Raw genomic sequence first — 54,344 nt, 5'->3', positions numbered from 1 at the left:
GCTGCCGGGGAAGACCAGTTCACCGGCGGGAGCGAGCTCCCCGTCCTCGTCGGGGAGGGCGAGGGCGCCGAGCCACGGCTCGTCCCCCGGCTCGAGCCCCGCGTCCCGCACCAGTCCCAGCACCGTGTCCGCCAACTCCTCGGCGTCCGGCGCGTCCTGCTCCCAGTCCAGCCCGCCCTCGTCGTCGAGCGAGGCGGCGACCGCGGCGCGGACCTGCGGGGTGGTCAGGACGGCGCGGGGCGTCGCGGGCAGCGCGCCCAGCTTCTCCAGAAGGGGGTGGGCCGCGTCCGGGTGGGCGACCTTCAGGCCGAGGCGCGCCAGCACCTCGGGGTCGATACGGGACCCGTCCGCCGTGGGCAGCAGCACCTGGCGGGGACCGATGGTCGTACGGCCGTCGGCCAGCGGTACGGGCAGCCCGGACAGCCGGTCCGGGTCGACCCCGGCGAGGCTGTCGTACAGCCGCCGCCACCAGCCGGGGTCCTTCTCCAGCCCGGCGAGCCGGTCCACGGCGTCGGTGAGCGGGAGCCGGGCGACGCCCAGGGTCCGCAGCTCCACCCGCCGTTCGAGCCCGGCGGGAAGGAGCGTCGGCAGGACTTCCGCCAGCACCCGCACCGTGTCCGCGCCGGCGCCCTCGACGATCTCGGCGTCCCGCGGGCGGAGCGATTCGGGGAGGTCCGCGTCGTCGCCGGGTTCGACGGCCGGCGGCAGGAAGGAGGTCCGCGGGAGCCGTTCGAGGATCGCCGCGCGCAGGGCGCCGTCCAGCTCGCCCTTCCCCAGGGGACCCGGCACCAGGCCGATGATCCCCTCCGTCACCGGCCGCCACTCGGCGAGCAGGTCGGCGTAGGCGTCGGCCGCACGCTGGACGAGGAAGTCGGTCAGCGGGCCCGGGGCCGTGTGGCGGCGGGTGGTGTCCAGCGGGAAGGACCCGATGAGCAGGGCCGGGACGCCCAGCGGCTCGTCGCTCGGCGTCGGGGCGTGGAGGACGGGGCTGGTACGGGGGTGCGCGGGGCTGCTGTCGGTGGCGTGGACCGGGACGGCCCAGGTGAGCGACCAGTGCGGGCGCAGACGTTCCTCCACCGGGCGGTCGGCCAGCAGGTCCGGGGTGAGCGGGCCGTGCGCGGAGACGGTGCGCCAGTGCGTGGTCTCGCCCCGCGAGTCGTCCACGACGGTGAAGGAACCGTTGACGCGACGGCTGAGGGTGCGCGGGCTGTCGCCGTTGATCTCGACGACGACCTCTTCGAGGCCCGGCAGGGCGAGGAGCAGGGCGTCGTCGATCGCGCCGAGCAGCCGCTCCGCGAGGTCGGTGGCGGCGGCGTCACGCAACGGCAGGATGACGACGGTGTCGTACGGGTCCGGCGCCGATCCCTCCGCCGCGAACGGCAGCCGCAGCAGCGGGACATGGCCGTCCCGGCGCCGGATCTCGTCCCCGAGCCCGGGGCTGTGCCGCGCCGTGTCGGCGGCCAGCTCCCGCGCCTCGGCGAGCGACCAGCGCACGCCCCCGTGCCGGCCCACGACCGCGGGCTCGTCGGTGACGGCGAGCACGGCCGCGAAGCCGACGCCGAACCGTCCGACGGCGCCCTCGACCGTGTCCCGCTTGGCGGAGGCGCGGAGCGTGGCGAGGGACTCGACGCCGGCCGCGTCGAGCGGCGCACCGGTGTTGGCGGCGGCAAGGACGCCGTCGCGGAGGGTGAGACGCAGCCGGCCGGGAACACCGGCCCGGGCCGCCGCGTCCGCCGCGTTCTGCGCGAGCTCGACGACGAGACGGTCCCGGTAGCCACCGAGGACGAGGTCCTCCTCGGCGTTGGCGTCCTCCCGGAACCGGGCGGGGCTGGTGGCCCAGGCGTCGAGCACACCCCGCCTCAGGCGGGCGGTGCCGAAGGGGTCCGCTCCCTCGGGGGCCGGCCGCACGAACTTGCTCACGTTCACTCTCCTCGTCGACGTCGGCACGAAGGTACCGCGAGGAGAGGGGCCGGTAGTCCAGTGGCTCCGCGCCGCGTACGGCACGGAGTTGGACCACACCCGGGGATGAGGGCTCTACGAGTGCCCCAGCTCCGCCGTGTCCTCGTCCGCCACCGCCGGCACCGAACCGGAGTCCGGCGACGGACGCAGCGGGAACGGGTCGACGCGGGTCTCGTCGATCACCGGGGGCGGCGGCACGGGCGGCTTCGGCATGACCGCGGCCTCCGAGTGGCCGCCGCAGCCGTACGCGAGCGAGACCACATGACCGTCCGCCGGGGAGAACTCGTTGGCGCAGACGCCGAAGGCCTGACCGAGGGAGCCGCCGATGGGCTGGAGGAAGCCGCAGCTGACGCAGGTCGCGGGGGCCGCCTGCGCCATGGGCGTCTTCGCGCCGTAGGACTCCTCCCAGCGGTCCGCGGCGACGTGCAGGCCGTAGCGGGACAGGACGCGCGCGCGGCGCATGCCCAGTTCCTCCGCCACCGCGGCGATGGAACCCCTGGTCGGGACGGCGGGCAGGTTCGCGGGGGTGCCGGCGGTGACCTCGGCGTCCTCCGCCTCGACCAGTTCCGCCATCTCCTCGGAGACGGCCGCGTTCGGCAGCGGTTCGTCCTCGCCGGCGTAACCGGGCTCCAGACGCAGGTCCTCGGCGTCGGTCGGCAGCAGGTCGCCGGGGCCCATGTCGCCGGGGCGCAGCCGCTCGCTCCACGGAACCCATTCGGGGGCCAGCAGGGCGTCCGGGCCGGGGAGCAGGACCACCTCGTCCAGGGTGACGATCTTCGCGCGGGAGGCGCGGGCCACCGTCACCGCCCAGCGCCAGCCCCGGTACCCGAGTTCCTTGCACTCGAAGAAGTGCGTGACAACGCGGTCACCCTCGGTCTCCAGGCCCACGTGCTCGCCGACCACGCCGGGCGCGGCCGCCTCCTCCGCCGCGGCGCGGGCGAGGTCGACGGCCTCGGCACACAGGCGGTCTGGGGTGCGGCTTCGCGTTGTCGCTGCGCTCACAGGTATCGCTTCTCTCCTACGCCGTCACTCGGGTGCGCCGGCCTGAAGGCGGCGGGCCAGGACGGAGCGGACCGAAGGGCCGCGTCGACGTCCGTGCCCGATCGCGCTCGGGCGCACCTCATGCACCCATTCTGCGGGATGGCCGAGAGGCGCGCGGCCGAGAGCGTTCGCCACGACGCGCTACGCACGCTACCTTCTCGCGACCGCTCGGCCTACACCGACGGGACGTTTGGCCCCCTCCACTTGGCACTCGTGCCCTCTCCCCTTGGCACTCGTGCTGCCCGCCGGCCCGACAAGTACACGTCCGTACGCGCGGTAACCGCACTACCGGAGGCGTTCTCGGGGCACTATGAACGTCGTGGCAGCCGCAAGGACGCCCCAAGGAGCCACCAGGGCGGGTGGCACCAAGGGCAGCAGGCTTGGTGGCGGTTCGGGCCGGTTCGGCGGGTCCGTCCGCGCGGTCGGCCGTGCGCTGCACTTCCCGGTGACCGGCGCGGCCCGCGGCATCCGCAAGGCCACGCACGCGCACGGCGCCGGCGAGTCCGGCCTCGGCAAGCTGATCGAACTGCACGCCGTGAACGGCGCGGGCGACTTGATGATCACCATCGCCCTCGCCTCCACCGTCTTCTTCTCCGTGCCGACGGACGAGGCGCGCGGCCGGGTCGCGCTCTACCTCGCCATCACCATGGCACCGTTCACCGTCCTCGCCCCGGTCATCGGCCCACTCCTGGACAAGCTCCCGCACGGCCGCCGCGCCGCCATGGCCGGTTCCATGCTCGCCCGCGCCCTGCTCGCGCTGATCATCGCGGGCGCCGTCGCCACCGGCAGCCTGGAGCTGTATCCGGCGGCGCTCGGCGTGCTGGTCGCCTCGAAGGCGTACGGCGTGGTCAGAAGCGCCGTCGTGCCCCGCCTGCTGCCGCCCCGCTTCTCCCTCGTGAAGGCCAACTCGCGGGTCACCCTCGGCGGGCTCCTCGCCACCGGGGCCGCGGCGCCGATCGGGGCGGGCCTGCACGCGATCGGACCGCGCTGGCCGCTGTACGGGGCCTTCGTGCTCTACATCTGGGGCACGTTCCTGTCGTTCACGCTCGCGCCGAAGGTCGACTCCGCCAAGGGCGAGGACGTGGCGCTGCTGGCCGCGGACGAGGACCATCTGCACGGCCCGCACCGCCAGTCGGCCAAGCGCCCCGGCCTCAGGACCGTCGGCATCGCGGTCACGCACGCGCTCGGCGCGAACGCCGCCCTGCGCTGGCTGTCCGGGTTCCTCACCTTCTTCCTCGCCTTCCTGCTGCGCGAACACCCCCTCACCGGCCAGAGCGCCGCCGTCTCCCTCGGCCTGGTCGCCGTCTCGGCGGGCGCCGGCAACGCGCTCGGTACGGCGGTCGGGGCGTGGCTGCGCTCCCGGGCGCCGGAGATCATCATCGTGACGGTCCTGGCGATCGTGCTGGGCGCCGCGATCACGGCCGCGATCTTCTTCGGCGCGTTCCTGGTGGCGTGCCTCACCGCCACCACCGGCTTCTGCCTGGCCCTCGCCAAGCTGTCCCTGGACGCGCTGATCCAGCGGGACGTGCCCGAGTCGGTGCGCACCTCGGCGTTCGCCCGCTCGGAGACGATGCTGCAGATGGCCTGGGTGCTGGGCGGCGCGATCGGCATCGTGATGCCGCTCAACGGCACGGCCGGCCTGTGCCTGGCCGCCGCCGTGCTCGCCCTCGGCTGGGCGACGACGTCCCGCGGGCTGCTGAGCTCGGCACGGCACGGCGGCGCGGCCAAGCCCCGCGTGGCGTGACGTCGTGGGAACCCCGCGTGGCGTAACGCCGTGGCCTGACACACAGCCACACCGGCCCCCACGTAAAGAGGCTGTAGGACCCGCCCTATAGCCTTTCCGCCATGACCTCGATGCCACGCGGCGGAGCCGCAGATGTTTACGCCGCTGCGCGACGCCGTCGCGCCGTCGCCGTCGTCGGCGCCGTCTCCGCCGGCCTGCTCGTCCTGTCGGCCTGTGACAAGCCGACCCCGCGTTCCACGGTCACCGTCGGCCGCTCCTCCGTCAGCGAGGAGGCCACGTGCGGCGGTGAGGGCAAGACCCTGCAGACCGCGGACCTCACGACGTGCCTGAAGGACACGCACATCCAGTCCATCAAGGTCGACCCCGACGACACGGTCCGCCTCGGCGTCGACCCGGCGATCGCCGACAAGCGCTGGACGATCCTGATGAACGGCCAGCCCCTCACCGAGGACAGCAACAAGACCTACCGCACCGTCCCGGGCAGCGTCTTCTTCAACGCCCAGTACGGCGCCCAGGGCGACTCCACCCTGGTCACCATCAAGGCCGGCGACGGCAAGAAGAGCGGCAGCAACGTGACCGGCCTGTGGTCCTTCAAGTTCAAGAAGGCGGGCTGACCACGTCCCCGGTACGCGTCCTCGTGGCCACCGCGGTCCCGGCCGAACGGGACGCGGTGGCCCAGGCCCTCTCGGGCTCCACCCACACCGTGATCGCCGCCGGGGTGGGCCCCGCCCTCGCCGCCGCGGCCACCGCCACGGCCCTCACCACCGCCGCCGTACCTTATGACCTGGTCGTCTCCGCCGGGATCGGCGGCGGCTTCCAGCCCGAGGCCCCCGTCGGCTCGCTCGTCGTCGCCGACGAGATCACCGTGGCCGACCTGGGCGCCGAGACACCGGCCGGGTTCGTCCCGGTGACGGAACTGGGCTTCGGAACCGTAAGCCACCGTCCACCGAATGCACTCGTACGAGACCTCGCGAACGCGACCGGCGCCCGCACCGGAGCCGTACTCACCGTCTCCACGGTGACCGGCACCGCCGAACGCGCCGCCGAGCTCCGCGCCCGCCACCCCCGTGCCCTCGTCGAGGCCATGGAGGGCTTCGGGGTGGCGGAGGCGGCCGCGCTCCACCACCTCCCCGTGCTGGAGATCCGCGCGGTCTCGAACCCCGTCGGGCCCCGCGACCGCGCCGCCTGGCGCATCGCCGACGCCCTCGCGGCCCTGACCGAGGGGTTCGGGAAGCTCGCGCCCGTCCTGGAAGGTTGGACCCCACATGACCAGTGACCCGGCACACCCCCTGCGGATCGCCTACTCACCCTGCCCGAACGACACCTTCGTCTTCGACGCCCTCGCCCACGGCCGCGTCCCCGGCGCCCCCGCGCTGGAGGTGACCTTCGCGGACATCGACATCACCAACGGCATGGCCGAGCGCGGCGAACTCGACGTCCTGAAGGTGTCGTACGCCGTCCTGCCGTACGTCCTCGAGGAGTACGCCCTGCTGCCGTGCGGCGGCGCGCTGGGCCGAGGCTGCGGCCCCCTGGTGCTCACGCGCGGGACCGGCGCCGACCTGACCGGCCGCACGGTCGCCGTCCCCAGCGAGAAGTCCACGGCCTACCTGCTGTTCCGGCTGTGGGTGGCGGACAGCGTCCCGGGCGGGGTGGGCGAGATCGTCGTCATGCCCTTCCACGAGATCATGCCGGCCGTACGGGACGGGAAGGTCGACGCCGGGCTCGTCATCCACGAGGCGCGCTTCACCTACCAGAACTACGGGCTCCACAAGCTGGCCGACCTCGGCGAGTACTGGGAGAACACCACGGGTCTGCCGATCCCGCTCGGCGCGATCATCGCGAAGCGGTCGCTGGGCCCGCAGACCCTGACCCGCCTCTCCGACTCGATCCGCACCTCGGTGCGGGCCGCCTGGGACGACCCCGAGGTGTCCCGGCCCTACGTCATGGAACACGCCCAGGAGATGGACCCGGCCGTCGCGGACCAGCACATCGGCCTGTACGTCAACGAGTTCACCGCCGACCTGGGCGAGGACGGCTACGCGGCGATCCGGGGCCTGCTGACCCGAGCGGCAGCGGAGGGCCTGGTACCGGCCCTGGGCCCGGAGGCGCTGGCGTTCCCCTGACGCACCCGCTCACCGATCCCCTTCTGCCGGACCCAGGTGTGCGCTCGGCGGACGGGGCCGGGTGCAAGGCCCCGCCGCCGGGTTCGGTGCGTACGTCGTTCACCTCGGCCGTTCCACGGCCCTACACGTCGAGCTGGTCCGCGACCGCGCGCAGCAGGCCGGCGATCTTCTTGCCGGCGGTCTTCTCCGGGTAGCGGCCCCGCTCGAGCATCGGCGTGATGTTCTCGAGAAGGGTCGTCAGATCCTGCACGATCGAGGCCAGTTCGTCCGGCTTCTTGCGGGTGGCGGCCGCGACCGAGGGCGTCGGGTCCAGAACGGTGACCGAAAGGGCCTGGTCACCGCGCTGCCCGGCGACCACTCCGAACTCCACTCGCTGTCCCGGCTTGAGTGTGTCTACTCCGGCGGGGAGGACCGAGGAATGGACGAAGACGTCACCGCCGTCGTCCCGGGAGAGAAAGCCGAAGCCCTTCTCGTTGTTGAACCACTTGACCTTGCCGGTAGGCACGTCTGTCCTCGTCCTCGTACTCGTCGGAAAACTGCTTCGGAAACGGCTCTTGATAGCACTGGGGCGGGTCGTCGCGGACCCGCCGGTACCAAGGCTAATGGTCGTCGGGCCGGTGACAAGACGTCCCCGGGTTGTTCCTTCGCGCTGGGAACTACCCTGGTCCCGTGCGTGACAAAACCCAACCGAATTCCACCGGACCCGGTGACCGACTGATCCGTGTCGGGGCCATCGTGTTCTTCCTCGGGGCTGTGGCCACGCTGGTCACCGTCGCTCCGCTGTTCCTGCACGCGAGGCCGTTTCCGACGTACATGTTCGGGCTGAGCATGCTCATGGGAGTCGGCTTCCTGATCGCCGGTGCCGGGGTGCTGCGGTCGATCGCGGCCGGGCGGCGTCAGGCGCGCGCGGGGCGGTAGCCGGACAGCCAGGCGGGGAACTCCATGAGGTCGGCCAGGACCACGTCCGCCCCGGCCGCCGTCAGTTCCTCGGTGCTGCAGGGGCCGGTCGCCACCGCCACCGACAGGGCGTCGGCCTTGCGGGCGCCCCGTACGTCGCCGACGTGGTCGCCGACGTAGACGGACGCCGTGTGCTCGCGCAGCGCCTCCGCCTTCTGCTCGGCCCACAGGTTGCCGATGACCTCGTCCGGGTGGATGCCGAGGTGCTCCAGGTGGAGTCTGGCGTTGGGCTCGTACTTCGCGGTGACGACGATCGCCCGGCCGCCGGCCGCCCGCACGGCGTCCATGGCCTCGCGCGCCCCGGTCATCGCGGTCGTCGCGGCTATGGCGAAGGTCGGGTACATCGAGCGGTACAGCTCCGCCATGGCCTCGAGACGGTCCTCGGGGAACCAGTTGATCAGCTCCTCCGCGAGCGGCGGACCGAGCCGGGTCACGGCCAGGTCGGCGTCGATGTACGTCCCGGTCCGCTCGGACAGTGCCTGATAGCAGGCCCGGATGCCGGGGCGGGAGTCGATGAGGGTCATGTCGAGGTCGAAGCCGACGGTGAGGGCGGGTGCGGTCGTGGAGGCCATATGGGCCATTGTGCCCAGCCGGGGGGAGGGGGAGTCGTCCGGCCGGTGTGACCTACAACTACGTCCTCCTCTCCGGTGGCTACCGCCGTCGTTGTGAGCGCCAGACCACGAACAGGGCCGACAGCACGGCCGCGCCCCGGACCACCCAGGGCCAGGTCTGGGAGATGGCGTCGTTCATGTGGCCCTGGGCGACGGGAGTGCCCCAGCGGCCGTCGTTGCGGCCCCACAGCCACACCAGGCCGGCCGTGACCGCGATCGACGGCATGCCGATGACCGCCCACTTCGACTCGTTGGTGGTGAGGCGGCGGGAGGCGTAGGCGATGGCCCAGCCGAACAGCAGGGCGAACCAGTTCCCGAGGATCGCGCCGGCCACGAGGAGGCCGGCGGCAATGAGGAGGAGGGGGTTGCTCCAGCGGGAGACGGGGAGGGAGAGCCGGCGGCGGGGGGTGGCGGAGGCGGGTGAGTCGGGTTCGGTGTCCGGGGTGGCCTCGACGGCCTTCTCCAGGGCCGGGGTCCGGGCCGGCTCGGGGTCCTGGGGGCGCGGTGGCCTGAGCAGGTCGGGGATCTCCACGCCGCCGACGAATCCCGTCGGCACGCTGTCGCCGAGCGGGGTGCTGCCGACCCGCCACCAGTCGGGCTGGGTGGCGCTCGTGCCGAGTTCCTGGGCGCTGGCGACGTGGGGCGGCGAGGGTGCGTCGGAAGGGGGATCGGGCTTTTCGGGGCGTGGGCGCGGTACCGTCCGGCGACGCAGGCTCCTGGGCAGGCGGTTGCCGTCGGCGGGTTCGTCGTCGCGCTGCACCGGGAGGTGGGTGGGGGTGGCCGGAGGTGCCTGGTCGCCGGCGCCGGCCGCCTTGACGACCTCGTCGGGGGTGCCGAGCCGGGAGATGATCCGGCGGACGGCGGCGGGGCTGTCGACGCTCGCCCTGGCCCGGTGCGCGTCGATCTCGTTGCGCAGCCGGGAGACCAGCCGCATGCGCGCGGCGGACGGCAACTGCCGTTGCTGTGCCACGTCGCCGACGCGGCTCAGATACTCGTAGACGACCTTGTCGCTCTCGATACCCACGAAGTCCCTCCGGGAGGGGCGCCGTTGAAACCCCGTCCGACGACGGTACCGCGCAGGTCGGGGTCGCGGTGCTGGTGCGGGCCCCGTTCACGGGGGCCGGGCGGGCCGGGAGTGCCTTACCGTGGGTCGGATGAGTGACCCGGCCACACCGCCCCGCTCCCTCGCCGAGGCCCTGCGCCAGCGGGACGACGCCTCTCTGGCGGCGCTGCTGCGTGCCCGCCCCGATCTCATCACGCCCGTCCCGACCGATCTGACCCAGCTCGCCACGCGGGCGGGTACGCGCGCGAGTGTCGTGCGGGCCCTGGAGCGGCTGGACCGGTTCGCGTTGCAGACGGCGGAGGCGCTGGCGGTCGCGGCGGACCCGGCGTCGTACGGGGAGTTGCTGGGGCTGATGACGGGTGACGCGGGGGATCCGGCGGTCGCGGCGGCGCTCCCCCGGGCTGTGGGCACGTTGCGCGAGCAGGCGCTCGTGTGGGGCGACGACGAGCGGTTGCGGCTGGTGCGTACGGCCCGTGAGCTGCTCGCGCCGTCTCCGCAGCATCCGTCTCCGACGGGGCTCGGGCCGACGGTGCGGGAGGCGACGGCCGGGATGTCGCCGGGGCGGATCCAGGAGATCGTGACAGCGGCCGGGCTGCCCTCGACCCATGACTCGGTCTCGGCGGTGGCCGCGCTGGGCGAGCTGTTCGGTGACCGTGAGCGGATGGCGGCGCTGCTCGCCGGGCTTCCGGAGGAGTCGCGGGAGGTGCTGGCGCGGTTGGTGTGGGGGCCGCCGTACGGGCAGGTCACGGCGGAGCCGGCGGCCCATCTGCGGCGGTTGCTGGACCGTGGGCTGCTGCTGCCGACGGCGCCCGGCACGGTCGTCCTGCCGCGGGAGGTGGCGCTGCATCTGCGGGGCGGCCGGGCGCACCGCGCGGTCGAAGCGCTCCCGCCCGCGCTGGAGCCGGCGGCCGTGCACCGTCCACAGGTTGTGGACGCGACGGCGGCGGGGCAGGCGTACACGGCGCTGGCGATGGTGGAGGAGCTGCTGAAGGACTGGCACGAGGGCGGTCCTGCGGTGCTGCGGGCCGGTGGGCTGAGCGTGCGGGATCTGAAGCGGACGGCGGTCGCGCTCGACGTGGCGGAGCCGGTCGCCGCGTTCTGGGTCGAACTCGCTTATGCGGCCGGGTTGTTGGCCTCGGACGGTGAGGCGGACGAGCGGTTCGCGGCGACCCCGGCGTACGACGAGTGGCTGGAGCAGCCGGCCGCGCGGCGCTGGACGCGGCTGACGGAGGCGTGGCTGACGGCGACGCGGACGGCGGGGCTGGTCGGGGGGCGGGACGCGAAGGACCGTACGTTGTCGGCGCTCGGGCCCGGTCTCGACCGGTCGGCCGCGCCGGAGGTACGGCACCGGGTGCTGACGTTGCTGGCCGGCTTGCCGGAGGGCACCGCGCCGTCCGCCGACTCGGTGCTGGCCCGCCTTCGCTGGGAGCGTCCGCTGCGCGGGCCCCAGCAGGACGACGACCTGCGGGGCCGGCTGGCCCGCTGGGCCCTGTCGGAGGCCGAGATGCTGGGCGTGACGGGGCGGGGCGCGCTGTCGGCGCACGGGCGGGCGCTGCTGGGGGCGCGGGCCGCCGCCGCGCAGGAGGCCCCGCCGGCGGCGGAGGGGCCCGGTGACAAGCTGCCGTTCCACCATGTGCCGGTCGCGGTGGAGCCGTTGTCCGCAGTGGAGCAGGCGTCGGCGTCCGCCGCCGCGGCCCGGCTGCTGGCTCCGCTGCTGCCCGAGCCGTTGGACCACGTGCTGTTGCAGGCCGACCTGACGGCCGTGGCGCCGGGGCCGCTGCAGCGTCCGCTGGCGGACATGCTGGGGGTGCTGGCGGACGTGGAGTCGAAGGGCGGGGCGACGGTGTACCGGTTCACGCCGGGGTCGGTGCGCCGGGCCCTGGACGCCGGGCGGACCGCGTCCGACCTGCACGCGTTCCTCGCCGCGCACTCGCGCACGCCGGTTCCGCAGCCGCTCGCGTACCTGATCGACGACGTGGCGCGCCGGCACGGGCATCTGCGGGTGGGAGCGGCCTCGGCGTACGTGCGCTGCGACGACGACGCCCTGCTCAACGAGATCATGGCGGACCGGCGTGCCGCCGCCCTGCGGCTGCGCCGGCTCGCGCCCACGGTGCTGGCCACGCAGGCCGACCCGGCGACGCTCCTGGAGGGGCTGCGGGCGATGGGCTTCGCGCCGGCCGCCGAGTCGGCGGAGGGTGACGTGCTGATCGCCCGCGCGGACGCCCACCGCACCCCGCCGCGCACGGCTCCGGCACCGGTGCCGGACGGTCCGCCGACGCCGGACGCGACCCTGCTGGCGGCGGCGATCCGCGCCGTACGGGCCGGGGACCTGGCGTCCACGACTCCCCGCAAGCAGGCGCCGCTGGGGAGCGGGGAGCTGCCCCGCACCAGCCCCGCGGAGACCCTGGCCACCATGCAGGCCGCCGTCCTGACCGGGGAGGCGCTGTGGATCGGCTACGTCAACGCGGAGGGCGCCGCCAGCCAGCGGGTCATCGCCCCGATCCGGGTCGAGGGCGGCTTCGTGACGGCGTACGACCACACGGCGGACGAGGTGCGGACGTATCCGCTGCACCGGGTGACCGGGGTGGCGGAGCTGGCCGACGAAGGCTGAGGCGAGAGCTGAGGGTGGGTTCTGGGTCCGGTCCCTTCCCCTCAGCGCAGCGGCCTGTCCGGAACTGTTCACCCGGGGCTTCCGGCGCGGGCTCGCGGGCAACGTTCTAAGACATTCGACGAAGGGGGCCCCATGGCCACGACGATCCGCCGCGCAGTCATCCCCGCCGCCGGGCTGGGCTCCCGCCTGTTGCCGCTGACGAAGGCGATCCCGAAGGAGATGCTGCCGGTCGGCGACAAACCCGTGGTAGAGCACACCGTGCGGGAGCTGGTGGCGTCCGGCATCACGGACATCACGATCGTCGTGTCGGGCGGCAAGGGCCTGATCCAGGACCATTTCCGGCCGAATCCGGCGCTGGTGGCCCAGTTGCGGTCCGACGGCAAGACGGCCTACGCGGACGCGGTGGAGGAGGTCGGCGAGCTGTCCCGGCTCGGTCACATCACCTACCTCGACCAGCACGGCCCGTACGGCAACGGCACGCCCGTCCTGAACGCGGCCCGCAACATCGGCGACGAGCCGGTCCTCGTCCTGTGGCCGGACGACGTGTTCGTGGCCGACGTCCCCCGCGCCCAGCAGCTGATCCGCGCCTACGAGGCGACCAGTTGCCCGGTGCTCGCGCTGCTGCCGATGGATCCGGCCGACTCCCAGCGCTACGGCGTCCCGCGTGTCAAGGAGGACCTCGGCGACGGCCTGCTGCGGATCACGGGCCTGGTCGAGAAGCCCAAGCCGCAGGACGCGCCCTCCGCGTACGCGGCGATCGGCGGCTATGTGATCACGCCGGGCATCGTCGAGGAGCTGCGCCGGCAGACCAGGGCCTGGTACGAGCACCGGACGGGCGAGATCTACCTCACCGACGCCATCAACGCCTACGCCGCCACCAAGGCGGTCTACGGCCAGGTCATCCAGGGCCGCTGGTACGACACCGGCAACCCGCTCGCCTACCTGACCGCGCAGTTCGCCGCCGCGCTCGCCGACCCGGAGTACGGGCCGCATCTGCGGCGGCTGGCGGAGCTGGACGAGCACCGTCCCTGATCGTCGGCGGTTGGGGCACACTGGACGTTCGGCCGGTGAGGCCGGCCGAAGGGAGAGGGTGCCCCGCGTGAATGGTCCGCTGATCGTCCAGTCCGACAAGACGCTGCTGCTCGAGGTCGACCACGAGCAGGCCGACGCGTGCCGCCGGGCCATCGCGCCGTTCGCGGAGCTGGAGCGGGCGCCCGAGCACATCCACACCTACCGGGTGACGCCGCTCGGGCTGTGGAACGCGCGGGCGGCCGGGCACGACGCCGAGCAGGTCGTCGACGCGCTGGTGCAGTACAGCCGGTATCCGGTGCCGCACGCGCTGCTCGTCGACATCGCCGACACCATGGACCGGTACGGGCGGCTCACGCTGAGCAAGCACCCGGCGCACGGCCTGGTGCTGACCACCACCGACCGGCCGGTGCTGGAGGAGGTGCTGCGCTCGAAGCGGATCGCGCCGCTGGTGGGCAACCGGATCGACCCGGACACGGTCGCCGTGCACCCCTCCGAGCGCGGGCAGATCAAGCAGGTGCTGCTGAAGCTGGGCTGGCCGGCCGAGGACCTCGCAGGGTACGTGGACGGCGAAGCGCACCCGATCGAGCTGGCCGAGGACGGGTGGGCGCTGCGGCCGTACCAGAAGCAGGCCGTGGAGAACTTCTGGCACGGCGGGAGCGGGGTCGTGGTGCTGCCCTGCGGGGCGGGCAAGACGCTGGTCGGGGCCGGGTCGATGGCGCAGGCCAAGTCGACGACGCTGATCCTGGTCACGAACACCGTCTCGGCCCGGCAGTGGAAGCACGAGCTGGTGAAGCGGACCTCGCTGACCGAGGACGAGATCGGTGAGTACAGCGGCACGCGCAAGGAGATCCGGCCGGTCACCATCGCCACGTACCAGGTGCTGACGACGAAGCGGAAGGGTGTCTATCCGCATCTGGAGCTGTTCGACTCCCGGGACTGGGGTCTGATCGTCTACGACGAGGTGCATCTGCTGCCGGCTCCGGTGTTCAAGTTCACGGCGGACCTGCAGGCGCGGCGGCGGCTGGGGCTGACGGCGACCCTGGTGCGGGAGGACGGCCGGGAGTCGGACGTGTTCTCGCTGATCGGGCCCAAGCGGTTCGACGCCCCGTGGAAGGAGATCGAGGCGCAGGGCTACATCGCGCCGGCCGACTGCGTGGAGGTACGGGTCAACCTCACGGACTCCGAGCGGCTGGCGTACGCGACGGCCGAGCAGGAGGAGAAGTACCGCTTCTGTGCGACGACCGCGACCAAGCGGAAGGTCACGGAGGCGCTGGTGCGCCGTTTCGCCGGTCAGCAGATCCTCGTCATCGGGCAGTACATCGACCAGCTCGACGAGCTCGGCGAGCACCTGGACGCGCCCGTGATCAAGGGCGAGACGTCCAACGCGCAGCGCGAGAAGCTCTTCGACGCGTTCCGGGAGGGCGAGATCAGCGTGCTGGTGGTGTCGAAGGTGGCGAACTTCTCGATCGACCTGCCGGAGGCGACCGTCGCCATCCAGGTGTCGGGGACCTTCGGGTCGCGGCAGGAGGAGGCGCAGCGGCTGGGTCGGGTGCTGCGGCCCAAGGCCGACGGTCACCAGGCCCACTTCTACTCGGTGGTCGCCCGCGACACCATCGACCAGGACTTCGCGGCGCACCGCCAGCGGTTCCTGGCGGAGCAGGGGTACGCGTACCGGATCGTGGACGCGGACGAGATCCTCGCGGAGAGCTGAGCGGACGCCGTCACTTGCGGCGTACGCCCGCCTCCTCGCCGTACTCGCCGAGTATGACCACGTCGAAGGCGGCGCCCGCGAAGACGCGGATCGCGCGGAGGGCGTCACCGAGGCGGTGGGCGGGGTGGGAACCGGAGACGGGGGTCGCCCCGGACGGGCGACCGGGAGCTGGGTTGATGGTCGCTGCACTCATGTCTCCATGGTGGCTCACCAGGCATAAGGAGGGCATCGGTCCCAGGTCTGCATTTCCTGTGATACCTGGGTACAACTCGCCGGTGAGACGTCCACCGGCGGGTGGAGGGGTGATCCCCTAGGGGACTGCGGGCCCAGAGGGCGCGGCGGCGGGAAATCGGTTGGCGTCGGCACGCGCCGCTCGCCTACACTCTCCGCTCTTGCCCGCCTCCTCGCCGGAGTGCCGCCGACCGGACGGAAACCGGCCGGCTCGTCGCGACCACCCGCAGCACCTTCGGAGGCACCCCCGTGTCCACGCCGTCCACGCCCGTCGACGACGGTCCCCTCGCCCGCGAGCGGGCCCATCTCGCGTCCTCCCGTGCCGCGTTGCGCGCCATGCGCGAGGACGTGGAGTCGCTGGACATCCGCGACGTCACCGCGAACTGGGTCAACGCCGAGGTCCTGGCCCGGCAGATCGACGAGCGGATCAAGGCGCTGGCCGACCTCAGCGACACGCCGCTGTTCTTCGGCCGCCTCGACTACCTGCACGCCCCCGGCGCCGAGCAGGCCGAGGGCGCGGGGGGCGAGCGCTTCTACATCGGGCGCCGGCACGTGCACGACCACGACGGCGACCCCATGGTCATCGACTGGCGCGCGCCGGTCTCGCAGCCGTTCTACCGGGCCTCCAAGAAGGACCCGATGGACGTCGCGCTGCGCCGCCGCTTCGGCTACACCCGGGGCGACATCACGGCCTACGAGGACGAGCACCTCTCCGACCCGGCGGAGGCGGCCCGCACCAGCAAGCTGCTCCAGCAGGAGATCGAGCGTCCGCGCGTCGGCCCGATGCGGGACATCGTCGCCACCATCCAGCCCGAGCAGGACGAGATCGTCCGCAGCGGCCTGGGCGGCACGGTGTGCGTCCAGGGAGGGCCGGGGACGGGGAAGACGGCGGTCGGTCTGCACCGGGTCGCCTACCTCCTCTACGCCCACCGGGAACGTCTCGCCCGCACCGGGACGCTCGTCATCGGACCGAACCGGTCCTTCCTGCACTACATCGAGCAGGTGCTGCCCGCACTGGGCGAGTTGACGGTGCAGCAGGCGACGGTGGACGACCTGGTGGCGCACGTCGAGATCAAGGGCGAGGACGACGCGGCGGCCGCGATCATCAAGGGTGACGCGAGGATGGCGCAGGTGCTGCGCCGGGCCGTCTACTCCCATGTCACCCTGCCCACCGAGCCGGTCGTGGTGGTGCGCGGCTCCCGCCGCTGGCGTGTTCCGGCGTACGAACTCGAGGACATCGTCCGTGAGTTGCTGGAGCGGGGCATCCGCTACGGCGCCGCCCGCGAGGCCCTGCCGCAGCGCATCGCGCACGCCGTGCTGGTGCAGATGGAGCGCTCGGGCGAGGCGCCGGACGACCGGGTGCAGGACGCGGTGGCGCGCAACGCTGCGGTGAAGGCGGCGGTGAAGGAGGTCTGGCCGCCGGTCGACCCGGCGAAACTCGTCCTGCGCCTGCTGACGGACGCGGACTTCCTCGCCGAGCACGCGGACGGGATCCTCACCGACGAGGAGCAGAAGACGATCCTCTGGGCGAAGCCCGCCCGGTCGGTGAAGGCCGCCAAGTGGTCCTCGGCGGACGCGGTGCTGATCGACGAGGCGACGGATGTCGTCCGGCGCACTCACTCGCTCGGGCACGTGGTGCTCGACGAGGCGCAGGACCTGTCGCCGATGCAGTACCGGGCGGTCGGCCGCCGCTGCACCACCGGCTCGGCGACGGTCCTCGGCGACCTGGCGCAGGGCACCACGCCCTGGGCGACCGCGAGTTGGGAGGAGGCCCTGGCCCACCTCGGCAAGTCCGACGGGCTGATCGAGGAGCTGACGGCCGGTTTCCGCGTGCCCACGGACGTCATCACCTACGCCTCGCGCCTCCTCCCCCACATCGCCCCGGGTCTGACGCCGGTCGCGTCGGTGCGCGAGAACCCGGGCTTCTTCGCCCTGCGTCCCGTCACCGGCACCGGCGAAGTGGTCGCCGCCTGCCGGGAGTTGCTGGCCCGCGAGGGCTCGACGGGTCTGATCGCGGCGGACGCGCGCGTACCGGCGCTGGCCGAGGCCCTGACGGCGGCGGGCATCGGCCACCTGGCCCCCGGTGAGGAGACCACGGCCCAGACCCGCCTCACGCTGGTCCCGGCGTCCCTGGCGAAGGGCCTGGAGTACGACTACGTGGTCCTCGACGAGCCGCGCGCGGTGGTCGACGGGGAGCCGGACGAACGGACGGGACTGCGGCGGCTGTACGTGGCGCTGACGCGAGCGGTCTCGGGCCTGATCGTCACCCACGCGGCACCGCTGCCGGATCAGCTCGCCGTCTGAGGCGACCCGCAGGCGTCAGGCGGCGGCCGCGGCGACGCAGAACTCGTTGCCCTCGGGGTCGGCCATCACCACGTGGTGGCCCTCGAACTCCGCCAGGACGACCCCGCCCGCCGCGACCAGCCGCCCGGCCTCCGCCCTGATCCGCGCCCACCGCTCCTCGGCGCCGCCGTGCCCCGGCACCCGGATGTCGAGGTGCAGCCGGTTCTTCGCGGTCTTGGGCTCGGGAACCGTGAGGAGGGACAGCCGGGGCCCGACGCCGTCCGGGTCGCACAGCCAGGCGGCGTCGTCCTCGAACTCGCCCCCGTCCGGGTCGACCTGCGCGAGCCACTCCGCCCGGGTCGCGAAGGGAGCGGGCGGCGGCTCGTCGACGTAACCCAGCGCGGTCTTCCAGAACGCGGCGAGGAGCGGCGTGTCCGCGCAGTCGAGCGTCAGATCGATCCTGGCTGCCATACCGGGACCGTACCGCCGGCCTCCGACAGCGCGGCTACGACCGGACGAGTTCCGCGTCCCGCGGCAGGTCGAGTGACCGGCGCCATTCGCGCACCGCCGCCACCGACACCGGGGCGTCCCAGCCGCCCGGTCTCGCCGCGCCGCCGATGTGGAAGGCGTCGAGGCCGGCGGACCGCAGCCGCGGTACGTGGTCCAGACGGAGTCCGCCGCCGACCATGACCTGCTGGTCGTAGCCGCTCTCCCCGCGCCTGGCCGCCTCGGCCAGCAGGGTGGGGAGGCCGTCGTCCACCCCCGACGCGGACCCGGCCGTGAGGTAGGTGTCCAGGCCCGGCACGCCGTCCAACTGCTTGCGCAGCGCGTCCCGGTCCGCGGCCCGGTCGATGGCCCGGTGGAAGGTCCACCGGCAGCCGTCCAGCTCGCCCACGACCCGCTCGACCGCGCCGAGGTCGACACCGCCGTCCGCGTCCAGGAAGCCGAGCACGAACTCCTCGGCGCCCGCGTCCCGCAGCTCCCGCGCGGCCCGGACCACCCGCTCGACGTCACCCGCCGCGAAGCCGTCCGTCAGCCGGAGCATCACCCTCAGCGCGATGTCGACGGCGGCGCGGATCCCGGTGAAGGTGGCGGCCGACGGGGTGAGTCCGTCGGCCGCCATCTCGGTGACCAGTTCGAGGCGGTCCGCGCCTCCGGCCTGGGCGGCGACCGCGTCCTCGACGTCGAGGGCGATCACCTCCAGGACTGCACGCTTGCTCATGGGGCCCCATTCGTCGGTTGGCGGCGGTACGACTCTCGCACAGGTCTAGTCCAATTCAAAGACTACGCCCCGGCCACCGCCGCCCCGACGACACCCCTCAGCCGAAGATGTTCAGCTCCTCCGCCTCCACCCCGACCAGCTCGAAGTCAGCACCCTTCACCGACCGGCCCGAGTACAGCCGTACGAGGGTGGCGGCCCCGCCGATGAAACGGGCCGGCGTCCGCTCCCCGCTCACCTCGCCCAGCAGCAGCGGCTCGTCGACGTCGTCGAGGTCGGCGTGGAGCGGCACGTGGCCCTTCTCCCGGGTGACCCGGGCGAGGAGGGCGAGCGCGTCCGGCAGCCCGGCGCCCGCGTACGCACCAGGCTCCCCGAGCACGTCCCGCACGTCACCCGCGTGCACCCACTCCCCCAGCGCGACCCTGTCCAGCACACCCCCGGCCTTCGCGATCACCGGGCCCGCCTCGGTCATCCCGCGCTCCAGCTCGTCGACGACCTGCGCGTTCGTCCAGTCGGCGCGCTCGGCGATGTCCCGGTCGTTGGACTCGGGCGAGAAGACGCCCTTCTCGAAGCGGCGCTCCACCACGCGGATCAGCGCGGACGAACAGTGCGCCAGCACGTCCCGCACGCTCCAGCCGGGACACGCGAGCGTGGGCAGGGCGAAGTCGGCGTCGGGGCGGGAGCGCAGGAGAGGGACCAGCGCGTCGCGTTCGAGGGTCAGCAGGCGTCCGGGCAGGTCGGGGTCGCGTACCTCAGCAGCAGAAGTCATGACGTCCACGCTAGGGGCGCGGCCGGGATCACGGGAGAATGAGGGCATGGCCGATCTCGACGCCCTGCGCAGCCGCTGGTCCCGAGCCCTGGAGGGAGCCCGCGGCGCAACCGACGGTCCCGACCCGGTGCCGTACGCCGACAACCTGCTGGCCCGCTGGCAGGAGCCGCAGCGCAGGTACCACACGCTCACGCACCTCACCGCGGTCCTGGACCACATCGACGTCCTGGACAAGCACGCGGAGGACCCGGACGTCGTACGCCTGGCCGCGTGGTTCCACGACGCCGTCTACCTCCCCGACCGCTCCGAGAACGAGGAGCGGTCGGCGCGGCTGGCCGAGCGCGCCCTGCCGGAGGCCGGGGTGTCGCAGGAGAAGACCGCCGAGGTGGCCCGCCTGGTCCGTCTCACCGTCACCCACGACCCCGCCGACGACGACCACGACGGCCAGGTGCTGTGCGACGCCGACCTCGCGATCCTGGCCTCACCGCCATCCGCCTACGCGGCCTACACGGCCGCCGTCCGCGAGGAGTACCACTTCGTCCCGAACGACGCCTTCCGCACGGGCCGTTCCCGGATCCTGCGCCAACTCCTTGCCCTGCCACGGCTGTTCCGCACGCCGTACGGGGAGCGGACGTGGGAGGCCACCGCGCGTTACAACCTCGCCTCCGAGCTGGAAATGCTGTCGCTCCCGGACGGCGAGGCGCCCTAGCCTGCGGTACATGCGAAACGTGGGCGGGGATTACGTGACCGAGGCCGTCGCCGGCTGTGTCGAGGCGCTGCGGCCGGCCGTGGCGCGGGACTGGACGGAGGTGACGGCGGCCGGGCTGGACTGGACCGTGCACGAGACGGCGGCCCATGTCGCCGACGACCTCGTCGAATACGCCGCCAACCTGGCGGGACGTGCCGAGGACAGCTACTTCCCCTTCGAACTCAAGCTGCTTGACGAAGGCTCCGGAAACGCGGGCGTGTTGAGCGTCATCGAGGCGACCGGCGCCCTGCTCGCGGCGGCCGTCCGCACCGCGCCCCGCGAGGCCCGCGCCTTCCACCCGTACCCGTTCCGCAGCGCGAACCGCGAGGGCTTCGCGGCGATGGGCGTCGCGGAGGTGCTGCTGCACACGTTCGACATCGCGGGCGCGCTGGACCTGCCGTACGAACCGCCGTCCCATCTCCCCGAGTTCGTCCTCACCCGCCTCTTCCCACACGTCCAGCCGGGCGCCGACCACTGGCGCACCCTCCTGTGGGCCACCGGCCGCGGCGAACTCCCCGGCCGCCCGTCGGTCACCGAGTGGCGCTGGAACAACAACCTCGTCCACACCGCCGAACGCCTCACCCTCCAGGGCATCACGCCCGCCGCCGCCCGGGACCTGGTCATGGGCGGCGACGGCGGCTTCCTGTGGCTGGAGGGCGGCCCCTTCGAGGGCACCCGGGAGGCCGCGAGCTTCCTGCTCAAGGCGTACGAAGGGGGCGTGCACCGCCCGGAGTTCGGCGTCTTCGCCCTCGTGCGCACCGAGGACGGGCGGGCGGTCGGCGGGATGGGCTTCCACGGCATCCCGGACGAGGAGGGGCGCGTGGAGATCGGCTACGACCTGGTCGAGAGCGCCCGCGGCAACGGCTACGCGACAGAAGCCCTTCAGGCGCTCGCCGACTGGGCGTCCGCCCGCGAGGACGTCACCACCCTCTTCGCCACGATCGACCGCGACAACCTGCCCTCCCAGGCGGTCGTCACCCGCGCCGGGTTCCGCAGGGTGAGCGAGGACGAGGAGGGCCTCGCCTACGAACTGCCGCTCTGAGCACGCCCTTTGCGCCGCCGCAGCCCGGCCTCGTGCAGCAGCCGTATCACCTCGCGGCTGCTGACCTCCAGGGCACCGGCCGCCACCACCTCCGCGTACCGGTGGGAGGGAATGTCGTAGTGGTCGCGCTCGAAGGCGCGGCGGGGGACGCCCAACGCGTCGGCGAAGAGGCGCAGTTCTTCATAGGACACGTCACTGATCAGATGCGACCACATCCGTCCGTGACCCGGCCAGTTCGGCGGGTCGATGTACACGGTCACGAGGAGGGGACCCCGCCGGTCGCCGAGCCCAGTGACCCCACCGCCGCGACCTTCACGCCCGCCTTGTGGCACACCCAGTGCGGATCGGGCCCGAGTTCCGGCTCGACCTCCAGCGCGTGCGGGTCGCCGGAGCCGCAGACCGGGCACAGCGGCCAGCGGCCGTACGTCTCCAACAGGGCGTCCTGCACGTCCTGTGCCACCAGCCCGGCGACATAGGGCGCGCCCTCCGGCCACTGTTCGACCCACCAGCGCCGCTGCACGACGGACTCCTCGACCATCGAGACCACGTCCGCGGCGGCCACGTCGCCCGCGGCCAGGTCGTCGAGCACGAGAGCGCGTGCCGTGTGCAACGCCTGCTCCAGAGGGCTGACGGGGGTGCCGGAGGGATCCATGCACCCATTGTGCGCACTCTTGACGCCCACACCGAGCTGAAAATACCTTTCAGAGGTGACCCGGGAAGTGAAGGAAACCTTCGCCGGACGGGCAAGTGGGTACGCCCGGACCGGCCCGCCTCCGGCGCCCGCCGCCCTCGCCGCCAAGGTGCGCACCCTCGCGCCCTCCATGACCCGCTCCATGCAGCGCGTCGCCGAGGCCGTCGCGAGCGACCCGGCGGGCTGCGCGGCCCTGACGGTCACCGGTCTCGCCGAACTGACCGGCACCAGCGAGGCGACGGTCGTCCGCACCGCCCGGCTGCTCGGCTATCCCGGGTACCGCGACCTGCGCCTCGCCCTCGCCGGCCTGGCGGCGCAGCAGCAGTCGGGGCGGTCGCCCGCCATCACCACCGACATCGCCGTCGACGACCCGATCGCCGACGTGGTGGCGAAACTCGCCTACGACGAGCAGCAGACCCTCGCGGACACGGCGGCCGGCCTCGACACCGTGCAGTTGGGGGCGGCGGTGGCGGCGGCGACCGCCGCGCGTCGGATCGACGTGTACGGAGTGGGGGCGTCGGGGCTGGTCGCGCAGGACCTCGCGCAGAAGTTGCTGCGGATAGGGCTGATAGCCCACGCACACAGTGACCCGCACCTCGCGGTGACCAACGCGGTGCAGTTGCGCGGGGGCGACGTCGCCGTCGCGATCACGCACTCCGGATCGACCGGGGACGTCATCGAGCCGCTGCGGGTCGCCTTCGAACACGGGGCGACGACGGTGGCGATCACCGGACGCCCGGACGCCCCGGTGACACAGTACGCCGACCACGTCCTGACCACCTCCACAGCGCGGGAGAGCGAGCTGCGCCCGGCGGCGATGTCCTCCCGCACCAGTCAACTCCTGGTCGTGGACTGCCTGTTCGTAGGGGTGGCCCAGCGCACCTACGACACGGCGGCCCCCGCCCTGGCCTCCTCCTACGAGGCCCTGGCCCACCGGCACCGCCGCTAGACCGCACCTGGAACGTGAAAGAGCCCGCATGACCTCCGCCTCCCACCCCCGTGACCTGCGCGCCGAGTTGGACTCGCTGACCACCGAGGCCTTCCGTCCCGACCTCGCGGACATCGACCGGCTGCCCACCCTCGAGATCGCCCGGCTCATGAACGGCGAGGACACGACCGTTCCCGCCGCCGTGGCCGAACAGCTGCCCCGGATCGCCGCCGCCATCGACGCCGTCGCCGAGCGGATGGCCCGGGGCGGCCGGCTGATCTACGCCGGCGCGGGCACGGCCGGACGGCTCGGCGTCCTGGACGCCTCCGAATGCCCGCCCACTTTCAACACCGCCCCCGAGCAGGTGGTCGGAGTGATCGCAGGCGGCCCCTCCGCCCTGCTGACGTCCGTCGAAGGCGCCGAGGACTCCCCGGACCTCGCCCGCGCCGACCTGGACGCCCTCGCCCTCACCCCCGCCGACACGGTGGTCGGCATCTCCGCCTCCGGCCGCACGCCGTACGCCATCGTCGCGGTACGACACGCCCGCGCACTGGGCGCCTTGACGATCGGCCTGGCCTGCAACGCGGACAGCGCGCTGGCCGCCGCGGCGGACCACGGCATCGAGGTCGTCGTAGGCCCGGAGTTGCTGACCGGCTCCACCCGCCTCAAGGCCGGCACGGCACAGAAGCTGGTCCTCAACATGCTCTCGACGATCACGATGATCCGCCTCGGCAAGACGTACGGGAACCTGATGGTCGACGTCCGCGCCTCCAACGCCAAACTCCGCGCCCGCTCCCACCGCATCGTCACCCTCGCCACGGGCGCGACGGACGAGGAGACGGAACGAGCCCTCGCGGCGACGGACGGCGAGGTCAAGAACGCGATCCTGATGCTCCTCACGGGCGCGGACGCTGAGACCTCCGCCCGCCTGCTCGCCGGGTCGGCCGGCCACCTGCGGGCGGCGCTCGAAACCGCGGAAGGCTGAGGCTGCGGGCCTCGGCCATGAGACAGACGGTTTCACTCCATGCGGTGACCTGACCCCCATCACGCCAGTATGCTGTTTACGACATATAACGGTGCGTCGCATGGATGACCTGTACGTGATCGAATTGGAGCCCGAGGTGCGGGCCTGGCTGGAGCTCCTCCCCGACAGCCAGCACCGCAAAGTGGAGAAGTACTCGAACTGCTTGCCACGTTGGGGCCGCAAACCCCCATGCCGTTCGCGCGCCCCCTTGAAGGTGGGGTCTACGAGCTTCGACCCACGCTCGGTGGCGTGGACACGCGCGTCACCTACTGGTGCGCGCCCGAGCGTCGCGTCGTACTCCTCACCGTCTTCCGCAGACCAGAATGCACGAGGCCGCGCAGATCGCCCGCGCGACGGCCGCGCGTAAGGTGTGCGGCGCCGAGCACGGTCCCGCCCACACCACCTACAGCCGCGGAAAGGAAGGGCAGACACGATGAGCCACTCCCGTTGGAAGCTGAGCCGGGAGAAGGAACTGGCCGCGGGATACTCCGAATCCCCCGAAATCGCCGCCGAGCGCGCCGAGATCCGGCTGGCCATGGCCTTCGCCAAGGCCGTCTACGACCGCCGTACGGAACTGGGGCTGTCGCAGACCGAGCTCGCCGAGCGCGCCGGGCTCACCCAGGCGAAGGTCTCCCGCGTCGAAGGCGCGGACACCGTGCCGACCCTACCCCTGCTACGACGCCTGGCAGTCGCGCTGGACGCCTCCCTGAACATCGCCCTGGACGGCGGCCGCGAGGAGGTCGCCTTCATCGCCCATCCTGCGGCCTGACCAGGCGGTCAGCTCACAACAGCGGCGGGCCGACCAACCTCACAGCGGGCTCCTCATGCTCGCCACGCGAGCGTGTACCGCCAGAACAGCCGCCGCCGGAGCCGGGCGCCGGGGAGGATGTGACGGGCCGTACGGCTGCTCTCGCCGAAGGTCGTAGAACACGAGTACATCATCGTGTGCGATGCGGGTCGAGGCGGTCGGCTGTCTGCTCGCTCCATACTCGGATAACTGCCGCCTGCTCGGGGCTCAGTGAGTCGAGGAAGAGGCGGCGGATGTTGCCGCCGTGCACGAGGACGGCGCTCTCGGCTGCCCGGCGGCCCTCGACGGTCAGCCCGACCCCCGCGCGACGGCCGTCGGAGCCGTACTGAGTGCGCTTGACGAAGCCGCGCTTTTCCATGCGCGTCAGTTGATGGGAGACGCGGCTCTTGTCCCAGTCGAGCGACTCGGAGAGCTCACCGACGCGCATCTCACGGCCGGTGGCCTGCCACAGCGTCACCAGCACGCTGAACTCGGGCTTCGAGATGTCGCAGTCCCGCTGCAGGCCGCGTTCCAGCTCCTTGGTGAGCAGTCGCTGCGCGCGCATCCAGGAATCCCAGAACCCCCACTCCTCGGGTTCCAGCGGTCGCGTCTCCGGCGTCTCCTTCATATCACCGAGGATACCGCGACCAGCAGAGTTGTCACATCAACTCCTCCCACCATAGAGTTGACGTATCAACTCACCCGGAAGGGAAGACCATGCCGCTCCGCATCGCGCTCATCCTCGGATCCACCCGCCCAGGACGCCGCGGCGACCAGATCGCCGCCTGGGCACTGGAGGCCGCCCGCGCCCATGGCGGCGCCGACTTCGAACTCGTCGACCTCGCCGACCACGACCTGGGCAACCTCGACGAGCCCGGCAACCCGAACTTCCAGCAGTACCAGCACGATCACACCCGCACCTGGGGCGCGCTCATCGACAGCTTCGACGGCTACGTGTTCCTCGTCCCCGAGTACAACCACTCCTACCCCGGAGCCCTGAAGAACGCCCTGGACTACGTCTACCGGGAGTGGAACGACAAGGCCGCCGGCATCATCAGCTACGGCGGCTGGGTCGCCGGGGCACGGGCCGCCGAGGCACTGCGGCTCGTCCTCGCCGAACTCCAGGTGGCCACGGTCCGCGCCCAGCCCACCATCTCGACCCACCCCTCGTTCCACACCGGCACCTTCGTCCCCCAGGAGGGCCTCGACACCGCCGTGGGCACCATGCTCGACCAGGTGATCGCCTGGTCCGGCGCGCTGCGCGAGATGCGCCAGACCAGGGGGCGGACGGCCACGGCTGCATGAGGCCCGGTTCGCGGCCCCTCGCGCATCAGGAGAGCCGCGCCCCCCGGTTACGGCTGCGGACCTGCGCCCGCAGCACCTCCCCCGCCGGTGCGGGCGACGCCGACTCCGGCGGGCACTCCCACTCCCGGCCGCCGCCCACCGGGCGCAGCTGCACTCGGCCGCCCACGTGGCCCATGACCTCGCCGATCCGGCCGTCCCGCTCGTCCACGGCGTGCGTGCCGACGGCCGGCCGTTCGCCGCGCAGGACGGAGGCCAGGCGCTCGGCGGTACGGCTGTTGCAACGCCCCAGGTCGACGAGGGCGAACGGTTCGTCGCTCGCACCGGTCACGGGGTCGACGGTGAGCGACGGCAGGACGACTCCCACGCCCACGAGGGCCTCACGCAGGGTCTCGACGACTTCTTCGGTCGACCGCACCTTTCCTCCACCTCCACGCTGAGTTCGTGATTCGCAACACAGCGTGTCCGGTGGGCCCCTAACCTGGCCATACGCGACAGCCCAACAGCCTCGTCTGTCGGACAGGGAGTTACCCATGCCGGGACCCAAGGACCTCGACCCGTCGTCGTCACCGCGGGCGCTGCTGGGAGCGGAGTTGCGGCACCCGAGGGAGAAGGCAGGGCTCAGCCAGGAGGAGCTGGGCCAACGGCTGTTCGTGAGCGGGTCGTTCGTGGGGCAACTGGAGGCGGGGACGCGGCGGATGCAGCCAGATGTCGCACGGTTGCTGGACGAGGTGCTGGGCACGGAGGACTTCTTCCAGCGGAACTGCGGGGCGGCGGCCAGGTCGAGGTATCCGGACCACTTCGCGGAGGCGGCGGAGGCGGAGGCCGTCGCCACGGAGATCAAGGAGTACGCGCCCTTGCTGATCCCGGGGCTGCTGCAGACTCCGGCGTACGCGAGGGCAGTGTTCCGCGCCTACCGCCCGACGGCGACCGAAGATGTGATCGACGAGCTGCTGTCAGCGCGGCTCGAGCGTGCCCGTGTCCTCACCGATCCAACAAGGCCCCTGTTGTGGGCCGTGCTTGACGAGGCCGTCCTGCGTCGCGCGACGGGCGGGCCGACGGTGATGGCCGAAGCCCTGCGCCACGTCACAGCCCTGGTGCGACAGCACCGGATCATCGTGCAGGTGCTGCCGTTCAGCGCGGGGGCACACGCCTCGATGACCGGCGCCCTCACGCTCCTCGCCTTTGAGGACGCACCGCCGCTCGCCTTCATCGAAGGCCCCAGCATGGGACGGCTGGAGGACGACCCGGCCACCGTCGCTCGGCACGAACTGACCTACGATTTGCTACGGGCCAGCGCCCTATCACCCCGTGAATCCCTGGCCCTGACCGAGTCGGTGGCAGAGGATTACGCCCATGAAGATCAGCCCTGAGCACACCTGGCGCAAGTCCAGCCACAGCGGCGGCGAAGGCGGCAACTGCCTTGAGATCGCCCCCGATATCCCCGCCGTCGTCCCCGTCCGCGACTCCAAGACCCCCCACGGCCCGAAGCTCGTGTTCCGGGCGGAGGCCTGGGCCGCGTTCGTGGGTGACGTGAAGAACTTCCGCTAGCCACCCGCCCCCGGAGGCCCCGAAGCTCAAGCCACCAGCCCCGAGCCCTCTTTGTTTGGAATGGTTGGAGGGCCTCAACCCGCCCTCCCGCCCCGCGTGTTGACTTGACGCGTTCGGCTTGCCACGCAGAGTCACGATCGTCTAGCGTGCCGTCATACGAAACAGCCCCCGCCAGGCGCTACCAACACCTGCGGGGGCTTAACCGACGAGATCAGTGAGACTAGGAAACCGATCCCGTGGCTGAAGCCAACCTTAGTAGCACCGTCCTGCCCCCGCACCGCCCACGACTTCGCCCATCTCCCGCCCCGCGAAGCCGCCGTCGCCGCGTACATCGACCGTCTCCCCGACGGCGCCGACATTTCCGTGAAGACGCTGGCCAAGCACCTGCCGTACGGGCAGTGCGCGCTGCGGACCGCTCTCAACCGGCTCCAACTCGCAGGGCACTGGCGGCGCGGGCGGGAGCATCTGGCCGTGGATTCCGGCGGTTCCCGCTGGATCACCCGATCGTGGTTTTCGCGTACCGCGCGCGACGGCGACTGGTGGGCGGCGTTCACGAGAGGCGACGTACCGGAGGAGGTGCAGGAGCCGCCGACGCGCCGTACCCGGTCCCGGGCGCACATTCTTCTCGCCGCCCTTGGGCGAACCACCCCCGTGCTGTCCCTCTCGCAGGCCGACTGTGCGGCGCTCGCCCCGCTGGTGGCGGAGTGGTTCGAGCGGGGCGCCGGTGAGGACGTCGTCCTGCACGCCCTGACCAGTGGGCTGCCCACCCCGGTCCACCATCCGGCCGCGCTCGTCCGCCGGCGCCTCACCGACAAGCTCCCGCCGGAGCCCCCTCCCCGGCGGCCGCCGCTCCGTCTTCTGGAGTGCGCGAAGTGCGGCGCCGTGGGCCGACCGGAGGCCCTGCCGGGCGGGATGTGCGGCGCGTGCCGGGGCGAACGCGCCCCCGTTCACCCGAATGTGCCCGTCCCCGCGTCCAAGGTCCACGCCTACGCGGCCGATATGCGTTCCGCGATGGCGGAGCGACGACAGAAAGGGACGTGCGCGTGACGTCACCGCACACACTCGCGGGTGTGTACAGTTTGTCCATGGACAAGTACCCGCTCGTTGAAGCCCGCAACCAGCTCGGCCAGCTGGTGGGCCGGGTCCGGCACGGCCAGGAACACATCCTGATCACCGAGTACGGCAAGCCCGCCGCCGCACTTGTCCCGATAAGCGAACTGGAGGAGTTGCAGCGGCTGCGCGACGAGGCCGACATCGCCGAAGCCAAAGCCCGCGAGGCCGCTCCGGCAGGCCCGTCCATGTCCCACGACGAGTTCATGGCACAGCTGGAGGCCGAGGACCGCCGAGAGGCCGCTTCGTGACCCACACAGTGGTGTGGGAACACCACGCCATGAATGCGTTCCGTCGGCTCCGCGCCCTTTGGGCTCCTCCGGCTACTACCGCCTGCACGTGGGAAGTTGGCGTGTGCTGTACCGGCCGGACGACGAAACCGTCACTGTCCACGTGCTGAAAGTCGGCCGCACCAACTGACCGGTGCCGCCGCGAAAACCGGAGCTTCACCCATGAACCACGCCCAGCTCACCGCCCTAGGCCGGGCCCTCCGGGTGCTCGGCGAGCACGGGGAGGCCCTCGGTCCCGACACGCCCGACGCCAAGCTGCACGAGGTCAAGGCCGATCTGCGCCGTGCCCTGGACCTGCTCGAGGAGACCGTCACCGGCGCCGCCCCGACGACTCGCTGCCCCGAACACCCGACCGGGCCCGTCGACGAGAGTGCGCCCGACCTCTGTCTGCTCTGCGAGACCCGGCGCCGGGCCGCCCGCCGCGCCGAGTTCAACGGGGGACCCGTGCCGCAGGCCCCCACCGAGGCGGTGCCGTCCCGGTACGGGCTCAGTGCCGACCGTCCGCAGCCCCAGCAGCGGTGGCTGCCCGAGGCGTGGAACGGGCAGGCCTGGCAGCTGTGCGGCACCCCGAGGCGGGACCGGCGCGAGGCCGAGCTGTATCTCGCCGCTCAGCGTCGCGGACCGCGTCCCGCCATGGCGTACCGGCTCGTGCACGAGTTCACCGACCACGAGGTGCTGCGGGTGTGGGGCACGCCCGTGAAGGTCGACATCGAGCCCCTGGGCAACCTCTAGGACCTACGCTCCGAGCAGGGGCAGCGGCGTGAACTCGTAACCCTCCCACAGGCGCCGTGATGTCTCCTCCGGGTAGGGCCTGACCTCCGGTTTCGCGTCGAAGACCTGGACCAGACGGCCCCCGTCCTCGTCCTCGTACGCCGGCCAACCGGGGTCACCGGTCCGCGCGAACGCCGTCCACGCCTGCCGGAAGCGCGCCGACAGTTCCTCCGCCTCCGCCGGAACCCCGCTCCCCGCGAACAGCAGGTTGCCAAGGTCCGCCTCGAACGTGCCGAACAGCAGCGGAATGTCCAGGCCGTGGCAGGCCCCGAGGGCTCCGCCCGCACCCGGTGCCGGCCAGGTCAGCTCGTACACGTGCGCCCGGCCGCCGCCCGCGCCCTGTGCCTCCGCCAGCCGCAGGCTCGGCAGCCCGAACAGCCAGTCCGTCTGGACCCGTTCGAACAGCTCGACGGGGCTCGCGTCGGGGAAGGCGGCGCGGTACGAGCGCTCGCCCTCCGCCCCTCCCGGCGCGAAGGTCCGCAGCGCCCAACTCGCCTGTTCCTCGCCGACGTTGCCCTGCATCCCGGCTATCACGAGGAACAGCCGCCACTCGTCGCGGTTGTGCCCGACCAGCACCTCCACGTCCCGGGCGGAGCCCGCCGCGAGCGCCTGCCAGGGGGTGGTCGGCAGCACCTCTCCGTCCACCACCGGCGAGAACGGGGTGACGGTGGGCGCGACCCGCCCCCAGCGGTCCTGGTAGGCCGCCATCTTCGCGCTCAACGCCTCACCGGCCGAGGTGAGTTGGCGCGGGGCGACCGTCGACAGGTCGGCGACCGTGGGACGCAGGCCCGCCTCGGCCGCGATCGCCCGGCCGAGGTCCCGGGCCAGTTCGTCGGAGAAGTACGTCCCCGGCACGCTCTGCGCGATCGCCCGGCCGAACAGGCCGCGCGCCCGCGGCATGGCCAGCAGCGCGGCCACCGAGCCCGCGCCGGCCGACTCCCCGAACACGGTGACCCGGCCGGGGTCCCCGCCGAACTCCGCGATGTTGTCCCGTACCCACTCCAGCGCGGCGACCTGGTCGAGCAGGCCCCGGTTGGCGGGCGCCCCCTCGATGTGCGCGAACCCCTCTACTCCGACGCGGTAGTTGAGGGTGACGACGACCAGGTCGCCGTCGCGGGCGATGCGCTGGGCGTCGTAGCCGGGGCTGCCGGAGTGGCCGAGCTTGTAGGCGCCGCCGTAGATCCACACCATGACCGGGCGGCGGGCCGCCGGGTCCGGCTGCGGGGTCCAGACGTTCACGGTCAGCCAGTCGTCGCCCGCGGGCACGTCGAGCACCGCCGCACGGCCCTGGAGCCCGGACTCCTGCGGGGGCGGCGGACCGAAGGCGTACGCCTCGCGGGTCCCCTCCCAGGGACGCGTGGGGCGCGGCGCGGCGAACCGGGCCTCCCCGACCGGCGGTTCGGCGAACGGAATGCCCCGGAAGACGGTCAGCCCGCCCTCCCTGCGCCCGCGCACCGCCCCGGCACCGGTGCGCACCACCACGCCCTCGGTATCCGTCGTCATCGTCCACCCAGCCTTTCGCCCTCGTCCACGTCGTGCCCGACTCGTACACCCTCTCGGGCCTTACGCGAGGAATCCAGTGGGGTGACTCGGTGCCTCGGTGCCTCGGTGCCTCGGTGCCTCAGCTCAGCGAACGCAGTGCCGCAGCGTCATAGGGGCGCAGCTCCTCGAAGCGTCCGGCCAGGACCTTCGCCGCCCACTCCGGGTCCTGGAGCAGCGCGCGGCCGATGGCGACCAGGTCGTACTCCTCGCGCTCCAGGCTGTCCAGCAGGTCGTCGATGCCGCGGGTCGGCGAACCCTCGCCCGCGAAGGCGCGGAGGAAGTCGCCGTCGAGACCGACCGAGCCCACCGTGATCGCAGGCTTGCCCGTGAGCTTCTTCGTCCAGCCGGCCAGGTTGAGGTCGGCGCCCTCGAACTCCGGGAGCCAGTAGCGGCGCGTGGACGCGTGGAAGGCGTCGACGCCCGCCGCGGCCAGCGGGGAGAGGACCGCCTCCAGCTCCTCCGGCGTCTCGGCGAGCCGCGCGTCGTAGTTGTCCGACTTCCACTGCGAGTAGCGGAAGATGATCGGGAACTCCGGTGACACCGTCTCCCGTACGGCCGCCACGATCTCCGCCGCGAACCTCGTCCGGGCGACGGGGGTGCCGCCGTACGCGTCGGTGCGCCGGTTGGTGCCGGCCCACAGGAACTGGTCGATCAGGTAGCCGTGCGCACCGTGCAGTTCGACGCCGTCGAAGCCGATCCGCTCCGCCGCGGCCGCCCCCTCGGCGAACGCGCCGATGACGTCGTCGATGTCGCGCTGGGTCATGGCCGTGCCCGCGCCCTCGGTGCCGTCGAGGCGGCGGCCGGACGGACCGACGGCGGGCGCGTCGGCGTACGGCGCCTGCCCTTCCTCGCGGACCATGCCGATGTGCCACAGCTGCGGGACGATCTTTCCGCCCGCCGCGTGGACGGCCTCGGCGACCTTCTGCCAGCCCGCCAGCTGCTCGGCGCCGTTGAAGCGGGGGACGCGGTCGCTGTTCCCGGCCGACTCGTGGCCGACGTACGTGCCCTCGGTGACGATCAGGCCGACGCCGGCGGCGGCCCGGCGGGCGTAGTACGAGGCCACGTCCTCGCCGGGGATGCCGCCCGGGGAGAACTGGCGGGTCATCGGTGCCATCACGATGCGGTTGGGGACGGTCAGGCCGTTGATCGCGGTGGGCCGGGACAGGATCTCGGCGGCGCGGGAGGTGGTGGCGGTCACGCGGGGAAACTCCTCGGTATGTGCAGACGCATAGACACTGCGTCAGCGTCAACCACCGCGCCCTGCACCGCATTTCCGGCCGGCCTGTGACACCGGACACGCCGAAGGGCGGCACCCCCCGCCGGAGCAGGAGGTACCGCCCTCCGTAAGGACGTCGATCAGCCGGGGCCGGGGCCCCGAGACAGATCAGAAGTCCATGTCACCGCCCGGCATGCCGCCACCGGCGGGCGCGGCGGCCTTCTCCGGCTTGTCGGCGATGACGGCCTCGGTGGTGAGGAAGAGCGCGGCGATGGAGGCGGCGTTCTGCAGGGCAGAGCGGGTCACCTTCGCCGGGTCGATGATGCCTTCCTTGACCAGGTCGACGTACTCGCCGGTCGCGGCGTTCAGGCCGTGACCCGGGGTGAGGTTGCGGACCTTCTCCACCACGACGCCGCCCTCGAGGCCGGCGTTGACGGCGATCTGCTTCAGCGGGGCCTCGAGCGCGATGCGCACGGCGTTGGCGCCGGTCGCCTCGTCACCCTCCAGGTCCAGCTTCTCGAAGACCGAGGAGGCCTGGATGAGCGCCACGCCACCACCGGCGACGATGCCCTCCTCGACGGCGGCCTTCGCGTTGCGGACGGCGTCCTCGATGCGGTGCTTGCGCTCCTTGAGCTCCACCTCGGTGGCGGCACCGGCCTTGATGACCGCGACACCGCCGGCGAGCTTCGCCAGGCGCTCCTGCAGCTTCTCGCGGTCGTAGTCCGAGTCGCTGTTCTCGATCTCGGCGCGGATCTGGTTCACGCGGCCCGCGACCTGGTCGCTGGCGCCGGCCCCGTCGACGATGGTGGTCTCGTCCTTGGTGATGACCACCTTGCGGGCCTTGCCCAGCAGGTCGAGGGTGGCGTTCTCCAGCTTGAGGCCGACCTCCTCGGAGATGACCTCGCCGCCCGTGAGGATGGCGATGTCGCCGAGCATGGCCTTGCGGCGGTCGCCGAAGCCCGGGGCCTTGACGGCGACGGACTTGAAGGTGCCGCGGATCTTGTTGACGACCAGGGTCGACAGGGCCTCGCCCTCGACGTCCTCGGCGATGATCAGCAGCGGCTTGCCCGACTGCATGACCTTCTCCAGGAGCGGGAGCAGGTCCTTGACCGAGGAGATCTTGGAGTTGGCGATCAGGATGTACGGGTCGTCGAGGACGGCCTCCATACGCTCCATGTCGGTGGCGAAGTACGCCGAGATGTAGCCCTTGTCGAAGCGCATACCCTCGGTGAGCTCCAGCTCCAGACCGAAGGTCTGGGACTCCTCGACGGTGATGACGCCTTCCTTGCCGACCTTGTCCATGGCCTCGGCGATGAGCTCGCCGATCTGGGTGTCGGCGGCGGAGATGGAGGCCGTGGAGGCGATCTGCTCCTTGGTCTCGACGTCCTTCGCCTGCTCGAGCAGGGCACCGGAGACGGCCTCGACGGCCTTCTCGATACCGCGCTTGAGGGCCATCGGGTTGGCGCCGGCGGCTACGTTGCGCAGGCCCTCCTTGACCAGGGCCTGGGCGAGCACGGTCGCGGTGGTCGTACCGTCACCGGCGACGTCGTCCGTCTTCTTGGCGACTTCCTTGACCAGCTCGGCGCCGATCTTCTCGTACGGGTCCTCGAGCTCGATCTCCTTGGCGATGGAGACACCATCGTTGGTGATCGTGGGGGCGCCCCACTTCTTCTCGAGGACGACGTTGCGGCCCTTGGGGCCGAGCGTCACCTTCACGGCGTCCGCGAGCTGGTTCATGCCGCGCTCGAGGCCGCGCCGCGCCTCCTCGTCGAACGCGATGATCTTGGCCATGTGAAGTGGTCCCTCCAGGACTGGGGGTGATTCCTTCGGACCGCGCCCGCGCCCGCGACGGACGGCTCGCCGACCCATGGGTTCCTTGCCCCACCCGGCCTGCGGGCCTCACCGACCCGGTCCTTCTTTGTCACTCTCACCTTCAGAGTGCTAACGCCAATGATTAGCACTCGGCATGCCCGAGTGCAAGGCGCGCCCGCGAAGCGGGCTCGTTGAGGGGTGGTGGTCGGGTGACGGGCGGGCGCAAGCGCCTCTGGGAGACCGGCCAGGACTCGTACGGGATCCGGCCTGACGCAGACATGCCCGTCGCACGCACCGAGGCCTGCCTGGAGACATGCCGGAGGGCCCGTACCCATGACTCCCCATGGGGTACGAGCCCTCCGAAGAACAGAAGAACGACGCTGCTATCTACCCGGCGCGTGCTTCAGCTGGTCGCCAGCCGGACCATGTCCGCCTGCGGCCCCTTCTGGCCCTGCGAGATCTCGAAATCGACCCGCTGACCCTCTTCCAGGGTGCGGTACCCGTCCATCTGGATGGCGCTGTAGTGGACGAAAACATCCGCACCACCGTCGACCGCGATGAAGCCGTACCCCTTCTCCGCGTTGAACCACTTGACGGTGCCCTGAGCCATGCCTAACTCCCCTATTACTGGCCCTTGCACAGATCCGCACTTCGCGGATCCGGGTCAGACCTCACCCCCCACGGTTTGGGGGCGTGCGCCGGAACGCGTCGACCGCGGCTGAATGTATCTGTCCAACTGCCGTCTGCAACAGGTCAATCGGACGAGAATTCTGGACGGCAGGGGTCCGGAATGTAGCGAGAATTCGCCCGAATTCAGGGCAAGTCGGGCCCCACAAAGGGCGCATAAGCCGCAAAAGACGCGCACACTTTGGCTACTTCTCATCGCATCCGGAGCCGCTGTTCCCAGGCGTTCGGAGTGCGGAAGGCGGCAGGTTCCCCAACTGTACCGTGCTCAACCATACAGAATTGCCCCCTCCGTTTCTCGCACGGAGGGGGCAATTCGATGAACACTCGGTAATCCCTGTTACCGAAGGTAATGTTCGGTCATTCGGTCAGCCGCCGGCCACGGCGGGGATGATCGAGACACCGGCACCGTCCGGGGTGGCCGTCTCCAGCCCCTGCTCGAACCGCACGTCGTCATCGTTCACGTACACGTTGACGAACCGCCGCAGCTTGCCCTGGTCGTCCAGCACCCGGGCGGCGATCCCGGTGTGCTTCTTCTCCAGATCAGCGATGACCTCGCCGAGGGTCCCGCCTTCAGCGGTGACTTCGGCCTGGCCACCCGTGTACGTGCGCAGGATGGTGGGGATGCGGACATTGACGCTCACGATGAACCTCCGGTCAGGTGCGGCTTTTTTGGGGGCGCGGGCGCTCGAAGACGGGTTACGCGAGCCCAGCCTCACGGAACGAGTCAAGGTTGGGACGAATGGTCGCAGTCAACCCGGTCCCGGCCACCGCATCCAGCGTCTTCAGCCCATCCCCCGTGTTGAGGACGACCGTCGTCAGCGTCGGGTCGAGGACACCGTTCTCGATCAGCTTGCGCGTGACGCCCACCGTCACCCCACCCGCCGTCTCGGCGAAGATCCCCTCCGTCCGCGCGAGCAGCCGAATCGCGTCGACGATCTGCTCGTCGTCGACGTCCTCCACCGCCCCGCCCGTCCGCCGCGCGATGTCCAGGACGTACGGCCCGTCCGCCGGGTTGCCGATCGCCAGCGACTTGGCGATCGTGTTCGGCTTCTGCGGCCGGACGACGTCGTGCCCCGCCTTGTACGCGACGGAGACCGGGCTGCACCCCTCGGCCTGGGCACCGAAGATCTTGTACGGCTTGTCCTCGACGAGCCCGAGCTTGATCAGCTCCTGGAGCCCCTTGTCGATCTTCGTGAGCTGCGAGCCGGAGGCGATCGGCACGACGAGCTGGTCGGGGAGCTGCCAGCCGAGCTGCTCGCAGATCTCGTACGCCAGGGTCTTGGAGCCCTCCGCGTAGTAGGGCCGCAGGTTGACGTTGACGAAGCCCCAGCCCTCGCCGGCCGGGTCGCCGATCAGCTCGGAGCAGAAACGGTTCACGTCGTCGTAGTTGCCCTCGATGCCGACGAGCTCGCCGCCGTAGACCGCGGCCATGACGACCTTGCCCTGCTCCAGGTCGTGCGGGATGAACACGCAGGAGCGGAAGCCGGCGCGGGCGGCGGCGGCGCCGACGGCACCGGCGAGGTTGCCGGTGGAGGAGCAGGAGAGGGTGGTGAAGCCGAAGACCCGGGCGGCCTCGATGGCCTGGGCGACGACCCGGTCCTTGAAGGAGTGCGTCGGGTTGCCGGAGTCGTCCTTCACGAAGAGCTTGCCGGCGTCGACGCCGAGCTCGCGGGCCAGGTTGTCGGCCTGCACGAGCTTGGTCCAGCCGGGGTTGATGTTCGGCTTGCTCGCCACGTCCGCCGGGACGGGCAGCAGCGGGGCGTAGCGCCAGATGTTCGCGGGACCCGCCTCGATCTGCTTGCGGAGCTCCTCGGCGTCGTAGCCCGAGAAGTCGTACGCGATCTCCAGCGGGCCGAAACACTCCTCGCAGGCGAAGACCGGGCCGAGGGGCACCCGGTGGCCGCATTCGCGGCAGCTGAGCGCCGCGGCGGGGCCGAGGTCGACGGTGGTGGTGTCGGTGGTGCTTGCAACAGTCTGCGCAGCCATGTGAGGCGAGGCCCTTTCTCCTCATCTTCCTCACGACGCATCTCGCCGTGAGACGGATTTGGCACCTTCCCTAGCCGGGAGCCTCGCGTGATGATCAACATTGATCCACGAGACCGGCTGGAGGGTTGCCGGGGCTTCATCGGGCCGTATCCCTCTGCCCCTCTGGATGAGCGGTATTCGGTTGTACGTTCAACGACCTCGGACATGCGATGGTCACCGACGTTGCTCAAGACTGTAACCGAAGGCCAGGACAGTTGAGATAGTCGTCCGAACCGCGAGACAAACGTGAGGAGCCGCCAACGTGCTGGAGGAAGTCGAGCGCTGGCTGAGCACCCGCTCCTGGTCCGTCACCGACCGCCCGCTCCACCAGATCCTGGCCGCCAAGCAGCGCACGGGCCAGACGGTGTCCGTCGTGCTGCCCGCGCTGAACGAGGAGGAGACGGTCGGCGACATCGTCGCGATCATCCGTCATGACCTGATGCAGCAGGTCCCCCTGGTCGACGAGATCGTCGTCGTCGACTCGGGCTCCACCGACCGCACGTCCGCGGTCGCCTCGTCGGCGGGTGCGCGGGTCGTCCACCGCGACGAGATCCTGCCCCGCCTCCCGGCCGTCCCCGGCAAGGGCGAGGTGCTGTGGCGCTCCCTGCTGGTCACGAGCGGAGACATCGTCTGCTTCATCGACGCCGACCTGAAGGAGTTCTCCTCCGACTTCGTGTCGGGGATCGTCGGTCCGCTGCTCACCGACCCGGGGATCGACCTGGTCAAGGGCATGTACGACCGTCCGCTCGCCGGCGCGACCGGCCAGGGCGGCCGGGTCACCGAGCTGATGGCGCGCCCGCTGCTGAACATGCACTGGCCGCAGCTGGCCGGTTTCGTGCAGCCGCTCGGCGGCGAGTACGCGGCCCGCCGCAGCCTGCTGGAACAGCTCCCCTTCCCCGTCGGGTACGGCGTGGAGCTGGGCATGCTGGTCGACGCCCTGCACCTGGTGGGCCTCGACGCCCTCGCCCAGGTCGACGTCGGGGTGCGAAAGCACCGGCACCAGGACGGGCAGGCGCTGGGCCGCATGGCCGCCGCCATCTACCGTACGGCGCAGCTCCGGCTGGCCCGCGGGCACCTCATCCGCCCCTCGCTCACCCAGTTCGAGCGCGGCGAGGACGGCTTCGAGCCGCGCACCTATTCGGTGGACACGGAGGAGCGGCCACCCATGGCGGAGATCGCGGAGTACGCGGAGCGCAAGGCCGCGTAACGGGCCGGAGCGGTCCGTATACAGGACGGGGCCGTGATCCGGCCATACGTTTGAGTGTTTCCGGGCCGGGCTAGGTTGAGGCGTATGGCTTCCACGCACGGCGATCATCAGGTGCTGGTCGCGTCCAACCGCGGCCCGGTCTCGTACGAGGTTCAGGAGGACGGCTCGCTGGCCGCGAAACGGGGCGGCGGCGGGCTGGTCTCCGGCCTCTCGGCGATCGGCCCGGACGCGGGTGCGCTGTGGGTGTGCTGCGCGCTGTCCGACGGCGACCGGGAGGCGGTACGGCAGGGGGTCGGCGAGGAGGGCGTGCGGATGCTCGCCGTGTCGGCCGACGTGCACGCCGACGCGTACAACGGCATCGCGAACTCGGTGCTCTGGTTCGTCCACCACATGCTCTACCAGACCCCGCTGGAGCCGGTCTTCGACGCGGAGTTCCGGCGTCAGTGGGCGTCGTACGAGACCTACAACCGCGCGTTCGCCGAGGCTCTCGCCGAGGAGGCGGCCGAAGGGGCGGCGGTGCTGGTGCAGGACTACCACCTGACGCTGGTGCCGGGGATGCTGCGGGAGCTGCGCCCGGACCTCAGGATCGGTCACTTCTCGCACACGCCGTGGGCGCCCGCGGACTACTTCCGGATGCTGCCGGACGACATCGCCGAGCAGGTGCTGCGCGGCATGCTGGGCGCCGACCGGCTGGGCTTCCTCACCCGACGCTGGGCGGACGCGTTCACGGCGTGCTGTGCCGAGCTGACGGGCGGGCTCGGGAGCACCGAGGTGGGCGTGTACGGGCTCGGCGCGGACGCGGACTTCCTGCGGCAGCGCTCGCACGAGGCCGACGTCGACGAGCGGATGGCGGCCCTGCGGGAGGAGATCGGGGGCGGGCGGAAGACCATCGTGCGGGTCGACCGGACCGAGCTGTCGAAGAACATCGTGCGCGGGCTGCTGGCGTACCGGCAGCTGCTCGACGACCACCCGGAGTGGCGGGAAAGGGTCGTGCACGTGGCCTTCGCCTACCCCTCCCGGCAGGACCTCGCCGTGTACCGCGACTACACGGCCGAGGTGCGGCGGCTGGCGGAGGAGATCAACTCCCGCTACCGGACGCCCGGTTGGACCCCGGTGGTGCTGCACGTGAAGGACGACTTCGCGCGCTCGCTCGCCGCCTACCGGCTGGCCGACGTGGCCCTCGTCAACCCCATCCGCGACGGCATGAACCTGGTCGCCAAGGAGGTGCCGGTCGTCTCCGACGAGGGGTGCGTCCTGGTGCTGTCCCGGGAGGCGGGCGCCCACGCCGAGCTGGGCGAGGACGCGATCACGGTGAACCCGTACGACGTGGTCGGCACGGCTCGGGCGCTGCACGCGGCGCTGACGACGCCGGCGGCGGAGCGGGCCGACCGGACCAAGAGGCTGGCGGCGGCGGCGACCGCGCTGCCGCCGGCGCAGTGGTTCCTGGACCAGCTGAACGCGCTGGTGGATCAGTCGAGGTGAGCCGCGAGGGCGGACAGGAGGCGCACGACCCCTTCCGGGCCGTCGACCACCAGGTCCGCCCGCTCCCTCAGTTCCGTGACCTCGTCGCTGCCGCTGCACACCAGGAGTCCCGGTACCCCCGCTGACCGGAGTTCGCCGACCGCCGTGAAGGCGGGCAGGTCGCCGAGGTCGTCGCCGGCGTAGAGGACGGACTCGGCACAGATGTCGTGGACGTACTCGGTCAGGGCCACGCCCTTGTCCATGCCGGGTGGGCGCAGTTCCAGGACCAGGCGGCCGGGTTCCACGATGAGGCCGTGCTGCTTGGCGAGGTCGGTCAGCGGCTCGCGCAGGGCCTCGAAGGCGGCCTGCGGGTCGGTGGCGCGGCGGGTGTGGACGGCGAGCGCGCGGCCCTTCTCCTCGATCCAGGTGCCCTGCCCGGCGCCGGCCCGCTCCAGGAAGCCGGGCAGTTCGGCGCGGACGGCGGCCACCCCGGGGTGCGGGGGCGGAGCGGTGACCTCGCCGCTCGCCGCGTCCCAGCGTTCGGCGCCGTAGTGGCCGAGGACGACGAGATGCTCCAGGCCGGCGACGTCCGCGAAGCCGCCGTGCCGGACGGCCACCTCCGCGGGTCGGCCGGTGACGACGGCGACCGACGCCACCTTCGGGGCGAGCCGGGCCAGCGCGGGGACCGCGTCGGGGTGGGCGCGGGCCTGTTCGGGGTCCGCGACGATCGGGGCGAGCGTCCCGTCGAAGTCGAGGCCGATCACGGTCTTCGCGGGGTTCGCGAGGATCGCGGCGAGTGCGTCGCGGCCGGCCCGGGTGGTGGGGGTCGGCAGGGGGTCCGTGTCCGTGTGGGTGCCCATACGGGGACCCTAACCGCGATGGGCCGCCGCATGCGTGGCGCAGGTGCCCCTGCGGGGCCGGTCAGCGCTCCGATCTCCGCTGCTCCCGCACCCTTCTGAGCCGGTTCACCGTCACCGGGTCGTGCGCCAGGGCGCGCTCGTCGTCCAGCAGGGCGTTCAGCAGCTGGTAGTAGCGGACGGGGGCCAGGCCCAGCTCCTCCCGTATCGCCCGCTCCTTCGCGCCGGGGCTCGTGAAACCCCGGCGCTCCAGGGCGAGGACGGCCCGCTCACGCTCCTCCAGCTGCAATTCCCGATCCATGTGACGAACCGTAGCTCCCGCCACTGACAGTCACCCGCGGCCTGGGGTGACTACTCGGCGCTGTCCGCCCGGGAGGCCGTGGACTGCAGCTGGCCGAGGACGGCGGCGGGGCTCCCGTTCGGGGCCACCGCCTGGCCTATGCGCTGCTTGACGGCCGCGCTGACCGCCGCCCAGGACGTCTTGCCCACCGGCGGCAGCTCGGAGACCGGGAGCTGGTCGAGGAACGGCCTGAGGCCCGCGTCCTGCTTGGCGGCGGTCATGGCCTCGGAGGCGGAGGTGGTGACCGGCAGCAGGTCGTACTCCCGCGAGAAGGCGAGCACGTTCTTCTCGTCGTAGACGAAGTTCAGGAAGTCGCCGACCTGCTTGGCGTGGCCGTTCTTCTTGAACGCCGTCATCCAGTCGGCCACGCCCATCGCGGTCTTGCTCGGCCCGTCCACGCCGGGCATCGGCACCATGCCGTACCGCACGCCCTTCTTCGCGGCGATCTTCATCAGCGAGGGGTGCCCGTTGAGCATGCCGACGTCACCGCCCGCGAAGGCGGCGAAGGCGGCGGCGCGGTTGAGCTTGCCGGGTGCGACGGGACCGGTCAGGCCCTTGCCGACGAGGTCGTCCTTGAGCCAGGTGAAGGTGTCGACGTTCTGCGCCGAGTCGATGCCGTAGGTGCCGACGGTGTCGGTGTAGCCGCCCCCGCCGCTGAGCATCCACTGCATGCTCTCGGCCTGCGCCTCCTCCGGGCCGAGCGGCAGCGCGTACGGGTACTTCACGCCCCGCGACCTGAGCACCTCGGCGTCGGCGGCGAGCTGCTTCCACGTCTTCGGCGCGGTGAGCCCTGCGTTCTTGAAGAGGGTCTTGTTGTAGAAGAGCAGCCGCGTGGAGGCGGCGAAGGGCATCCCGTACTGCACGCCCTTGACCTGTCCCGCCGTCGCGAGCTGGGAGGCGAAGTCGGCCTGGGTGCTGATGGAGAGCAGGTCGTCGGCCGAGTAGAGCAGGTCCTTGGCGGCGTAGTCGGCGTACGCGCCCATCTGCGCCATGTCCGGGGCCCGGCCGGCGTCGACCATCTCCTTGACCTTGCGGTCGACGTCGTTCCAGGAGTACACGGTGACGTCGACCTTCACGCCGGGGTGCTTGCCCTCGTACTGCTTGACCAGCGCGTCCCAGTAGCCGCGCGAGCTGTTGGCGGCGGAGTCGCCGTAGTCCGCCGCGACCAGTCTCAGCGTGACGTCGCCCGAACCGCCGGTGACGCCGCAGCCGCCCAGGGCCGCCGTCATCCCGAGGGCGGCTGTCGCCGCGACCGTTCCCGTCCTGCCCCGCTGCACTGCTACGCCACGTCCCAACTGTCTCGCCGTTCAATATCCGACCGCATTAAGGTCTACACCACGTAAGTGGACTAGACCTCTCCCGGGTCGGCGGTCCACACTGTCCCCCGTGAGACATGTCATCGCCCTCGATGTGGGCGGCACCGGGATGAAGGCCGCGCTGGCCGGGCCGGACGGCGAGCTGCTGCACCGCTCCCGCCGGGCGACCGGACGCGAACGCGGGCCGGAGGCCGTCGTCGAGGGCATCCTCGACTTCGCCGCCGAGCTGCGCGCCTACGGCGCCGAGCACTTCGGCGAGCCCGCCGCCGCGGCCGGCGTCGCCGTCCCCGGCATCATCGACGAACAGCGGGGCGTCGCCGTCTACGCCGCGAACCTCGGCTGGCGCGACGTCCCCCTGCGCGACCTGCTGGCCCGGCGGCTCGGCGTCCCGGTCGCCCTCGGCCACGACGTGCGCACCGGCGGGCTCGCCGAGGGCCGCATCGGCGCCGGCCGGGGCGCCGACCGCTTCTTCTTCGTCCCCCTCGGCACCGGCATCGCGGGCGCCATCGGCATCGCGGGCCGGGTGGAGGCGGGCGCCCACGGCTTCGCGGGCGAGATCGGCCACATCGTCGTACGGCCGCAGGGCGCCCCCTGTCCGTGCGGACAGACCGGCTGCCTGGAGCGGTACGCCTCCGCGGCGGCCGTCAGCGAGGCCTGGGCGGCGGCCTGCGGCGACCCCGAGGCGGACGCCGCCGACTGCGCGAAGGCCGTCGCGTCCGGTGACCCGAACGCCGTCCGGGTCTGGCAGGGGGCCGTCGACGCCCTGGCCGACGGCCTGGTCACCGCCCTCACCCTGCTGGACCCGCGCACCGTGATCATCGGTGGCGGCCTGGCGGAGGCGGGGGAAACGTTGTTCACACCGCTGAGAGAGGCCGTCGAGCGCCGGGTGACCTTCCAGAAGCTGCCCTCGATCGTCCCCGCGGCCCTGGGGGACTCGGCGGGCTGCCTGGGCGCCGGGCTGCTGGCCTGGGATCTCCTCACCACAACCGACCGCACGGAGGTAGCACCTGATGGGTTCTAGCAAGGTTCTCGCCGGTGCCCGGGTGGTGCTGCCCACGGGGATCGTCCACGACGGCCGTGTCGTCGTCGACGGCACCCGGATCGCGGGCGCGGCGCCCGAGGGGGCGCAGGTCGTCGACGCCGACGGGTACTGGCTGGTCCCCGGGTTCGTCGACATCCACAACCACGGGGGCGGCGGCGCCTCCTTCTCCGGCCCGGTGGACGACGTGCTCCAGGCCATCCGCACCCACCGCCTGCACGGCACCACCACCATCGTCGCCTCCACCGTCACCGACGACATGGACTTCCTGGTCAAGCAGGCCGGCCTGCTGTCGGAGCTGGCCGAGCAGGGCGACCTGGCGGGCATCCACTTCGAGGGCCCCTTCATCTCGCCCTGCCGCAAGGGCGCCCACTCCGAGGAACTGCTGCGCGACCCCGACCCCGCGGAGGTCCGCAAGCTGGTCGACGCGGCCCGCGGCAGGGCGAAGATGGTGACGCTGGCCGCCGAACTGCCGGGCGGCATCGACTCCGTACGGCTCCTCGCGGAAAACGGCGTCATCGCGGCGATCGGCCACACCGACGCGACGTACGAGCAGACCCTCGAGGCGATCGAGGCGGGCGCGACGGTCGCCACGCACCTCTTCAACGCGATGCCGCAGATCGGCCACCGCGCTCCCGGCCCGATCACCGCCCTCCTGGAGGACGAGCGCGTCACCGTCGAGCTCATCGACGACGGCATCCATCTGCACCCGGCCGCCTTCCAGTTGGCGTTCCACCACGCGGGCGCCGAGCGGGTCTCGCTGATCACCGACGCGATGGACGCGGCCGGGGTCGGGGACGGCCGCTATCTGCTGGGCCCCTTGGAGGTGGAGGTCAGCGAGGGCGTCGCCCGGCTCGTGGAGGGCGGCTCGATCGCCGGATCGACCCTCACCCTGGACCGCGCCTTCAAGCGGGCGGTCACGGTGGACGGGCTGCCCGTCGAGGACGTGGTGGCCGCGATCTCGGCCAACCCGGCGCGGCTGCTCGGCCTGGACGACCGGATCGGCTCGCTGGAGCCCGGCAAGGACGCCGACCTGGTCGTCCTCGACCATCAATTCGACCTCAAGGGCGTGATGCGCCGGGGTGAATGGGTGGTGGATCCCCAACTGGGGTGATCTGTCCGGCTGTTGGGGGCGGGGTCGTCCTGAGAAAATAGGGCGGCCACGTTTCTGCACGTCTTTCTTCGGGGGGAGGTCGGCCCGGGTGATCCTCACGGTCACGCTGAACACCGCTCTCGACGTCACCTACCGCGTCCCGGCCCTGCGGCCGCACGCCTCGCACCGGGTGACCGACGTGACCGAGCGCCCCGGGGGCAAGGGCCTGAACGTGGCCCGGGTACTGGCGGCCCTGGGCCACGAGGTGACGGTCACCGGCTTCACCGGCGGCGCGACGGGACGCACGGTCCGGGAGCAGCTGACGGCCGCGCCGGGTGTGGTGGACGCCCTCGTCCCGGTCTCCGGCGCGACCCGCCGCACGATCGCCGTCGTCGACGCCGCCTCCGGCGACACGACCCAGCTCAACGAACCGGGCCCGACCGTCAGCTCCGCCGAGTGGGCCGCCTTCCAGGAGGCGTACGCGGACCTGCTGCCCGGCATGGCGGCGGTGGCCCTGTGCGGCAGCCTGCCGCCGGGGGTGCCGGTGGGGGCGTACGCGACCCTGGTCCGCCTGGCGAAGGCGGCCTCGGTGCCCGTCCTCCTCGACACGAGCGGCGAGCCGCTGCGCCGGGGCGTGGCCGCCCGCCCCGACCTGATCAAACCCAACGCGGACGAACTCGCCGAACTCACCGGCTCCCACGAGCCGCTGCGCGCGACCCAGGACGCCCGCAGACGCGGTGCCCGCTCGGTCGTCGCCTCCCTCGGCACGAAAGGCCTCCTGGCGGTGACCCCCGAGGGCCGCTGGCGGGCCACCCCGCCCGCCCGCGTCCACGGCAACCCGACGGGCGCCGGCGACTCGGCCGTGGCGGGCCTGCTGTCGGGCCTGGTGGAACGCCTCCCCTGGCCCGACCGCCTCTCCCGCGCGGTGGCCCTGTCGGCCGCGACCGTACTGGCCCCCACAGCGGGCGACTTCGACCGCGCGGCCTACGGGGAACTGCTCGGCCGCATCGCGGTGACCGGGGAGGTCAGCGCGGCATAGGCCCGCCGGTCAGCTCCTGACCTGGCCCTTCTTCAGGTAGAACTGGTCGAGCAGGACGTTGCACTTGTCGCCGGCCGCACAGGTCAGCGTGATCGTGTTCGACCCCTTCTTGAGGGTCGGGTACGAGAACGTCTTCGTCCAGCCGCCCGCGAAGTCGCCGTCCTTGGCCTGCGCCCAGTTCTTCAGCGGGAACTTCGTGCCGAAGGTCTTGCCGTTGACGACGAGCGTCATCGCCTGGTCCTGGCCCGGCACGCTGTAGTGCGCGAAGAGCGTGTAGTCACCGGCTTCGGCGAGGTTGTCGATGGTCCAGGTGACCGACGCGCCCTGGTTGTTGAGGTTGGTCACATAGCTGCCGCCGGCCGCCTGGGCGCCCTTGACGTCCGAGGCCACGGTCGCGCCGCCGCCCAGCTGGAGGTCCTTGGCGTCCGTCTTCGGGAGGTCGCCCGTCGAGGCGGCGCTCTGCGACTGGCTCGGCTGGGAGCTCTGCGAGGTGGACGTGGTGGGCGAGGAGCCGCCGCTCGCCTTGTTCTTCCCGGAGTCCCCGCCCATCATCGCCACGCCGATGCCGATGACGACCGCCGCGACCACGGCGATCGCGCCGATCAGCAGCCCCTTGGTGTTGGGGCCGGAGCCGCGCCCGCCACGGCCGCCGCCGTACGCCGGCTGCTGGAGGGCGGAGGTGGGGGCACCGCCGCCCGGGAAGGTCTCGGGCGCCGCGTAGTGCGCGCTCGGCTGGCCGTACGCGGCGGGCTGCTGCGGGGCCTGACCATAGGCGGCGGTCTGCTGGGCCTGACCGTAGGCCGCGGGCTGCTGCGGCTGGGCCGGCTGACCGTACTGCCGCTGGCCGACCGCGCGCGTCCGGTTGACCGAGCCCGGGTAGCCGTAGCCCCCGCCTCCGGAGGGCGGCTGGGCCCCGTTGGCCTGCCCGTCGGCGTAGAGGTAGCCGAACGGGTCGTCGTCCTCGGGCGTGCTGGCGCCGTTGTTGCCGGACGTCATCCCTTGGTACTCCTAGCGGGTGCGGGTCGGTGCGTACGTGGGGTCAGAATGGCGAGCCTACCCGCTCTCTCGGCCCCAAACGGGTGACACGGATCGCATCGCCCCACGGAGGCGGCCCCTGACCTGGGGATCAGCCGGCGCGTCTGTGAGCTTTGGGACGAGATCGTTTCTCTACGTACATCCGCTCGTCGGCGGACTTCAACACTTCGTCCGCGGTCATGCCGCAGTGCGCCCACCCGATGCCGAAGCTGGCGCCGACGCGCATGGCCCGCCCGTCGACCCGGATGGGCTGGATGATCTCGTTGCGCAGCCGTACGGCCAGGTCCTGGGCGTCGGCCCGGCCGAGCCCGTCGGCGAGGACGACGAACTCGTCGCCGCCGAGCCGGGCCACGGTGTCGCCGTCGCGCACGCCCCGGGACAGCCGCCGGGCGACCTCGATGAGGACCGCGTCGCCCGCGTTGTGCCCGAACCGGTCGTTGATCGACTTGAAGCCGTCGAGGTCGCAGAACAGGACCGCGAGGCCCTTGGTGCCGTCGTCGCGCTCGCCCTCGGGGGCGACGGTGTGCACGTGGTGGTCGTAGCCGTCGAAGATCTCGGCCCCGCCCGGACGGAAGTCGAAGCCGTGGCCGGCCGCGTCGAAGGCGGGGTGGCCGTAGGCCGCGTCCAGGGACTCCAGCGCTCCGGTGTTGGCGGGCCGCTGACACAGGCGGGAGGAGAGGCGGGAGCGCAGTTCGGCGGAGTTCGGCAGGCCGGTGAGGGAGTCGTGGGAGGCGCGGTGGGCGAGCTGCAGCTCGCGGCGCTTGCGTTCCTCTATGTCCTCGACGTGGGTGAGCAGGAAGCGGGGCCCGTCGGCGGCGTCCGCGACGACGGAGTTGCGCAGGGAGACCCAGACGTAGGTGCCGTCCCGGCGGCCGAGGCGCAGTTCCGCGCGGCCGCCCTCGGCGGAGGTCCGCAGCAGGGTGCCTATGTCCTCGGGGTGGACCAGGTCGGAGAAGGAGTAGCGGCGCATCGCGGAGGCGGGGCGGCCGAGCAGGCGGCACAGGGCGTCGTTGGTGCGCAGTATTCGGCCGTGCTGGTCGCCGCCCATCTCGGCGATGGCCATGCCGGAGGGGGCGTACTCGAAGGCCTGCCGGAAGCTCTCCTCGCTGGCCCTCAGCGCCTGCTGCTCCCTTTCGAGCCTGACCAGTGCGCGCTGCATGTTGGCCCGCAGCCGAGCGTTGCTGATCGCTATCGCGGCCTGGAACGCGTACATCTGGAGCGCTTCGCGGCCCCAGGCGCCGGGCCGGCGGCCGTTGCGCGGACGGTCCACGGACAGGACGCCGATCAGCTCGCCGCAGGAGCCGCCGGGCACGCTCGGCGTGTACATCGGCGCGAAGAGCCGGTCGGCGGGGTGCCACTCGTCCTCGAAGCGGGGCGCGGGCCCGTCGGTGTACCACTGCGGGACGTCGTCGTCGTCGAGGACCCAGCCCTCGGTATGCGGTATGAAGACCAGGTCGCCCCAGTTCTCGCCCATGGTCAGGCGGCGCTCCCAGGACTCGCGGGAGCCGACCCGGCCGGTGATCAGGGCCTCGGCCGCGGCGTTGCCGGAGAAGGCGGCGACGACGAGATCGCCGTCGGGGCGGACCAGGTTCACGCACGCCAGTTCGTACCCGAGGCCGTTGACCACGCCGTCGGCGACGGTCTGCAGCGTGTCCGCAAGGCTGCGGGCCGTGTTCATGTCGGCCATGACCTGGTGCAGTTGCCGCAGGGTCGCAAGGCGGACGTAGGGTTCCGACTCGGTCTCCATGCTCGCCCTCCCCCCGAGACCTCGCAGCGAATCAAGGGTTCTCATCGGCGTATCGTTCTGGCAGCTTCCCCGCCACTGAATCACAGCGCGCTGCCCACTCGGTACACAGGGTCAACAATTCCCGCCCCTTGTGACTCAAGTCACAGCCAAAGATGAACAATTGAGTGGGGTTTCTGCGTTTTTCCTGTGCGTTTACTGGACGCCGACTTTGGTTATGTGGCGGACTCCGCCGGTGGTCCTAGGACCGGCCTCGGACCGACGCCCGATGCGGCCGGCGGGGAGCGGCGATTAGCGTTCCAGGCGTGCCGAACACTTCTCTTGCCACGTCCCCGATCACTGTCCCGTCGCCCGCCGGGCATGCTGAGGGGGTGAGCAACGACGAGTTCCGCGCCGCCATGTCCCGGCTGGCCGCGGGCGTGGTCCTGGTGACCGCCCAGGAGCCGCCGCTGGACGCCGACGACCCGTCGGCGCCGGCCGGCGAGGACGTCGGCATGACGGCTACGGCGTTCCTGTCGGTCTCCCTCGACCCGCCCCTGGTGCTGGTCAGCCTGCGCAACGGCTCGCGCATGGACGACCTGCTCGACGAACAGCCCCTGTGGGCGGTCTCCGTCCTGGCGGAGAGCCAGCGCCACATCGCCGGCCGCTTCGCCATGAAGGGCCGCATCAGCGACCGCCTGCTCTTCGAGGACATCCCGTACGTCCGCGGCAAGGCGTCCGGCGCGCCCCTGGTGGGCGGGGCCCTGGCGACCCTGGAGTGCCGCACCGAGCAGCGGGTGACCGCAGGCGACCACACCCTGGTCATCGGCCGCGTCCTGACGGCGGACGTGCCGAGCGCGGACGGCGGGCCGCTCACGTACTTCCGGGGCCGGTACCGGCAGTTGGGGTGACCTGCCCCGGACGCACATCAGGTGGCACGCGCGCGTGACGGCACCCTAGGGTGCGCGCATGACGACCACCGGGCCCCGCCTCGAAGAGATCACCACCCGCAACCTGGAGGCCGCCCTCGCCGTCCGGATCCGGCCCGACCAGGAGCACGCGGTCGAGCCGGTGGCCCACTCCCTCGCCGAGGCCTACGTCCGTCCCCCGGGCGTCGCCTGGCCCCGCCTGATCGTCGACGACGACCGGCCGGTCGGCTTCCTGATGGCCTTCCTCGACATCGACTGGAACGGTGAGGGCACCCTCTTCCGCTCCGGCCTGTGGCGCCTGAACATCACCGCCGGTGAACAGGGCCGCGGATACGGGCGGTTCGCGGTCGCGTCGGTGGCCGAGGAGATCCGGCGCCGGGGCGGAAAACAGTGCTATGTCACATGGCACCCGGGCCCCGACGGCCCGGAGGGCTTCTACCGCGCCCTCGGTTTCCGCGTCACCGACGAGACGAGCGGCGGCCAGACCGTCGGCGTGCTGGACCTCGCCGAGGAGTCCTGAGCGGCGGCCTCGACACCGCCGGTACGGCCACTCAGGACCAGTCCCTCCCGGAGCGCCCGCGCTTCGTGTCGGAGCGCTGCTTCTTCTCCCGCAGCCGGCGCTCGTTGATGCCCCGGGGGATCCGGGTGGGGCGGCGTGCCTTGGGCGGCGGTGCGCTCGCCTCGGCGAGCAGGGCGGCGAGGCGTACGGCGGCGGCCTCACGGTTGCGCCACTGCGAACGGTGCTCGGACGCCCGTACGACGACCACGCCGTCGACGAGACGGCCGGCCAGCCGCTCCAGCGCCCGCGCCTTCCACACCTCGGGCAGCGCCTCGGTGTTGGCCAGGTCGAAGCGCAACTCCACCTGGGTGTCACTGGTGTTGACGTGCTGGCCTCCCGGCCCCGACGACCGCGAGAAACGCCACAGGAGCTCGGCCTCGGGGAGCGAGACGGAGCCGCGGATGAGGTAGGGACCGGACATGTCCCCCATGGTCGCGCGACTGACCGGCACACGTCACGCGAATAACGTTCATCCCGAATTCGGTAAAGAAAGTAAAGAGACCTGGAACCTTCGGCACCCCTCGTGGCGTTCATACGGGTAGCTGTAGCTTCAAGCCCGTACGCCGTACCGCGTCGTGCGCACACGAGGGAAAGGACTCCCAACCATGGCTGTAAGCCTGTCCAAGGGTGGCAACGTCTCGCTCACCAAGGAGGCTCCGGGCCTGACCGCCGTCACCGTGGGCCTCGGCTGGGACGTCCGCACCACCACCGGCACGGACTTCGACCTCGACGCGTCCGCCATCGCGGTGAACGCGCAGGGCAAGGTCTACTCGGACGCGCACTTCGTCTTCTTCAACAACAAGCAGACCCCGGACAACACCATCGTCCACACCGGCGACAACCGCACGGGTGAGGGCGAGGGCGACGACGAGGCGATCAACGTCAACCTGGCGGCGCTCCCGGCCGACATCGACAAGATCGTCTTCCCGGTCTCCATCTACGACGCGGAGAACCGCTCGCAGAACTTCGGCCAGGTCCGCAACGCCTACATCCGCATCGTCAACCAGGCCGGCGGCTCCGAGATCGCCCGCTACGACCTCTCCGAGGACGCGGCCACGGAGACGGCGATGGTCTTCGGCGAGCTGTACCGCAACGGCGCGGAGTGGAAGTTCCGCGCGGTCGGCCAGGGCTACGCGTCCGGCCTGGTGGGCATCGCCCAGGACTTCGGCGTCAACGTCTGACGCTCGCGGCGCGCGCAGCGCTGAGCGGAAGCCCCTGGTCGCGGCCGGCTGCGGCCGGGGGCTCCGCTGTCGGAAGGGCGGTCGACCGCCGGTGAAACCTCACCGGTGGGCCGGTTTGCCCTTCCCGTAAAGCCACTGCTTCCAGATCGGTGCGAAGTCCTTGTCCGGCGCCGACTTCTCCACGTACGCCGTGAAGTCCGCGGTGTCCGCGTTGGCGTGGCGGTGGGTGGCGGCCCAGCCCTGAATGATGGTGGAGAAGGCGTCGTCGCCGACCGTCCGGCGGATCTTGTGGAGAACCATGGCGCCGCGTTGGTAGACCGGGTCGTCGGAGATGTGGGCCGCGTTGCTCGGCCGGGCGGGCGGGAAGGCCCAGAGGTCCGGGTAGTCGCCCTGGCCGTGGTCGTAGAGCGCGTCGAAGGTCTGCTGCGCGGTGGCGCCGCCGTGGTCCTCGTCCCACAGCCACTCGGCGTAGGTCGCGAAGCCCTCGTTGAGCCACATGTCCCGCCAGCTCTTCGGCGTCACCGAGTCGCCGTACCACTGGTGGGCGAGTTCGTGGACGAGCGTAAGTGTGTCGGGGGCGGCGGGGAAGACCGGGCGGTTCTGCGTCTCCAGGGCGTAGCCGACGTCCTTCGCGTCGGCGACGATCACGCCGGTGGAGGAGAAGGGGTACGGGCCGAAGTTGTACTCCTCCCACTCGATGATCTCGGGAAGCCGCGCGAGCACCTTGCGGCTCGCCTTCGCCTGGCTCGGGCCGACGGCGACGTAGGCGGGCAGACGGTCCTTGCCGATGGTGAAGCGGCTGATGTCGAAGTGGCCGACGGCGACCGTGGCGAGGTAGCTCGCCATCGGCTCGGGGGTGTGCCAGGTGAAGGTCGTACGGCCCCCGGTGGTCGTCCGGCCCGTCAACTCCCCGTTGGCCACGGCCTGCAGATCCTTCGGCACGGTGACCGCGATGTCGTACGACGCCTTGTCGGACGGATGGTCGTTGCAGGGGAACCACGCCATCGAGCCCGTCGGTTCGCCGAGGGCCAGCGCGCCGTCGGCGGTGTGCAGCCAGCCCTCCTGGGAGCCGTCGGGGTCGGTGATGGTCTCGGGGGTGCCGGAGTAGCGGACGGTGACGCGGAAGGTCTCGCCGTCGTCCAGGCGGTCGTGCGGGCGGACGGTGAGCTCCTGGCCGGCGCGCTGGAAGCGGGCGCGGCGGCCTTCGACGGTGACGTCCTGGACGTCCAGGCCGTCGAGGTCGAGGTCGAAGGCGGAGAGGTCCCGGGTGGCACGGGCGGTGAGGGTCGCGGTACCGGAGAGGCGACCGCCACCGGTCGGGTCGTAGGCGAGCCTCAGGTCGTAGTGGCCGACGTCGTAGCCGCCGTTGCCCGCCTTCGGGAAGTACGGGTCGCCCACACCGGAGCCGCCCGGGCTGCCGTGGCTCCCGCCGGAGCAGGCGGTCAGGGCGAGGGCGAGGAGGACGGTGCGGACAACGGGTACGGATCGGGGCACCCCAGTGATCTTAGGGCGGCGTGACACCATCTCGTACGTGCTCGACATCGGCTACGCCCTCTCCAACCGCTTCCCCGATCCGCCGCAGACGGACTACCGGCGCGCGGACGTCCACGCCCTGCGCCACGACCTGTTCTGCGGGGACGTCTACCTCGCCGACACCGACAAGGACCGGGAGCTGTCCACAGCCTGGGGATGGGTGCCGGTGCTCGACTTCGCGTGGGCGCTGTGCGACATCGTGGAACGGCTGGACCAGGACCCGGCGGGCTCGCGGGCGTCCCGCCCCCAGTACGCGGAGCTGGACTTCACCGAGTCCACCGACCGCATGCTCTTCGAGCGCCGTTTCGGCTGGGTGGACATCGAGGCCGACTGGATGCCGGCCGAGGAGCCGCCGCTGACCTTCTCCCACGCCGAACTGCGCCGTGAGGCACGGGACTTCCTGCACGACCTGATCGCCGACCTGGTCGACCTGCACGACGACCTGGGCGAGAACCCGGCGATCTGGACCCTGCAGGCCCGCTTCCCGCGGGTGTCGTGAGGAGTGTCGTAGGCAGCCTCGGATTCTCCTACCCGACGGCCAACAGCTCCTCCGCCTTCGTCTCGTGCGGCAGCCCGCCCAGGGACAGATAGTGGTACCCGGTGCTCAACCGGCAGGCGTTCAGGCCCAGGCAGAGCATCGCGTCGTAGTGCTGGGTGTTGGCGAACACGTACCGGCCGTCCTCGCCGTCTCCCGGGTCGAGGGCCGTGCCGCGCAGCACGAACTCCAGGGCCTCCCGGTCCACCGGTCCGAAGGCGAGCGGGACGAAGGGCTCGGGGTCGGCGCCGACCGGCTCGGGGAACGCGAACGCCTCGTCGTCCCCCGGGTCCCCGCCTCCGTGCCCCTCCGCGTCCCCGTCCGTCGCCTTCTCGTCGAAGTACCCGGGGCACGAGTCGTAGGCGTGTCTGAGCTCCCCGTCCTCGTACACCCGCATGATCAGCACGTCCGAGTCGTGGACGTACGCCCCCAGCGCCGGCGCCTCCAGCAGCCTGCTCAGTGGGCCGGCGACGTCGACCGCGTCCGTCTCCGGGTCCGGGTAGACGACCGTGTGCCCCGGCGCGACCGGCAGCGCGTACCCGCGTATCCCCGACCCGTCGAGCAGCGGCACCACCTCGTCGCACGCCCGCGCCACGACCACGTTGCCGTAAAAGGTCCCCACCCCGTCAGCCCTCCACCCGAATCCCCATCTGTGCCGCCAGCACCGGCGCCAGATCCAACAGTTGGGCCGGGCTGATCACCGCCCCGGTCAGGCGGTCCACGCCGGACGCGATGCTCAGCTCGGCCGCCGCTCTCAGGTCGACGTCCTTCAGGACCGCCGCCGAGAGGTCGACACCCTTCAGCACGCAGTCCACGAACTCCACGCGCTCGAGTTGGGCGCTGCCGAAGTCCGGCTCCACCAGCACGCAGCCCTCGAAGACGACGTCCTTGAGCCGGGCCGCGCGCAGGTTCAGATAGTCGATCTTGCCGCCCCTGATCACCACCCGTTCCAGCACCGCGCCGTGCGCCTGCGTCCCCCCGAGCCGTGCGTCGACCACCTCGACGTCCCGCAGCGTCGACTCCGCGAGGTCCGTGCCCACGCCCCGCAGCCCCGTCAGGACGGTGTCGAGGACGCGGGCGTGCCGCAGCCGCGTCTCGTCCACCACGCACCCTGTCAGCGCGCAGTCCATGAAGCGGGCGCCCCCGCCGTCCTGCCCGGCCAGGTCCCGGTCCCGGAACTCCAGCCCGTCGTAGTCCCCGTCCGGCTCCAACCCGCCGTCCCCGCACGGCTCCAGCGCGGGCAGCCTGATCTCGGGCCGCCGCGCCCCCTTCACCGCGGCCCCACCCGACCCGACCGTGCCGCCCGTCGCTCGCCTCACCATGCCCCCATGCTGCACCCCACCCCTGACAATCACCCTGACCTGCGAAAACGCCCCGCATGTCACATTCGGGGCCCGGAAACCGTCCTAGTCGCAGCCCCGTTACCTTTCTCGTGGCCCCGCAAAAGGGGCGCCTGGCCCCCGGGTCCGGTATGGCTGTTTGCCCCCTGTCGAACGGATGACCTGGGGGGTGTTGCCGCCGGGCCTCGGGGCACCGCTTGACCGCTGATGAGGGGCCTGACGACCGCCCGGTCCGGTGCAACGCCGGACCGCTTCAGGGCGGGGATGTCTGCGTAAC

The 54,344-nt window shown here is 71.9% G+C and carries 58 protein-coding genes, 2 pseudogenes and 1 riboswitch (1 of these 61 running past the window's edge); of the genes and pseudogenes, 31 read left to right on the top strand and 29 right to left on the bottom strand.

What is annotated here, in order from left to right; translation table 11 throughout:
• Together ACIRVK_RS38195 and ACIRVK_RS38190 are read right to left on the bottom strand one after the other, a co-directional pair.
• Positions 1 to 1,920, bottom strand: the 5' portion of a protein-coding gene (locus ACIRVK_RS38195; protein ID WP_404255501.1) for a sacsin N-terminal ATP-binding-like domain-containing protein. It extends 1,206 nt beyond the left edge of the window; only the first 1,920 of its 3,126 coding nucleotides appear in the window; its start codon is at positions 1,918 to 1,920; the stop codon falls past the left edge of the window.
• 114 nt (positions 1,921 to 2,034) lie between these two features.
• Positions 2,035 to 2,961 carry a DUF3027 domain-containing protein gene (locus ACIRVK_RS38190; RefSeq protein WP_404255499.1) on the bottom strand — a complete coding sequence of 309 codons (927 nt, stop codon included), beginning with the start codon at positions 2,959 to 2,961 and terminating at the stop codon, positions 2,035 to 2,037.
• Positions 2,962 to 3,319: 358 nt separating this feature from the next.
• Here ACIRVK_RS38190 and ACIRVK_RS38185 point away from each other — a divergent pair, with 358 nt between their 5' ends.
• The 4 genes from ACIRVK_RS38185 to ACIRVK_RS38170 all read left to right on the top strand — a co-directional run bounded on the left by ACIRVK_RS38185 (position 3,320) and on the right by ACIRVK_RS38170 (position 6,867).
• Positions 3,320 to 4,744 (top strand): MFS transporter, encoded by a 1,425-nt coding sequence (locus ACIRVK_RS38185; protein ID WP_404255497.1) that lies wholly within the window; start codon positions 3,320 to 3,322, stop codon positions 4,742 to 4,744.
• A gap of 101 nt (positions 4,745 to 4,845) precedes the next feature.
• Complete coding sequence (locus ACIRVK_RS38180; protein ID WP_404255495.1) at positions 4,846 to 5,358, top strand: DUF2771 domain-containing protein; 513 nt, start codon at positions 4,846 to 4,848, stop codon at positions 5,356 to 5,358.
• A 23-nt stretch (positions 5,359 to 5,381) separates the two neighbouring features.
• A complete protein-coding gene (locus ACIRVK_RS38175) occupies positions 5,382 to 6,020 on the top strand; it encodes a futalosine hydrolase (protein WP_404255493.1) in 639 nt (212 codons plus the stop codon).
• Complete coding sequence (locus ACIRVK_RS38170) at positions 6,010 to 6,867, top strand: 1,4-dihydroxy-6-naphthoate synthase (protein ID WP_404255491.1); 858 nt, start codon at positions 6,010 to 6,012, stop codon at positions 6,865 to 6,867. Before ACIRVK_RS38175 ends, ACIRVK_RS38170 begins: the two co-directional genes overlap by 11 nt.
• Positions 6,868 to 6,988: 121 nt before the next feature.
• On the opposite strand, the gene ACIRVK_RS38165 is transcribed toward ACIRVK_RS38170, so the two are convergent.
• Positions 6,989 to 7,372 carry a cold-shock protein gene (locus ACIRVK_RS38165; RefSeq protein ID WP_404255489.1) on the bottom strand — a complete coding sequence of 128 codons (384 nt, stop codon included), beginning with the start codon at positions 7,370 to 7,372 and terminating at the stop codon, positions 6,989 to 6,991.
• A 164-nt stretch (positions 7,373 to 7,536) separates the two neighbouring features.
• Between ACIRVK_RS38165 and ACIRVK_RS38160 the strand changes: the two genes are divergently transcribed.
• Complete coding sequence (locus ACIRVK_RS38160) at positions 7,537 to 7,785, top strand: hypothetical protein (protein ID WP_404255487.1); 249 nt, start codon at positions 7,537 to 7,539, stop codon at positions 7,783 to 7,785.
• Here the strand turns inward: ACIRVK_RS38160 and ACIRVK_RS38155 are convergent.
• Both ACIRVK_RS38155 and ACIRVK_RS38150 read right to left on the bottom strand, forming a co-directional pair.
• The gene (locus ACIRVK_RS38155) at positions 7,764 to 8,405 is read right to left on the bottom strand and encodes an HAD family hydrolase (protein WP_404255485.1); all 642 of its coding nucleotides are present in this window, start codon (positions 8,403 to 8,405) and stop codon (positions 7,764 to 7,766) included. The two genes, ACIRVK_RS38160 and ACIRVK_RS38155, sit on opposite strands and share 22 nt — an antisense overlap.
• Before the next feature lie 70 nt (positions 8,406 to 8,475).
• Entirely contained in the window at positions 8,476 to 9,459 is a 984-nt protein-coding gene (locus ACIRVK_RS38150) for a hypothetical protein (protein WP_404255483.1), read from the bottom strand.
• A gap of 130 nt (positions 9,460 to 9,589) precedes the next feature.
• Between ACIRVK_RS38150 and ACIRVK_RS38145 the strand changes: the two genes are divergently transcribed.
• The 3 genes from ACIRVK_RS38145 (at position 9,590) to ACIRVK_RS38135 (ending at position 14,852) form a co-directional block, all read left to right on the top strand.
• Complete coding sequence (locus tag ACIRVK_RS38145) at positions 9,590 to 12,109, top strand: helicase-associated domain-containing protein (RefSeq protein WP_404255481.1); 2,520 nt, start codon at positions 9,590 to 9,592, stop codon at positions 12,107 to 12,109.
• 132 nt (positions 12,110 to 12,241) lie between these two features.
• Positions 12,242 to 13,141 (top strand): UTP--glucose-1-phosphate uridylyltransferase, encoded by a 900-nt coding sequence (locus tag ACIRVK_RS38140; RefSeq protein WP_404255479.1) that lies wholly within the window; start codon positions 12,242 to 12,244, stop codon positions 13,139 to 13,141.
• Positions 13,142 to 13,208: 67 nt separating this feature from the next.
• On the top strand, positions 13,209 to 14,852 hold the full coding sequence (locus tag ACIRVK_RS38135) for a DNA repair helicase XPB (RefSeq protein WP_404255477.1): 1,644 nt from the start codon (positions 13,209 to 13,211) through the stop codon (positions 14,850 to 14,852).
• Positions 14,853 to 14,862: 10 nt separating this feature from the next.
• On the opposite strand, the gene ACIRVK_RS38130 is transcribed toward ACIRVK_RS38135, so the two are convergent.
• Positions 14,863 to 15,045 (bottom strand): hypothetical protein, encoded by a 183-nt coding sequence (locus tag ACIRVK_RS38130; protein WP_404255475.1) that lies wholly within the window; start codon positions 15,043 to 15,045, stop codon positions 14,863 to 14,865.
• 287 nt (positions 15,046 to 15,332) lie between these two features.
• Between ACIRVK_RS38130 and ACIRVK_RS38125 the strand changes: the two genes are divergently transcribed.
• Entirely contained in the window at positions 15,333 to 17,387 is a 2,055-nt protein-coding gene (locus ACIRVK_RS38125) for a HelD family protein (RefSeq protein WP_404255473.1), read from the top strand.
• A 15-nt stretch (positions 17,388 to 17,402) separates the two neighbouring features.
• On the opposite strand, the gene ACIRVK_RS38120 is transcribed toward ACIRVK_RS38125, so the two are convergent.
• From ACIRVK_RS38120 to ACIRVK_RS38110, 3 genes are all read right to left on the bottom strand, one after another.
• Positions 17,403 to 17,837: a VOC family protein gene (locus tag ACIRVK_RS38120; protein WP_404255471.1), complete on the bottom strand. Its 435-nt coding sequence runs from the start codon at positions 17,835 to 17,837 to the stop codon at positions 17,403 to 17,405.
• Positions 17,838 to 17,871: 34 nt separating this feature from the next.
• Entirely contained in the window at positions 17,872 to 18,588 is a 717-nt protein-coding gene (locus ACIRVK_RS38115; RefSeq protein ID WP_404255469.1) for a copper homeostasis protein CutC, read from the bottom strand.
• A 97-nt stretch (positions 18,589 to 18,685) separates the two neighbouring features.
• On the bottom strand, positions 18,686 to 19,354 hold the full coding sequence (locus ACIRVK_RS38110; RefSeq protein WP_404255467.1) for a maleylpyruvate isomerase family mycothiol-dependent enzyme: 669 nt from the start codon (positions 19,352 to 19,354) through the stop codon (positions 18,686 to 18,688).
• Positions 19,355 to 19,400: 46 nt separating this feature from the next.
• Here ACIRVK_RS38110 and ACIRVK_RS38105 point away from each other — a divergent pair, with 46 nt between their 5' ends.
• On the top strand, positions 19,401 to 20,063 hold the full coding sequence (locus tag ACIRVK_RS38105) for a hypothetical protein (RefSeq protein ID WP_404255465.1): 663 nt from the start codon (positions 19,401 to 19,403) through the stop codon (positions 20,061 to 20,063).
• Positions 20,064 to 20,073: 10 nt separating this feature from the next.
• A complete protein-coding gene (locus tag ACIRVK_RS38100) occupies positions 20,074 to 21,144 on the top strand; it encodes a GNAT family N-acetyltransferase (protein WP_404255463.1) in 1,071 nt (356 codons plus the stop codon).
• Here ACIRVK_RS38100 and ACIRVK_RS38095 read toward each other — a convergent pair.
• Both ACIRVK_RS38095 and ACIRVK_RS38090 read right to left on the bottom strand, forming a co-directional pair.
• Positions 21,126 to 21,404: a DUF4031 domain-containing protein gene (locus ACIRVK_RS38095; protein ID WP_404255461.1), complete on the bottom strand. Its 279-nt coding sequence runs from the start codon at positions 21,402 to 21,404 to the stop codon at positions 21,126 to 21,128. The genes ACIRVK_RS38100 and ACIRVK_RS38095 overlap by 19 nt on opposite strands.
• Entirely contained in the window at positions 21,401 to 21,796 is a 396-nt protein-coding gene (locus ACIRVK_RS38090; protein ID WP_404255459.1) for a hypothetical protein, read from the bottom strand. Before ACIRVK_RS38090 ends, ACIRVK_RS38095 begins: the two co-directional genes overlap by 4 nt.
• A gap of 55 nt (positions 21,797 to 21,851) precedes the next feature.
• On the opposite strand from ACIRVK_RS38090, the gene ACIRVK_RS38085 reads away from it, so the two are divergent.
• The 4 genes and pseudogenes from ACIRVK_RS38085 to ACIRVK_RS38070 all read left to right on the top strand — a co-directional run bounded on the left by ACIRVK_RS38085 (position 21,852) and on the right by ACIRVK_RS38070 (position 24,556).
• Complete coding sequence (locus ACIRVK_RS38085; protein ID WP_404255457.1) at positions 21,852 to 22,784, top strand: MurR/RpiR family transcriptional regulator; 933 nt, start codon at positions 21,852 to 21,854, stop codon at positions 22,782 to 22,784.
• Positions 22,785 to 22,812: 28 nt separating this feature from the next.
• The gene (murQ, locus tag ACIRVK_RS38080) at positions 22,813 to 23,748 is read left to right on the top strand and encodes an N-acetylmuramic acid 6-phosphate etherase (protein WP_404255455.1); all 936 of its coding nucleotides are present in this window, start codon (positions 22,813 to 22,815) and stop codon (positions 23,746 to 23,748) included.
• A gap of 228 nt (positions 23,749 to 23,976) precedes the next feature.
• A pseudogene (locus ACIRVK_RS38075) lies at positions 23,977 to 24,042 on the top strand (hypothetical protein); the annotation flags it as partial.
• A gap of 178 nt (positions 24,043 to 24,220) precedes the next feature.
• Complete coding sequence (locus tag ACIRVK_RS38070) at positions 24,221 to 24,556, top strand: helix-turn-helix domain-containing protein (RefSeq protein ID WP_404255453.1); 336 nt, start codon at positions 24,221 to 24,223, stop codon at positions 24,554 to 24,556.
• A gap of 53 nt (positions 24,557 to 24,609) precedes the next feature.
• On the opposite strand, the pseudogene ACIRVK_RS38065 reads toward ACIRVK_RS38070, so the two are convergent.
• A pseudogene (locus tag ACIRVK_RS38065) lies at positions 24,610 to 24,750 on the bottom strand (SAM-dependent methyltransferase); the annotation flags it as partial.
• Positions 24,726 to 25,202 (bottom strand): MarR family winged helix-turn-helix transcriptional regulator, encoded by a 477-nt coding sequence (locus ACIRVK_RS38060; protein WP_404255451.1) that lies wholly within the window; start codon positions 25,200 to 25,202, stop codon positions 24,726 to 24,728. The gene ACIRVK_RS38060 and the pseudogene ACIRVK_RS38065, both read right to left, overlap by 25 nt.
• Positions 25,203 to 25,291: 89 nt before the next feature.
• Between ACIRVK_RS38060 and ACIRVK_RS38055 the strand changes: the two genes are divergently transcribed.
• Positions 25,292 to 25,879, top strand: coding sequence for an NADPH-dependent FMN reductase (locus tag ACIRVK_RS38055; protein WP_404255449.1), 588 nt, complete (start codon positions 25,292 to 25,294; stop codon positions 25,877 to 25,879).
• A 25-nt stretch (positions 25,880 to 25,904) separates the two neighbouring features.
• Here the strand turns inward: ACIRVK_RS38055 and ACIRVK_RS38050 are convergent, their stop codons facing one another.
• Positions 25,905 to 26,294, bottom strand: coding sequence for a hypothetical protein (locus ACIRVK_RS38050; protein WP_404255447.1), 390 nt, complete (start codon positions 26,292 to 26,294; stop codon positions 25,905 to 25,907).
• Positions 26,295 to 26,409: 115 nt separating this feature from the next.
• On the opposite strand from ACIRVK_RS38050, the gene ACIRVK_RS38045 reads away from it, so the two are divergent.
• The 6 genes from ACIRVK_RS38045 (at position 26,410) to ACIRVK_RS38020 (ending at position 29,559) form a co-directional block, all read left to right on the top strand.
• A complete protein-coding gene (locus tag ACIRVK_RS38045; RefSeq protein ID WP_404255445.1) occupies positions 26,410 to 27,249 on the top strand; it encodes a Scr1 family TA system antitoxin-like transcriptional regulator in 840 nt (279 codons plus the stop codon).
• Positions 27,233 to 27,427, top strand: a complete 195-nt coding sequence (locus tag ACIRVK_RS38040; RefSeq protein WP_404255443.1) for a DUF397 domain-containing protein — start codon at positions 27,233 to 27,235, stop codon at positions 27,425 to 27,427. Before ACIRVK_RS38045 ends, ACIRVK_RS38040 begins: the two co-directional genes overlap by 17 nt.
• Before the next feature lie 231 nt (positions 27,428 to 27,658).
• A complete protein-coding gene (locus ACIRVK_RS38035; protein WP_404255507.1) occupies positions 27,659 to 28,474 on the top strand; it encodes a hypothetical protein in 816 nt (271 codons plus the stop codon).
• 38 nt (positions 28,475 to 28,512) lie between these two features.
• Entirely contained in the window at positions 28,513 to 28,788 is a 276-nt protein-coding gene (locus ACIRVK_RS38030) for a type II toxin-antitoxin system Phd/YefM family antitoxin (RefSeq protein WP_404255441.1), read from the top strand.
• Positions 28,789 to 28,801: 13 nt separating this feature from the next.
• Entirely contained in the window at positions 28,802 to 28,957 is a 156-nt protein-coding gene (locus tag ACIRVK_RS38025; protein ID WP_404255439.1) for a type II toxin-antitoxin system RelE/ParE family toxin, read from the top strand.
• A gap of 32 nt (positions 28,958 to 28,989) precedes the next feature.
• Positions 28,990 to 29,559, top strand: coding sequence for a hypothetical protein (locus tag ACIRVK_RS38020; RefSeq protein WP_404255437.1), 570 nt, complete (start codon positions 28,990 to 28,992; stop codon positions 29,557 to 29,559).
• Positions 29,560 to 29,562: 3 nt separating this feature from the next.
• Here the strand turns inward: ACIRVK_RS38020 and ACIRVK_RS38015 are convergent, their stop codons facing one another.
• The 6 genes from ACIRVK_RS38015 to thrC form a co-directional block, all read right to left on the bottom strand.
• Complete coding sequence (locus tag ACIRVK_RS38015; protein ID WP_404255435.1) at positions 29,563 to 31,101, bottom strand: carboxylesterase/lipase family protein; 1,539 nt, start codon at positions 31,099 to 31,101, stop codon at positions 29,563 to 29,565.
• Positions 31,102 to 31,219: 118 nt separating this feature from the next.
• The gene (locus tag ACIRVK_RS38010) at positions 31,220 to 32,338 is read right to left on the bottom strand and encodes an NADH:flavin oxidoreductase (RefSeq protein ID WP_404255433.1); all 1,119 of its coding nucleotides are present in this window, start codon (positions 32,336 to 32,338) and stop codon (positions 31,220 to 31,222) included.
• A gap of 186 nt (positions 32,339 to 32,524) precedes the next feature.
• Entirely contained in the window at positions 32,525 to 34,147 is a 1,623-nt protein-coding gene (gene groL / locus ACIRVK_RS38005; RefSeq protein WP_142153018.1) for a chaperonin GroEL, read from the bottom strand.
• A 424-nt stretch (positions 34,148 to 34,571) separates the two neighbouring features.
• The gene (locus tag ACIRVK_RS38000) at positions 34,572 to 34,778 is read right to left on the bottom strand and encodes a cold-shock protein (protein WP_019057200.1); all 207 of its coding nucleotides are present in this window, start codon (positions 34,776 to 34,778) and stop codon (positions 34,572 to 34,574) included.
• A gap of 442 nt (positions 34,779 to 35,220) precedes the next feature.
• A complete protein-coding gene (locus ACIRVK_RS37995) occupies positions 35,221 to 35,496 on the bottom strand; it encodes a MoaD/ThiS family protein (protein WP_404255431.1) in 276 nt (91 codons plus the stop codon).
• Between the two features lie 55 nt (positions 35,497 to 35,551).
• Positions 35,552 to 36,841, bottom strand: coding sequence for a threonine synthase (thrC, locus tag ACIRVK_RS37990; RefSeq protein WP_404255429.1), 1,290 nt, complete (start codon positions 36,839 to 36,841; stop codon positions 35,552 to 35,554).
• Positions 36,842 to 36,859: 18 nt separating this feature from the next.
• A riboswitch (SAM riboswitch) is annotated at positions 36,860 to 37,014 on the bottom strand.
• 128 nt (positions 37,015 to 37,142) lie between these two features.
• Between thrC and ACIRVK_RS37985 the strand changes: the two genes are divergently transcribed.
• Positions 37,143 to 38,087: a glucosyl-3-phosphoglycerate synthase gene (locus tag ACIRVK_RS37985; protein WP_404255427.1), complete on the top strand. Its 945-nt coding sequence runs from the start codon at positions 37,143 to 37,145 to the stop codon at positions 38,085 to 38,087.
• 84 nt (positions 38,088 to 38,171) lie between these two features.
• Positions 38,172 to 39,569, top strand: coding sequence for a trehalose-6-phosphate synthase (locus ACIRVK_RS37980; protein WP_404255425.1), 1,398 nt, complete (start codon positions 38,172 to 38,174; stop codon positions 39,567 to 39,569).
• Here ACIRVK_RS37980 and otsB read toward each other — a convergent pair.
• The 3 genes from otsB to ACIRVK_RS37965 all read right to left on the bottom strand — a co-directional run bounded on the left by otsB (position 39,557) and on the right by ACIRVK_RS37965 (position 41,974).
• Positions 39,557 to 40,408 (bottom strand): trehalose-phosphatase, encoded by an 852-nt coding sequence (otsB, locus tag ACIRVK_RS37975; protein ID WP_404255423.1) that lies wholly within the window; start codon positions 40,406 to 40,408, stop codon positions 39,557 to 39,559. The two genes, ACIRVK_RS37980 and otsB, sit on opposite strands and share 13 nt — an antisense overlap.
• A 61-nt stretch (positions 40,409 to 40,469) precedes the next feature.
• Entirely contained in the window at positions 40,470 to 40,706 is a 237-nt protein-coding gene (locus ACIRVK_RS37970; RefSeq protein WP_404255421.1) for a DUF3263 domain-containing protein, read from the bottom strand.
• A 50-nt stretch (positions 40,707 to 40,756) separates the two neighbouring features.
• Complete coding sequence (locus tag ACIRVK_RS37965; RefSeq protein WP_404255505.1) at positions 40,757 to 41,974, bottom strand: ABC transporter substrate-binding protein; 1,218 nt, start codon at positions 41,972 to 41,974, stop codon at positions 40,757 to 40,759.
• Between the two features lie 157 nt (positions 41,975 to 42,131).
• Between ACIRVK_RS37965 and ACIRVK_RS37960 the strand changes: the two genes are divergently transcribed.
• The 3 genes from ACIRVK_RS37960 (at position 42,132) to ACIRVK_RS37950 (ending at position 45,232) form a co-directional block, all read left to right on the top strand.
• On the top strand, positions 42,132 to 43,082 hold the full coding sequence (locus ACIRVK_RS37960) for an ROK family protein (protein WP_404255419.1): 951 nt from the start codon (positions 42,132 to 42,134) through the stop codon (positions 43,080 to 43,082).
• A complete protein-coding gene (gene nagA, locus ACIRVK_RS37955; protein WP_404255417.1) occupies positions 43,072 to 44,214 on the top strand; it encodes an N-acetylglucosamine-6-phosphate deacetylase in 1,143 nt (380 codons plus the stop codon). Before ACIRVK_RS37960 ends, nagA begins: the two co-directional genes overlap by 11 nt.
• An 88-nt stretch (positions 44,215 to 44,302) precedes the next feature.
• Positions 44,303 to 45,232 (top strand): 1-phosphofructokinase family hexose kinase, encoded by a 930-nt coding sequence (locus ACIRVK_RS37950; protein WP_404255415.1) that lies wholly within the window; start codon positions 44,303 to 44,305, stop codon positions 45,230 to 45,232.
• A 9-nt stretch (positions 45,233 to 45,241) separates the two neighbouring features.
• Here ACIRVK_RS37950 and ACIRVK_RS37945 read toward each other — a convergent pair whose 3' ends face one another.
• Both ACIRVK_RS37945 and cdgB read right to left on the bottom strand, forming a co-directional pair.
• Complete coding sequence (locus ACIRVK_RS37945; RefSeq protein ID WP_404255414.1) at positions 45,242 to 46,228, bottom strand: carbohydrate-binding protein; 987 nt, start codon at positions 46,226 to 46,228, stop codon at positions 45,242 to 45,244.
• Positions 46,229 to 46,358: 130 nt separating this feature from the next.
• A complete protein-coding gene (cdgB, locus tag ACIRVK_RS37940) occupies positions 46,359 to 48,014 on the bottom strand; it encodes a diguanylate cyclase CdgB (RefSeq protein WP_404255412.1) in 1,656 nt (551 codons plus the stop codon).
• Positions 48,015 to 48,316: 302 nt separating this feature from the next.
• On the opposite strand from cdgB, the gene ACIRVK_RS37935 reads away from it, so the two are divergent.
• On the top strand, positions 48,317 to 48,901 hold the full coding sequence (locus ACIRVK_RS37935) for a flavin reductase family protein (RefSeq protein WP_404255410.1): 585 nt from the start codon (positions 48,317 to 48,319) through the stop codon (positions 48,899 to 48,901).
• Between the two features lie 58 nt (positions 48,902 to 48,959).
• On the top strand, positions 48,960 to 49,439 hold the full coding sequence (locus ACIRVK_RS37930) for a GNAT family N-acetyltransferase (protein WP_404255408.1): 480 nt from the start codon (positions 48,960 to 48,962) through the stop codon (positions 49,437 to 49,439).
• A gap of 31 nt (positions 49,440 to 49,470) precedes the next feature.
• On the opposite strand, the gene arfB is transcribed toward ACIRVK_RS37930, so the two are convergent.
• Positions 49,471 to 49,908, bottom strand: a complete 438-nt coding sequence (gene arfB / locus ACIRVK_RS37925; protein ID WP_404255406.1) for an alternative ribosome rescue aminoacyl-tRNA hydrolase ArfB — start codon at positions 49,906 to 49,908, stop codon at positions 49,471 to 49,473.
• Positions 49,909 to 50,083: 175 nt separating this feature from the next.
• On the opposite strand from arfB, the gene ACIRVK_RS37920 reads away from it, so the two are divergent.
• The gene (locus tag ACIRVK_RS37920; protein WP_404255404.1) at positions 50,084 to 50,659 is read left to right on the top strand and encodes a TerD family protein; all 576 of its coding nucleotides are present in this window, start codon (positions 50,084 to 50,086) and stop codon (positions 50,657 to 50,659) included.
• Between the two features lie 99 nt (positions 50,660 to 50,758).
• On the opposite strand, the gene ACIRVK_RS37915 is transcribed toward ACIRVK_RS37920, so the two are convergent.
• Positions 50,759 to 52,153 carry a M1 family metallopeptidase gene (locus ACIRVK_RS37915; RefSeq protein WP_404255402.1) on the bottom strand — a complete coding sequence of 465 codons (1,395 nt, stop codon included), beginning with the start codon at positions 52,151 to 52,153 and terminating at the stop codon, positions 50,759 to 50,761.
• 37 nt (positions 52,154 to 52,190) lie between these two features.
• On the opposite strand from ACIRVK_RS37915, the gene ACIRVK_RS37910 reads away from it, so the two are divergent.
• Positions 52,191 to 52,691: a hypothetical protein gene (locus ACIRVK_RS37910; RefSeq protein ID WP_404255400.1), complete on the top strand. Its 501-nt coding sequence runs from the start codon at positions 52,191 to 52,193 to the stop codon at positions 52,689 to 52,691.
• 28 nt (positions 52,692 to 52,719) lie between these two features.
• Here ACIRVK_RS37910 and ACIRVK_RS37905 read toward each other — a convergent pair whose 3' ends face one another.
• Entirely contained in the window at positions 52,720 to 53,349 is a 630-nt protein-coding gene (locus tag ACIRVK_RS37905) for a hypothetical protein (RefSeq protein WP_404255398.1), read from the bottom strand.
• A 4-nt stretch (positions 53,350 to 53,353) separates the two neighbouring features.
• Complete coding sequence (locus ACIRVK_RS37900; protein WP_404255396.1) at positions 53,354 to 54,049, bottom strand: pentapeptide repeat-containing protein; 696 nt, start codon at positions 54,047 to 54,049, stop codon at positions 53,354 to 53,356.
• Between the last annotated feature and the right edge of the window lie 295 nt (positions 54,050 to 54,344).

This window comes from Streptomyces sp. NPDC101152, from assembly GCF_044768275.1.
Taxonomy (GTDB): Bacteria; Actinomycetota; Actinomycetes; order Streptomycetales; family Streptomycetaceae; genus Streptomyces.
The sequence above is the reverse complement of the archived record's forward strand: the minus strand, read 5'-3'. Positions and strand labels throughout refer to the sequence as shown.

What these genes read in the sequence shown, in the direction of transcription:
- ACIRVK_RS38180 (WP_404255495.1), top strand. Translation starts at nt 4,846, where the DNA reads ATGACCTCGATGCCACGCGGCGGAGCCGCAGATGTTTACGCCGCTGCG.
- ACIRVK_RS38170 (WP_404255491.1), top strand. Translation starts at nt 6,010, where the DNA reads ATGACCAGTGACCCGGCACACCCCCTGCGGATCGCCTACTCACCCTGC.
- ACIRVK_RS38155 (WP_404255485.1), bottom strand. Translation starts at nt 8,405, where the DNA reads ATGGCCCATATGGCCTCCACGACCGCACCCGCCCTCACCGTCGGCTTC.
- ACIRVK_RS38145 (WP_404255481.1), top strand. Translation starts at nt 9,590, where the DNA reads ATGAGTGACCCGGCCACACCGCCCCGCTCCCTCGCCGAGGCCCTGCGC.
- ACIRVK_RS38140 (WP_404255479.1), top strand. Translation starts at nt 12,242, where the DNA reads ATGGCCACGACGATCCGCCGCGCAGTCATCCCCGCCGCCGGGCTGGGC.
- ACIRVK_RS38130 (WP_404255475.1), bottom strand. Translation starts at nt 15,045, where the DNA reads ATGAGTGCAGCGACCATCAACCCAGCTCCCGGTCGCCCGTCCGGGGCG.
- ACIRVK_RS38120 (WP_404255471.1), bottom strand. Translation starts at nt 17,837, where the DNA reads ATGGCAGCCAGGATCGATCTGACGCTCGACTGCGCGGACACGCCGCTC.
- ACIRVK_RS38115 (WP_404255469.1), bottom strand. Translation starts at nt 18,588, where the DNA reads ATGAGCAAGCGTGCAGTCCTGGAGGTGATCGCCCTCGACGTCGAGGAC.
- ACIRVK_RS38110 (WP_404255467.1), bottom strand. Translation starts at nt 19,354, where the DNA reads ATGACTTCTGCTGCTGAGGTACGCGACCCCGACCTGCCCGGACGCCTG.
- ACIRVK_RS38105 (WP_404255465.1), top strand. Translation starts at nt 19,401, where the DNA reads ATGGCCGATCTCGACGCCCTGCGCAGCCGCTGGTCCCGAGCCCTGGAG.
- ACIRVK_RS38100 (WP_404255463.1), top strand. Translation starts at nt 20,074, where the DNA reads ATGCGAAACGTGGGCGGGGATTACGTGACCGAGGCCGTCGCCGGCTGT.
- ACIRVK_RS38090 (WP_404255459.1), bottom strand. Translation starts at nt 21,796, where the DNA reads ATGGATCCCTCCGGCACCCCCGTCAGCCCTCTGGAGCAGGCGTTGCAC.
- murQ (WP_404255455.1), top strand. Translation starts at nt 22,813, where the DNA reads ATGACCTCCGCCTCCCACCCCCGTGACCTGCGCGCCGAGTTGGACTCG.
- ACIRVK_RS38070 (WP_404255453.1), top strand. Translation starts at nt 24,221, where the DNA reads ATGAGCCACTCCCGTTGGAAGCTGAGCCGGGAGAAGGAACTGGCCGCG.
- ACIRVK_RS38060 (WP_404255451.1), bottom strand. Translation starts at nt 25,202, where the DNA reads ATGAAGGAGACGCCGGAGACGCGACCGCTGGAACCCGAGGAGTGGGGG.
- ACIRVK_RS38055 (WP_404255449.1), top strand. Translation starts at nt 25,292, where the DNA reads ATGCCGCTCCGCATCGCGCTCATCCTCGGATCCACCCGCCCAGGACGC.
- ACIRVK_RS38045 (WP_404255445.1), top strand. Translation starts at nt 26,410, where the DNA reads ATGCCGGGACCCAAGGACCTCGACCCGTCGTCGTCACCGCGGGCGCTG.
- ACIRVK_RS38040 (WP_404255443.1), top strand. Translation starts at nt 27,233, where the DNA reads ATGAAGATCAGCCCTGAGCACACCTGGCGCAAGTCCAGCCACAGCGGC.
- ACIRVK_RS38030 (WP_404255441.1), top strand. Translation starts at nt 28,513, where the DNA reads ATGGACAAGTACCCGCTCGTTGAAGCCCGCAACCAGCTCGGCCAGCTG.
- ACIRVK_RS38020 (WP_404255437.1), top strand. Translation starts at nt 28,990, where the DNA reads ATGAACCACGCCCAGCTCACCGCCCTAGGCCGGGCCCTCCGGGTGCTC.
- ACIRVK_RS38015 (WP_404255435.1), bottom strand. Translation starts at nt 31,101, where the DNA reads ATGACGACGGATACCGAGGGCGTGGTGGTGCGCACCGGTGCCGGGGCG.
- groL (WP_142153018.1), bottom strand. Translation starts at nt 34,147, where the DNA reads ATGGCCAAGATCATCGCGTTCGACGAGGAGGCGCGGCGCGGCCTCGAG.
- ACIRVK_RS38000 (WP_019057200.1), bottom strand. Translation starts at nt 34,778, where the DNA reads ATGGCTCAGGGCACCGTCAAGTGGTTCAACGCGGAGAAGGGGTACGGC.
- thrC (WP_404255429.1), bottom strand. Translation starts at nt 36,841, where the DNA reads ATGGCTGCGCAGACTGTTGCAAGCACCACCGACACCACCACCGTCGAC.
- ACIRVK_RS37980 (WP_404255425.1), top strand. Translation starts at nt 38,172, where the DNA reads ATGGCTTCCACGCACGGCGATCATCAGGTGCTGGTCGCGTCCAACCGC.
- otsB (WP_404255423.1), bottom strand. Translation starts at nt 40,408, where the DNA reads ATGGGCACCCACACGGACACGGACCCCCTGCCGACCCCCACCACCCGG.
- ACIRVK_RS37970 (WP_404255421.1), bottom strand. Translation starts at nt 40,706, where the DNA reads ATGGATCGGGAATTGCAGCTGGAGGAGCGTGAGCGGGCCGTCCTCGCC.
- ACIRVK_RS37965 (WP_404255505.1), bottom strand. Translation starts at nt 41,974, where the DNA reads ATGACGGCGGCCCTGGGCGGCTGCGGCGTCACCGGCGGTTCGGGCGAC.
- nagA (WP_404255417.1), top strand. Translation starts at nt 43,072, where the DNA reads ATGGGTTCTAGCAAGGTTCTCGCCGGTGCCCGGGTGGTGCTGCCCACG.
- ACIRVK_RS37945 (WP_404255414.1), bottom strand. Translation starts at nt 46,228, where the DNA reads ATGACGTCCGGCAACAACGGCGCCAGCACGCCCGAGGACGACGACCCG.
- cdgB (WP_404255412.1), bottom strand. Translation starts at nt 48,014, where the DNA reads ATGGAGACCGAGTCGGAACCCTACGTCCGCCTTGCGACCCTGCGGCAA.
- ACIRVK_RS37930 (WP_404255408.1), top strand. Translation starts at nt 48,960, where the DNA reads ATGACGACCACCGGGCCCCGCCTCGAAGAGATCACCACCCGCAACCTG.
- arfB (WP_404255406.1), bottom strand. Translation starts at nt 49,908, where the DNA reads ATGGGGGACATGTCCGGTCCCTACCTCATCCGCGGCTCCGTCTCGCTC.
- ACIRVK_RS37920 (WP_404255404.1), top strand. Translation starts at nt 50,084, where the DNA reads ATGGCTGTAAGCCTGTCCAAGGGTGGCAACGTCTCGCTCACCAAGGAG.
- ACIRVK_RS37900 (WP_404255396.1), bottom strand. Translation starts at nt 54,049, where the DNA reads ATGGTGAGGCGAGCGACGGGCGGCACGGTCGGGTCGGGTGGGGCCGCG.